At 61.5% G+C, this 56,383-nt stretch carries 55 protein-coding genes and 1 pseudogene (1 of these 56 cut by a window edge); 33 read left to right on the top strand and 23 right to left on the bottom strand.

The genetic code is table 11. The features are described from left to right. Nucleotides 1-99: 99 nt before the first annotated feature. Together EET67_RS12285 and ispG are read right to left on the bottom strand one after the other, a co-directional pair. Nucleotides 100-945: pseudogene (locus EET67_RS12285) on the bottom strand (lytic transglycosylase domain-containing protein); the annotation flags it as partial. A gap of 4 nt (nt 946-949) precedes the next feature. Next, nucleotides 950-2,206, bottom strand: coding sequence for a flavodoxin-dependent (E)-4-hydroxy-3-methylbut-2-enyl-diphosphate synthase (gene ispG / locus EET67_RS12280; protein WP_128626459.1), 1,257 nt, complete (start codon nt 2,204-2,206; stop codon nt 950-952). Between the two features lie 245 nt (nt 2,207-2,451). On the opposite strand from ispG, the gene EET67_RS12275 reads away from it, so the two are divergent. Beyond that, a complete protein-coding gene (locus EET67_RS12275; RefSeq protein WP_128626458.1) occupies nt 2,452-3,984 on the top strand; it encodes an FAD-dependent oxidoreductase in 1,533 nt (510 codons plus the stop codon). Nucleotides 3,985-4,061: 77 nt separating this feature from the next. Here EET67_RS12275 and EET67_RS12270 read toward each other — a convergent pair whose 3' ends face one another. Beyond that, nucleotides 4,062-4,499, bottom strand: coding sequence for an OsmC family protein (locus tag EET67_RS12270; RefSeq protein WP_128626457.1), 438 nt, complete (start codon nt 4,497-4,499; stop codon nt 4,062-4,064). A gap of 80 nt (nt 4,500-4,579) precedes the next feature. After that, nucleotides 4,580-5,827 (bottom strand): ubiquinone biosynthesis hydroxylase, encoded by a 1,248-nt coding sequence (locus EET67_RS12265; RefSeq protein ID WP_128626456.1) that lies wholly within the window; start codon nt 5,825-5,827, stop codon nt 4,580-4,582. A 99-nt stretch (nt 5,828-5,926) separates the two neighbouring features. Between EET67_RS12265 and EET67_RS12260 the strand changes: the two genes are divergently transcribed. The 4 genes from EET67_RS12260 (at nt 5,927) to holA (ending at nt 9,957) form a co-directional block, all read left to right on the top strand. Next, the gene (locus EET67_RS12260) at nt 5,927-6,802 is read left to right on the top strand and encodes an acyl-CoA thioesterase (RefSeq protein WP_128626455.1); all 876 of its coding nucleotides are present in this window, start codon (nt 5,927-5,929) and stop codon (nt 6,800-6,802) included. Between the two features lie 220 nt (nt 6,803-7,022). Beyond that, nucleotides 7,023-7,361 (top strand): P-II family nitrogen regulator, encoded by a 339-nt coding sequence (locus tag EET67_RS12255; RefSeq protein WP_128626454.1) that lies wholly within the window; start codon nt 7,023-7,025, stop codon nt 7,359-7,361. A 32-nt stretch (nt 7,362-7,393) separates the two neighbouring features. Next, nucleotides 7,394-8,749, top strand: coding sequence for an ammonium transporter (locus tag EET67_RS12250; RefSeq protein WP_128626453.1), 1,356 nt, complete (start codon nt 7,394-7,396; stop codon nt 8,747-8,749). 161 nt (nt 8,750-8,910) lie between these two features. Further along, on the top strand, nt 8,911-9,957 hold the full coding sequence (holA, locus tag EET67_RS12245) for a DNA polymerase III subunit delta (protein WP_128626452.1): 1,047 nt from the start codon (nt 8,911-8,913) through the stop codon (nt 9,955-9,957). 7 nt (nt 9,958-9,964) lie between these two features. On the opposite strand, the gene EET67_RS12240 is transcribed toward holA, so the two are convergent. The 5 genes from EET67_RS12240 to mnmE all read right to left on the bottom strand — a co-directional run bounded on the left by EET67_RS12240 (nt 9,965) and on the right by mnmE (nt 15,691). Beyond that, on the bottom strand, nt 9,965-10,837 hold the full coding sequence (locus EET67_RS12240) for a ParB/RepB/Spo0J family partition protein (RefSeq protein WP_128626451.1): 873 nt from the start codon (nt 10,835-10,837) through the stop codon (nt 9,965-9,967). A gap of 30 nt (nt 10,838-10,867) precedes the next feature. After that, on the bottom strand, nt 10,868-11,665 hold the full coding sequence (locus tag EET67_RS12235; RefSeq protein WP_165899877.1) for a ParA family protein: 798 nt from the start codon (nt 11,663-11,665) through the stop codon (nt 10,868-10,870). Between the two features lie 47 nt (nt 11,666-11,712). Next, complete coding sequence (gene rsmG / locus EET67_RS12230; RefSeq protein WP_128626450.1) at nt 11,713-12,345, bottom strand: 16S rRNA (guanine(527)-N(7))-methyltransferase RsmG; 633 nt, start codon at nt 12,343-12,345, stop codon at nt 11,713-11,715. Then, nucleotides 12,342-14,219 (bottom strand): tRNA uridine-5-carboxymethylaminomethyl(34) synthesis enzyme MnmG, encoded by a 1,878-nt coding sequence (gene mnmG, locus EET67_RS12225; RefSeq protein WP_128626449.1) that lies wholly within the window; start codon nt 14,217-14,219, stop codon nt 12,342-12,344. The genes rsmG and mnmG overlap by 4 nt, the downstream gene beginning before the upstream one ends. Nucleotides 14,220-14,371: 152 nt before the next feature. Beyond that, a complete protein-coding gene (gene mnmE / locus EET67_RS12220) occupies nt 14,372-15,691 on the bottom strand; it encodes a tRNA uridine-5-carboxymethylaminomethyl(34) synthesis GTPase MnmE (RefSeq protein WP_128626448.1) in 1,320 nt (439 codons plus the stop codon). Nucleotides 15,692-15,733: 42 nt separating this feature from the next. Between mnmE and EET67_RS12215 the strand changes: the two genes are divergently transcribed. Then, on the top strand, nt 15,734-17,761 hold the full coding sequence (locus EET67_RS12215; protein WP_245450877.1) for a thioredoxin domain-containing protein: 2,028 nt from the start codon (nt 15,734-15,736) through the stop codon (nt 17,759-17,761). 207 nt (nt 17,762-17,968) lie between these two features. Here the strand turns inward: EET67_RS12215 and rho are convergent, their stop codons facing one another. From rho to hemE, 3 genes are all read right to left on the bottom strand, one after another. Further along, the gene (gene rho, locus EET67_RS12210; protein WP_128626447.1) at nt 17,969-19,234 is read right to left on the bottom strand and encodes a transcription termination factor Rho; all 1,266 of its coding nucleotides are present in this window, start codon (nt 19,232-19,234) and stop codon (nt 17,969-17,971) included. A gap of 161 nt (nt 19,235-19,395) precedes the next feature. After that, nucleotides 19,396-19,938 carry a protoporphyrinogen oxidase HemJ gene (gene hemJ, locus EET67_RS12205; protein WP_128626446.1) on the bottom strand — a complete coding sequence of 181 codons (543 nt, stop codon included), beginning with the start codon at nt 19,936-19,938 and terminating at the stop codon, nt 19,396-19,398. Then, nucleotides 19,935-20,969: a uroporphyrinogen decarboxylase gene (hemE, locus tag EET67_RS12200; RefSeq protein WP_128626445.1), complete on the bottom strand. Its 1,035-nt coding sequence runs from the start codon at nt 20,967-20,969 to the stop codon at nt 19,935-19,937. The genes hemJ and hemE overlap by 4 nt, the downstream gene beginning before the upstream one ends. 400 nt (nt 20,970-21,369) lie before the next feature. On the opposite strand from hemE, the gene EET67_RS12195 reads away from it, so the two are divergent. The 5 genes from EET67_RS12195 (at nt 21,370) to dnaQ (ending at nt 25,160) form a co-directional block, all read left to right on the top strand. Next, nucleotides 21,370-22,191, top strand: a complete 822-nt coding sequence (locus EET67_RS12195) for a pyruvate, water dikinase regulatory protein (protein ID WP_128626444.1) — start codon at nt 21,370-21,372, stop codon at nt 22,189-22,191. Between the two features lie 149 nt (nt 22,192-22,340). Further along, the gene (locus EET67_RS12190; RefSeq protein ID WP_128626443.1) at nt 22,341-22,940 is read left to right on the top strand and encodes a Maf-like protein; all 600 of its coding nucleotides are present in this window, start codon (nt 22,341-22,343) and stop codon (nt 22,938-22,940) included. After that, entirely contained in the window at nt 22,933-23,778 is an 846-nt protein-coding gene (locus EET67_RS12185; protein WP_128626442.1) for a shikimate dehydrogenase, read from the top strand. The genes EET67_RS12190 and EET67_RS12185 overlap by 8 nt, the downstream gene beginning before the upstream one ends. Further along, nucleotides 23,775-24,362 (top strand): dephospho-CoA kinase, encoded by a 588-nt coding sequence (gene coaE, locus EET67_RS12180; protein WP_128626441.1) that lies wholly within the window; start codon nt 23,775-23,777, stop codon nt 24,360-24,362. The genes EET67_RS12185 and coaE overlap by 4 nt, the downstream gene beginning before the upstream one ends. A 93-nt stretch (nt 24,363-24,455) precedes the next feature. Next, nucleotides 24,456-25,160, top strand: coding sequence for a DNA polymerase III subunit epsilon (dnaQ, locus tag EET67_RS12175; protein ID WP_128626440.1), 705 nt, complete (start codon nt 24,456-24,458; stop codon nt 25,158-25,160). Nucleotides 25,161-25,243: 83 nt separating this feature from the next. Here dnaQ and secB read toward each other — a convergent pair whose 3' ends face one another. Continuing rightward, nucleotides 25,244-25,756 carry a protein-export chaperone SecB gene (gene secB, locus EET67_RS12170; RefSeq protein ID WP_128626439.1) on the bottom strand — a complete coding sequence of 171 codons (513 nt, stop codon included), beginning with the start codon at nt 25,754-25,756 and terminating at the stop codon, nt 25,244-25,246. A gap of 118 nt (nt 25,757-25,874) precedes the next feature. Continuing rightward, nucleotides 25,875-26,588, bottom strand: a complete 714-nt coding sequence (locus tag EET67_RS12165) for an FxsA family protein (RefSeq protein WP_342634665.1) — start codon at nt 26,586-26,588, stop codon at nt 25,875-25,877. Between EET67_RS12165 and EET67_RS12160 the strand changes: the two genes are divergently transcribed. The 4 genes from EET67_RS12160 to EET67_RS12145 are packed head-to-tail and all read left to right on the top strand — an operon-like array spanning nt 26,566 to nt 29,300. Next, a complete protein-coding gene (locus tag EET67_RS12160) occupies nt 26,566-27,270 on the top strand; it encodes a Tim44/TimA family putative adaptor protein (RefSeq protein WP_128626438.1) in 705 nt (234 codons plus the stop codon). The genes EET67_RS12165 and EET67_RS12160 overlap by 23 nt on opposite strands. Before the next feature lie 17 nt (nt 27,271-27,287). Beyond that, on the top strand, nt 27,288-28,391 hold the full coding sequence (gene mltA / locus EET67_RS12155) for a murein transglycosylase A (RefSeq protein WP_128626437.1): 1,104 nt from the start codon (nt 27,288-27,290) through the stop codon (nt 28,389-28,391). A gap of 1 nt (nt 28,392) precedes the next feature. Further along, the gene (locus EET67_RS12150; RefSeq protein ID WP_128626436.1) at nt 28,393-28,935 is read left to right on the top strand and encodes a Smr/MutS family protein; all 543 of its coding nucleotides are present in this window, start codon (nt 28,393-28,395) and stop codon (nt 28,933-28,935) included. Further along, the gene (locus tag EET67_RS12145; protein WP_128626435.1) at nt 28,932-29,300 is read left to right on the top strand and encodes a helix-turn-helix domain-containing protein; all 369 of its coding nucleotides are present in this window, start codon (nt 28,932-28,934) and stop codon (nt 29,298-29,300) included. The genes EET67_RS12150 and EET67_RS12145 overlap by 4 nt, the downstream gene beginning before the upstream one ends. A gap of 232 nt (nt 29,301-29,532) precedes the next feature. Here the strand turns inward: EET67_RS12145 and EET67_RS12140 are convergent, their stop codons facing one another. The 5 genes from EET67_RS12140 to hslV form a co-directional block, all read right to left on the bottom strand. Next, nucleotides 29,533-30,492 carry a DUF1402 family protein gene (locus tag EET67_RS12140; protein WP_128626434.1) on the bottom strand — a complete coding sequence of 320 codons (960 nt, stop codon included), beginning with the start codon at nt 30,490-30,492 and terminating at the stop codon, nt 29,533-29,535. Between the two features lie 148 nt (nt 30,493-30,640). Then, entirely contained in the window at nt 30,641-31,954 is a 1,314-nt protein-coding gene (gene hslU, locus EET67_RS12135; protein WP_128626433.1) for an ATP-dependent protease ATPase subunit HslU, read from the bottom strand. A 2-nt stretch (nt 31,955-31,956) separates the two neighbouring features. Next, nucleotides 31,957-32,559 carry a DUF2585 domain-containing protein gene (locus EET67_RS12130; RefSeq protein WP_128626432.1) on the bottom strand — a complete coding sequence of 201 codons (603 nt, stop codon included), beginning with the start codon at nt 32,557-32,559 and terminating at the stop codon, nt 31,957-31,959. Continuing rightward, nucleotides 32,552-33,073, bottom strand: a complete 522-nt coding sequence (locus EET67_RS12125) for a GNAT family N-acetyltransferase (RefSeq protein ID WP_128626431.1) — start codon at nt 33,071-33,073, stop codon at nt 32,552-32,554. Before EET67_RS12125 ends, EET67_RS12130 begins: the two co-directional genes overlap by 8 nt. Further along, nucleotides 33,063-33,611: an ATP-dependent protease subunit HslV gene (hslV, locus tag EET67_RS12120; protein ID WP_128626430.1), complete on the bottom strand. Its 549-nt coding sequence runs from the start codon at nt 33,609-33,611 to the stop codon at nt 33,063-33,065. Before hslV ends, EET67_RS12125 begins: the two co-directional genes overlap by 11 nt. Before the next feature lie 189 nt (nt 33,612-33,800). Here hslV and hisB point away from each other — a divergent pair, with 189 nt between their 5' ends. The 7 genes from hisB to coaA are packed head-to-tail and all read left to right on the top strand — an operon-like array spanning nt 33,801 to nt 38,406. Continuing rightward, nucleotides 33,801-34,400, top strand: a complete 600-nt coding sequence (gene hisB / locus EET67_RS12115; protein WP_128626429.1) for an imidazoleglycerol-phosphate dehydratase HisB — start codon at nt 33,801-33,803, stop codon at nt 34,398-34,400. 6 nt (nt 34,401-34,406) lie between these two features. After that, nucleotides 34,407-34,880, top strand: a complete 474-nt coding sequence (locus EET67_RS12110) for a DUF2628 domain-containing protein (RefSeq protein ID WP_128626428.1) — start codon at nt 34,407-34,409, stop codon at nt 34,878-34,880. A gap of 1 nt (nt 34,881) precedes the next feature. Then, entirely contained in the window at nt 34,882-35,532 is a 651-nt protein-coding gene (hisH, locus tag EET67_RS12105; protein WP_128626427.1) for an imidazole glycerol phosphate synthase subunit HisH, read from the top strand. Further along, nucleotides 35,529-36,293, top strand: coding sequence for a 1-(5-phosphoribosyl)-5-[(5-phosphoribosylamino)methylideneamino]imidazole-4-carboxamide isomerase (gene hisA, locus EET67_RS12100; protein WP_128626426.1), 765 nt, complete (start codon nt 35,529-35,531; stop codon nt 36,291-36,293). The genes hisH and hisA overlap by 4 nt, the downstream gene beginning before the upstream one ends. Further along, nucleotides 36,290-37,078, top strand: a complete 789-nt coding sequence (hisF, locus tag EET67_RS12095; RefSeq protein WP_128626425.1) for an imidazole glycerol phosphate synthase subunit HisF — start codon at nt 36,290-36,292, stop codon at nt 37,076-37,078. The genes hisA and hisF overlap by 4 nt, the downstream gene beginning before the upstream one ends. A gap of 20 nt (nt 37,079-37,098) precedes the next feature. Further along, nucleotides 37,099-37,422 (top strand): phosphoribosyl-ATP diphosphatase, encoded by a 324-nt coding sequence (locus EET67_RS12090; RefSeq protein WP_128626424.1) that lies wholly within the window; start codon nt 37,099-37,101, stop codon nt 37,420-37,422. Nucleotides 37,423-37,446: 24 nt separating this feature from the next. Continuing rightward, a complete protein-coding gene (gene coaA, locus EET67_RS12085) occupies nt 37,447-38,406 on the top strand; it encodes a type I pantothenate kinase (protein WP_128626423.1) in 960 nt (319 codons plus the stop codon). On the opposite strand, the gene EET67_RS12080 is transcribed toward coaA, so the two are convergent. From EET67_RS12080 to EET67_RS12065, 4 genes are all read right to left on the bottom strand, one after another. Beyond that, complete coding sequence (locus tag EET67_RS12080; RefSeq protein WP_245450875.1) at nt 38,393-39,049, bottom strand: alpha-ketoglutarate-dependent dioxygenase AlkB family protein; 657 nt, start codon at nt 39,047-39,049, stop codon at nt 38,393-38,395. The two genes, coaA and EET67_RS12080, sit on opposite strands and share 14 nt — an antisense overlap. Continuing rightward, nucleotides 39,046-39,564: a peptidoglycan-binding protein LysM gene (lysM, locus tag EET67_RS12075; protein WP_128626422.1), complete on the bottom strand. Its 519-nt coding sequence runs from the start codon at nt 39,562-39,564 to the stop codon at nt 39,046-39,048. Before lysM ends, EET67_RS12080 begins: the two co-directional genes overlap by 4 nt. 201 nt (nt 39,565-39,765) lie before the next feature. After that, on the bottom strand, nt 39,766-40,203 hold the full coding sequence (arfB, locus tag EET67_RS12070) for an alternative ribosome rescue aminoacyl-tRNA hydrolase ArfB (protein ID WP_128626421.1): 438 nt from the start codon (nt 40,201-40,203) through the stop codon (nt 39,766-39,768). A gap of 77 nt (nt 40,204-40,280) precedes the next feature. Then, nucleotides 40,281-41,891, bottom strand: coding sequence for a phosphoenolpyruvate carboxykinase (locus EET67_RS12065; RefSeq protein ID WP_128626420.1), 1,611 nt, complete (start codon nt 41,889-41,891; stop codon nt 40,281-40,283). 335 nt (nt 41,892-42,226) lie between these two features. Between EET67_RS12065 and EET67_RS12060 the strand changes: the two genes are divergently transcribed. The 11 genes from EET67_RS12060 to addA all read left to right on the top strand — a co-directional run. Then, nucleotides 42,227-42,928, top strand: coding sequence for a response regulator transcription factor (locus EET67_RS12060; protein ID WP_128626478.1), 702 nt, complete (start codon nt 42,227-42,229; stop codon nt 42,926-42,928). Nucleotides 42,929-43,054: 126 nt separating this feature from the next. Next, a complete protein-coding gene (locus EET67_RS12055; protein ID WP_425359523.1) occupies nt 43,055-44,833 on the top strand; it encodes a stimulus-sensing domain-containing protein in 1,779 nt (592 codons plus the stop codon). Nucleotides 44,834-44,861: 28 nt separating this feature from the next. Beyond that, complete coding sequence (locus tag EET67_RS12050; protein WP_128626418.1) at nt 44,862-45,311, top strand: HPr kinase/phosphorylase; 450 nt, start codon at nt 44,862-44,864, stop codon at nt 45,309-45,311. A 156-nt stretch (nt 45,312-45,467) separates the two neighbouring features. Next, nucleotides 45,468-45,869 (top strand): PTS sugar transporter subunit IIA, encoded by a 402-nt coding sequence (locus EET67_RS12045; protein WP_128626417.1) that lies wholly within the window; start codon nt 45,468-45,470, stop codon nt 45,867-45,869. A gap of 8 nt (nt 45,870-45,877) precedes the next feature. Further along, nucleotides 45,878-46,168, top strand: a complete 291-nt coding sequence (locus EET67_RS12040) for an HPr family phosphocarrier protein (RefSeq protein ID WP_128626416.1) — start codon at nt 45,878-45,880, stop codon at nt 46,166-46,168. Between the two features lie 164 nt (nt 46,169-46,332). After that, nucleotides 46,333-47,733, top strand: coding sequence for an adenosylhomocysteinase (gene ahcY, locus EET67_RS12035; protein ID WP_128626415.1), 1,401 nt, complete (start codon nt 46,333-46,335; stop codon nt 47,731-47,733). A gap of 286 nt (nt 47,734-48,019) precedes the next feature. Then, a complete protein-coding gene (locus tag EET67_RS12030; protein WP_128626414.1) occupies nt 48,020-50,584 on the top strand; it encodes a sensor histidine kinase in 2,565 nt (854 codons plus the stop codon). A gap of 40 nt (nt 50,585-50,624) precedes the next feature. Then, the gene (tsaE, locus tag EET67_RS12025) at nt 50,625-52,175 is read left to right on the top strand and encodes a tRNA (adenosine(37)-N6)-threonylcarbamoyltransferase complex ATPase subunit type 1 TsaE (RefSeq protein WP_128626413.1); all 1,551 of its coding nucleotides are present in this window, start codon (nt 50,625-50,627) and stop codon (nt 52,173-52,175) included. 84 nt (nt 52,176-52,259) lie between these two features. After that, nucleotides 52,260-52,964, top strand: a complete 705-nt coding sequence (locus EET67_RS12020) for a nucleotidyltransferase family protein (protein ID WP_128626477.1) — start codon at nt 52,260-52,262, stop codon at nt 52,962-52,964. Then, entirely contained in the window at nt 52,961-56,092 is a 3,132-nt protein-coding gene (gene addB / locus EET67_RS12015) for a double-strand break repair protein AddB (protein WP_128626412.1), read from the top strand. The genes EET67_RS12020 and addB overlap by 4 nt, the downstream gene beginning before the upstream one ends. Continuing rightward, nucleotides 56,089-56,383, top strand: the start of a protein-coding gene (gene addA, locus EET67_RS12010; protein ID WP_128626411.1) for a double-strand break repair helicase AddA. The gene runs 3,239 nt beyond the window's last position; only the first 295 of its 3,534 coding nucleotides appear in the window; its start codon is at nt 56,089-56,091; the stop codon falls past the right edge of the window. The genes addB and addA overlap by 4 nt, the downstream gene beginning before the upstream one ends.

Below are 56,383 nucleotides of genomic sequence, written 5' to 3'. Positions count from 1 at the left end.
GTTCCGACCGTGTCGCCATGCTGAGCCCCGCCATCCGTCCCCCAAACCGGAACAGCGATCCATGGCCATCCCAGCTGGAGCATCAACACTATCGGTAACATTTTGCTTGAGGCAATGCGCTCCGCCTGCGCCGCGCAGTTTCTGGCAGATGATATCGGCATCTGCCCTGGCATCGACGCCGATCCTGACTGCATAGACACCACGCCGCCCGATCGGCGTACGCACCCGGCTGACAACCGGATCGTAGTCGCGCAGCAGAGCCGGAAACCGTGCCTTCTGGCGTTGCCATTGCTTGATTGCCGCCGCGCGGCGGAAATTGCCGGCAACCTGCACGCCCCAGGGCTTGATGTTGATGCTGGCCATGGCAATCGTTGCCGCCTGCAGCACCGGCAACTGGCGGCAGGCTTCCGAAAAGCTCTTGTCCTTGTCCAGCGGATGCACCGTGCCGGCATAGGCGACATCGGTGAAATTGTCGGCCGGCTCGCCCATTATGTCGAGCACATAGTCCTCGGTCTCGAGCGGCAGGAAGCCGCCGGACGCAAGCCACCGGGTCACGCGGTTCTCGCCCGCATTATAGGCTGCGGCGGCAAGGCCGAGATTGCCGAAGCCCGCTTTCAACTCGGCAAGATATTCGGCCGAGGCCGCGATCGCCCGCTCCACGTCGAAAGGATCGGCAAGGCCGCGCAGCTTGGCCGTGCCGGGCATGAATTGCGCGATACCTTCCGCGCCCGCCGGGCTCACCGCATCTGCATCGAAGCGGCTTTCCTTCCAGATCAGCCGGGCTAGGAAGGCGCGCGGCACGCCATGGCGTAGCGCATTCGTCTCGATCAGATCGCAGACGCGGTCGATCGTGACCGGTTCTGGGGCGGAAGGCGGTTCGGCCATGGCCGAACCGCTCCAGATCGCAAGAGGAAGGAGCAGCGCCGCAATTGCGAGGCCGCGCATTGTGCTACTCGGCAGCCTGTTTGCCGCCACCGCGCCCGAAACGCTGCTCGATATAGTCGGCGACCATCTTCTCGAAATCCTGGGCGATGTCCGGCCCACGCAGCGTCATCGCCTTCTTGCCGTCGATGAAAACCGGAGCGGCAGGCATTTCGCCGGTGCCGGGCAGCGATATGCCGATATCGGCATGCTTGGATTCGCCCGGTCCATTGACGATGCAGCCCATCACCGCGACCTTGAGTTCTTCCACGCCGGGATATTTCTTGCGCCATTCCGGCATGTTCTTGCGAATGCCCTCCTGGATGTTCTGCGCCAGTTCCTGGAACACCGTCGAAGTGGTGCGTCCGCAGCCCGGACAGGCGGCGACGATCGGCACGAATTGGCGAAAGCCCATGGTCTGCAGCAATTCCTGCGCCACCTGGACCTCGCGCGTGCGGTCGCCATTGGGCTCCGGCGTCAGCGAAATGCGGATCGTGTCGCCTATGCCCTGCTGGAGCAGGATGCCCATCGCCGCCGAGGAGGCGACGATGCCCTTCGACCCCATCCCCGCTTCCGTGAGCCCGAGATGCAGCGCATGGTCGCAACGTTCGGCGAGCATCGTATAGACCGCAATCAGGTCCTGCACCTGGCTGACCTTGGCCGACAGGATGATCTTGTCGCGCCCAAGACCAAGTTGCTCGGCTGCTTCGGCAGACAGCAGCGCCGACTGCACGATCGCCTCGCGCATCACCTCCTGCGCCGTCAGCGGCGAGCCATTGGCCTGGTTCTCGTCCATCAGGCGGGTCAGCAGTTCCTGATCGAGCGAGCCCCAATTGACCCCGATGCGCACCGGCTTGTCATAGAAGATCGCCTTTTCGACGATCGCGGCGAATTGCTTGTCCTTCTTATCCTTGAAGCCGACATTGCCGGGATTGATGCGGTATTTCGCCAGCGCCTCGGCGCAGGCCGGATGATCGGCCAGAAGCTTGTGCCCGATATAGTGGAAATCGCCGACCAGCGGCACATTGATGCCGAGACGCTCCAACCTCTCCCGGATGGCCGGGACGGCGGCAGCACTTTCGTCGCGATCAACGGTGATGCGGACGATTTCCGAGCCCGCCCGGTGAAGCGCCGCGACCTGCGCCACCGTCTGATCGATGTCGGCGGTGTCGGTATTGGTCATCGACTGGACAATCACCGGAGCATCGCCCCCAACCGTGACGCCGCCGACATCGACGCCGACCGAGTGGCGGCGAGGGAAGGGAGTGGAGAAATATCCGGTCATTGCCGGCAGCCTCATTGCAAGGGGTATCGATATCCGAGGTGAAGGACGGCACGAGCGATGTCAATGGTCGTAGCACCCTTGAACCAATGGGTTTACACTTTTGCCTGCGGCGCGGCCAGCCCAAGGAATTTCGGCTTTCGTTTCCAGCAAGCCTGGATACTTGGGAACCTTTGCCTGACGCGAACGTCAAACCGCTGGGACGGCACCTGGATCAGCTGATGCCGGCAAAATGAAGGAGAGCCGCAATGGCTTCGCAGGAAAATCAGGATCTCGGCCCCGACCTTACCCTCGGCGTTCCGCTGGCGACCTTCGCGAACAGGAAATCGCTCAGCGGCCATGTCGCGGGCGAATCGGTGCTTTTGGCGCAGGTGGGCGAAGACCTGCTTGCGGTGGGCGGGGCCTGCACGCACTACTCCGCGCCGCTCGGCGACGGCATCGTGGTGGGTGATACGGTCCGCTGCCCTTGGCACCATGCCTGCTTCAGCCTCCGAACCGGGGAAGCCCTCCAGGCGCCTGCATTCGATGCCTTGAGCTGCTGGAAGGTGGAGCAGCGAGGCGACAAGGTTTTCGTGACGGAAAAATTAGCACGGGAGGCAGCCACCGCCCCGGAGCGCGTCACAGCTGACCAACCGCAAAGGATCGTCATTATCGGCGGTGGAGCGGCGGGATTTGCCGCCGCCGAAATGCTGCGGCGCCGAAACTTCGCAGGCGAACTGACCATGCTGAGTGCCGACAGCGATGCACCCTATGACCGGCCCAATTTGTCCAAGGACTATCTGGCCGGCACCGCCGAGGAGGCATGGATTCCGCTGCGCTCGCAAAAATATTACGCGAAGAAGGGGATCGACCTGCAATTGCAGACGCTTGCCTCGCGCATCGATACCGGTGCCCGCACCGTTTTCACCGCCGATGGAAGCAGCTTCCCGTTCGACCGGCTTTTGATCGCCACCGGCGCGGAACCGATACGATTGCCGATTCCAGGCGCCGACCGGGCCAATGTTTTCGTGCTGCGCTCGCTCGCCGACAGCCGGGCGATCATCCGCGGCACGCAAAAAGCGAAGGCGGCGGTCATTCTCGGCGCCGGCTTCATCGGGCTTGAAACCGCCGCCGCGCTGCGTGCGCGGGGCCTCGACGTTCACGTCGTAGCGCCGGATGCACGCCCGCTGGAGAAGGTGCTCGGTCCGCAACTCGGCGATTTCATTCGCTCCCTGCATGAGCAGAATGGCGTCGTCTTCCACCTCAAGACCACCGCGACGCGCATCGACGAGCAATCGGTCACGCTGGACAGTGGCCAGGTGGTCGATGCCGACCTGGTCATCGTCGGTGTCGGCGTGAAGCCACGCATCACTTTGGCGAAGGAAGCCGGTCTCGCCACGGATCGCGGCATCGTGGTCAATGAAAATCTGGAAACCAGCATCCCGGGCATATTTGCAGCCGGCGACGTCGCGCAGTGGCAGGACGCGGCCACCGCCGAGACGCGGCATGTGGAGCACTGGGTGGTGGCCGAGCGCCACGGCCAGCGGGCGGCCGAAAACATGCTCGGCACACCGCAACCCTTCCGATCGGTGCCGTTCTTCTGGAGCGCGCATTATGATGTCTCGATCCGCTATGTCGGCTATGCAAGGTCGTGGGACGACATCGAGATCGACGGCAACATCGAGAAGCGCGATTGCATGATCGGCTACAAGAAGGACGGCAAGATCGTTGCCATCGCCGCCATAGGGCGCGACATCCAGGCGCTGGATTGCGAAGTTGCCATGGCCGCCCGGCCAAGCTGACGGAGATATCCGTGCCTGTCGGCGAGCGCCGTAATCCCGGTGCTCGCCGCCGGCACTGCTTTTCGTTCAGTGAAAGGTTACGCCAGTCTGGCTTCGAGCGTGACCTTGATCGCACCAAGTGCCTTGGAAACCGGACATCCCGCCTTGGCCTTGTCGGCCAGTTCCTTGAACTTGGCCTGATCGATCCCGGGGACCTTTCCGACCAGTGTCAGCGCACTCTCGGTGATCTCGAAGCCTCCACCGGCAGCGGGACCATAGGTCACCACCGACTTGGCCTCGAGATTCTCGGCCGGCGTGCCGTTTTCCGCCAGGAAATGCGAAAGCTGCATGGCAAAGCATCCCGCATGCGCCGCCGCGATCAGCTCTTCCGGATTCGTTCCGGACTTGCCGCTTTCGTCCTGGAAACGACCCTTGAAGGAATAAGGAGTCTTGGCAAAAGCGCCGCTCTGCGTATCGAGCGTGCCCTTTCCTTCCGTCAAGCTACCCGACCAATTGGCTGTGGCAGTGCGATTCATGGCCTTCTCCTTCTTGTCAAAACTGGCTTCAGCTATAGGCGTTCATAACGCAAAAACATATATCCTGCATATTTGTTTTTCTACAACGCCTCTCCTTTGAGAAGCCGCGGCACGTCGCCGCCAAGACCCGAAGCCTGGCGGATGAAGAATTCCTTCATCCGCGGCATGCGGTCGACAAGACCGAGCCCGATATCGCGCACGGCACGAATCGGGCCGAAATCATTGGAAAACAGCCGGTTGAGCACGTCGGTGGTAACGCCCATCTGCACCGTATCGAAGCGCCGCCAGCGCTCATAGCGCTGCAGCACGTCCAGCGCGCCGATGTCCTGGCCGAGGCGATCCGCTTCAACGACGGTTTCGGCAAGGGCAGCGACGTCCTTGAAGCCGAGATTGAGGCCCTGCCCGGCGATCGGATGGATGCCGTGTGCGGCATCCCCGGCAAGGGCGAAGCGCGGGGCGACGAAGGCGCGGGCGAGCATCAGCCCCAGCGGCCAGGCGCGCGGCTTGTCCTCCACGCGGATTTCGCCGAGCTTCAGCCCGAAGCGCTGTTCGAGTTCGGTTTCGAATATCAGCTCGTCGCTGGCGATCAGCCGCTCGGCATCGGCGGTGCGTTCGGTCCAGACGATGCAGGAGCGATTGCCGGTCAGCGGCAAGGTGGCAAAGGGTCCGGCAGGCAGGAAATGTTCTTCCGCACGGCCATTATGCGGGCGCTCATGCGCCACCGTGCAGACGATGCCGGACTGGCCGTATTCCCATCTCACCGTCTTGATGCCGGCCATGTCGCGCAGCTTCGAATTGACGCCGTCGGCAGCCACCAACAGCCGCGCATCCAATGACGTACCGTCAGCCAGATGGATGGCGACCTTTGCGCTGCCGGTCTCGAAGGCCCTCACCGCCACGCCCTCGATGATGTCGATGCCAAGTTCGCCGGCGCGGCGGCGCAGGGCCCCGTTCAATACGCGGTTGGCGACCATATGGGCAAACGGCTCGCCCGGCGCCACTTCGCCGTCAAAGGTCAGATAGGCCGGCCGGACCGGGTCTGCCGTGCGCGAATCGGTGATGACCATGTCGGTGATCGGCTGCGCCCGCGGCAGGATCTCCTCCCAGCAGCCCAGGCGGCCAAGCATGCGGCAGGCTGCGGCAGCGATGGCGGAGGCCCGTGTATCGCGCTCCCACACACCTTCCGGCGCCGCATCGACGATCGCCACCCGCAGGCTGGGGCGGGCCTGCTTCAGCGAAACTGCGGCCGCCAGCCCGACATAGCCGGCTCCTGCAATAAGGACATCGAGCGTAAGCTGTTCTTTGGCAAAGGTTTCGTTTGCAGCCATCGTCCGTCTCCGTCTTTGCGCGTTGCGCTTTGCCTTGACTTGCCCGGCTGTTGTGCCGGAAAAACCTGGTCAACTTTCGCTTCGAAAAGGTCCGAAAAAATGTCCGCTGCCATGCAGGAACTTCTCGCCATTCTCGACCTCGAGCAGCTCGAACACAACCTCTATCGTGGTCGCAGCCCCGAACTGGACTGGCAGCGTGTCTTCGGCGGCCAGACCATAGCGCAAGCGCTGGTTGCCGCCCAGCGCACGGTTGCCGCAGACCGGCATGTCCACTCCCTGCACGGCTATTTCATGCGACCGGGCGACACCAAGGTGCCGATCCTCTATGAGGTCGACCGCATCCGCGACGGCGGCAGCTTTACCACCCGTCGTGTCGTCGCCATCCAGCATGGCCAGGCGATCTTCTCGCTGGAAGCCTCGTTCCAGATCGACGAAGCCGGGCTCGATCACCAGTTACCCATGCCGCTTGACGTACCGGACCCCGATACGCTCGGAACCCAGCAGGACCTCATAGCCAAGTTTGGAGACGCGGTGCCACCCGGCATTCGCCGCTATTGGGAACGCGACCGGCCCGTCGACATGAAACCGATCATGCTCAAGCACTATACCAGCCGCGAGAAGCTCGATCCGCGCCAGAACATCTGGATACGCACCACCGGCCCGGTGCCGGAGGATCGCGCCACCCAGGCGGCGGTGCTTGCCTATCTGTCGGACATGACACTGCTCGACACCTCCACCTTCGCCCATGGCCGCGCGGTTTTCGATCAGGACATCCAGGCGGCAAGCCTCGACCACGCTATGTGGTTTCACCGCTCGCATTCGATCGACGATTGGCTGCTCTATACGCAGGACAGCCCTTCGACATCCGGCGGACGCGGCTTCACGCGCGGCGCGCTCTATGCGCGCGACGGCACGCTGATCGCCTCGGTGGCGCAGGAAGGCTTGATCCGCCTGCGACAGCAGCCCGCAGATTAGGCACTTTTTCAAATCTGCTTAATTTGAAGGCAGGCAGTTGGACCTTTCGCCAGCCAGCCCCTCGCCGGTTGGATTTTTCTTCTTTTATTTCCAATGGCTTATAGTCGTGCTGAGAAACTGGCACGGAGCTTGAATAACCCCTGATACTTTCCGACGCGCCTCAAGCCGTCCGGCAAAGCCATGCAATCGCGGAGCTCCGCAGCAGCAAGGGGTCAATCTCATGAAAATCGTGATGGCAATCATCAAGCCATTCAAGCTGGACGAGGTGCGCGAAGCGCTCACCTCGGTCGGCATAGAGGGCCTGACCGTCACCGAAGTCAAAGGCTATGGGCGGCAGAAAGGGCACACCGAAATCTATCGCGGCGCCGAATACGCCGTCAGTTTCCTGCCCAAGGTCAAGATCGAGGTCGCCGTGATCACCGAGATGGTGACGTCGGCCATCGAAGCGATCACCAACGCGGCAAGGACCGGCCAGATCGGCGACGGCAAGATCTTCGTCTTCGGTCTCGACCAGGCTGTGCGCATCCGTACCGGCGAAACAGACGGCGACGCGCTTTGAGCGGGTCAGGCCCATCCCCCATGGAGATTTCAATGACTTTTCCATCCATTCTCAAGAAGGCTGTTCCTGCAGCCCTTCTGGGTAATTTGCTCCTTGCCGTTTTCGGCACAATTTCAGCCTTTTCGCAGGAACCCGCGCCGGCTGCCCTTCCGCTGCCCGACAAAGGCGACACCACATGGATGATGGTTTCGACCATCCTCGTGCTGTTCATGGCGCTGCCCGGCCTGGCCCTGTTCTATGGCGGTCTTGTGCGGGCCAAGAACATGCTGTCGGTACTGATGCAATGCACGATGATCGTCGCCATGGTGATCGTCATCTGGGTTGCCTATGGCTACTCCTTCGCCTTTGGCGGTGGCACCAGCCCCTATTGGGGCGGCCTGGCCAAGCTGTTCCTCGCCGGGGTGACGCCGAAAACCACCTCTGCAACCTTCACTGATGGCGTGGTCATCCCGGAACTGGTCTTCGTCTGCTTCCAGATGACCTTTGCCTGCATCACCCCAGCCCTGATCGTCGGCGCATTTGCCGAGCGCATCCGGTTTCCGGCAGTCATCCTGTTCGTCGCCCTCTGGGTCACCTTCGTCTATTTCCCGATCGCCCACATGGTATGGGATTCAAGCGGCCTTCTCTTCGGTTGGGGCGCGCTTGATTTTGCCGGCGGCACCGTGGTCCACATCAATGCCGGTATCGCTGCCCTCGTCGGATCGGTGCTGGTAGGCAAGCGCAACGGCTATGGCCGCGACAACATGGCGCCGCATTCCATGACGCTCACCATGGTCGGCGCCTCCATATTGTGGGTCGGCTGGTTCGGCTTCAATGCCGGTTCCAACCTTGAGGCCACCGGCGGGGCAGCACTCGCCATGATCAACACCTTCACCGCCACCGCCGGCGCAATCATCGCCTGGGCGGGTCTGGAAGCTCTGACCCGCAAGAAGGCCTCCATGCTGGGCGCAGCCTCGGGAATGATTGCCGGCCTGGTGGCGGTGACGCCCGCTGCAGGTCTGGTCGGGCCGATCGGCGCCATCGTGCTCGGCGCCATAGCCAGCGCGGTTTGCTATTATTTTGTCACCGTGGTGAAAATCAGGGTCGGATATGACGACAGCCTCGACGTGTTCGGCATCCATGGCGTCGGCGGCATGGTCGGCGCGATCGGCACCGGCATCTTCGCCTCAGCCTCCCTCGGCGGCATCGGCTATGCCGAAGGCGTGACCATGGCCGGCCAGGTCTCGACCCAAATCCTTGCCGTTCTCGTCACCATTCTCTGGTGCGGTATCGGCTCGGCCATTCTCTACAAGCTCGTCGACACGATCATCGGCCTGCGCCCATCGGCAGAGGCTGAATCGCAAGGCCTCGACCTGTCGTCGCATGGCGAGGTCGCCTATCACGCCTAGGCGCTGCGACGAAGCATGGTTCCCGTCGTGACCTGCCGGAAGGCGGTCACGCCTTGAGGCCCGGTTCGCCGGGCCTCCTTTTTATCGCCGGCCATTGCCCGCTGCATCACACGCCTTACTTGCGGGTTTTTCCTACCGCAGCACCATGCTACCTGACTTCCATGGCACAGAAGAAAGCATATGAGGTCGATTCGTGGCTGGCGCGGCCAAGCTCGCAGGCTGCAATCGTTCTCCTTTACGGCCCAGACCGCGGCCTGGTGACCGAGCGCGCCCGCGCATTCGCCCTGCGCACCGGTCTGCCACTGGACGACCCCTTTTCCGTGGTTCGCCTCGAAGGAACCGAGGTCGATCGCGACGAAGGACGCCTGCTTGACGAAGCCCGCACCGTGCCGATGTTTGCCGCGCGCCGCCTTCTATGGGTCCGCAACGCCACAGGACAGAAGGCGCTGGCCAATGATGTCAAGGCGCTTTGTGCCGAACCACCCAAGGATGCCCTTATCCTGATCGAAGCCGCCGAGTTGAAGAAGGGAGCCGCCCTGCGCACGACAATCGAAAACAGCGATTGCGGCATGGCGCTGCCTTGTTACGCCGACGAAGCAAAAGGCATCGACGGGCTTATCGACGAGGAATTGCAGAAGGCCGACCTTACCATCACCCTAGAGGCACGCCAAGCTCTGCGCCGGAATCTCGGCGGCGATCGGCTAGCTTCGCGCGGCGAAATCCAGAAGCTCGTTCTCTATGCCGCGGGCAACAGCAAGGTCGAATTGGACGACGTCAGAGCTGCCATCGGCGACGCCTCCGGCCTTACTTTCGATGACGCCGTCGATGCGATCCTGGAAGGAAAGGTCGAGGAATTCGACACCATCTTCATGCGCCAGGCGCGGGCGGGCACCCAAGCCTTTCTATGCCTTGCGGCGGCAATGCGGCAATTCCAGGCGCTTCAGCTCATGCGCGCTGCACTCGACAATGGGGCACGTAGCGCCTCGGAAGTCGTTGCCTCGGCCAGGCCGCCGATCTTTTTTTCACGCCGAAAAATTGTCGAAGGCGCCTTGATGCGCTGGAATGGCGACGCGCTGACACGGGCTCTTGCGCGCCTCCAGCAGGCAATCCTGCAGACGCGGCAAAGGGCCGACCTTGCAGATTCCATCGCCCGTCAGGCTCTGCTTGGCATCGCAATCGAAAGCCAGCGCAGAAAGAACGCCGGCTAACTATCCCTCAGCTTTTAAGGCGCCGACACAAATCGTCCAGTTGTTCCAAGGTCTTATAGGCGATCCGCACTTCGCCGCCCTTGTTCTTGTGGGCGATGGCTATCCGCATGCCGGTTACATCCGACAGCAGCTTCTCCAGCGCCAGCGTATCGGCATCTTTCTCGACAGGGGCCGATGCCTTGACCTCGTGGATACTTTCTGGGGGAAGCTGGGCCAAGGCCTCCGCCTGGCGCACGGAAAGCCCCTCCTCCACGATCCGCTTGGCAAGCGCCGCCGGATCGGCGGCGCCAACCAATGTGCGCGCATGGCCGGCCGACAACTCGCCATCGACAAGCATGTCGCGGATGACGTCGGGCAGCTTCAACAGCCGCAGCGTATTGGCGACATGGCTTCGGCTCTTGCCGATCACCTGGCCGAGATCGGCCTGGGTGTAGCTGTGCTCATCTATTAGCTGCTGGTAGCCGAGCGCCTCTTCCACCGGATTGAGGTCAGTGCGCTGGACGTTCTCGATAATGGCCAGTTCAAGCGCCGTGCGGTCGTTGACATCGCGCACGATCACCGGAATTTCGACGAGGCCTGCGCGCTGGGCGGCACGCCAACGCCGTTCGCCGGCGATAATCTCATAGTGGCCCGCAGCGCCCGCCGGCCGCACAACTACCGGCTGCACCACGCCATGCTCACGGATCGATTGCGCAAGATCGGTGAGTTCGGCATCCCCGAAATTTCGCCGTGGATTCTTCGGATTTGGCGAAACGAATTCTATCGGCACGTTCCGGTCGGAGGATATGGGCTGCTGCGCCGGTGCTGCCGGCTTGTCCATCTCGCCGATAAGGGCGGCGAGTCCGCGTCCCAAACGCCTTCTGGAAAGATCTTCGTTCATGGGAGGGTCCGATCGTTACATGCCAATGGTTCAGGCTGCCCGCAGCTTGCGTTCCTGCCGGATGACTTCCGAAGCAAGCTGCAGGTAGGCCTGGCTTCCCGAACACTTCAAATCATAGAGTATCGCCGGCTTTCCATGCGACGGTGCCTCGGATACCCGCACATTGCGCGGGATGACCGTTTCATAGACCTTCTCCCCCATATGGGCGCGAACGTCTTCCACCACCTGATTGGCGAGATTGTTGCGGCCGTCATACATGGTCATCACGATCCCCTGGATCGTCAGATCGGGATTGAGCGCCGCGCGCACTTGCTCGACGGTCGCCAGCAACTGGCTGAGGCCCTCAAGCGCGAAAAACTCGCATTGCAGCGGCACGAGAACCGAATGCGCTGCGGCCATGGAATTCATGGTCAGGAGATTGAGCGAGGGCGGGCAATCGATCAGGATATAGGAGAATGCGTTGGTTTTCACTGACGATGCATGCACCGCATTGCGCAGCCGGACAACGCGATCCGGCGATCCGGCAATCTCCATCTCGACGCCCAGAAGGTCGAGCGTCGACGGCACGATTGACAGGCCCGGCACGGCGGTCGGCATGGCGGCATCATCGAGCGTCGTCGTACCGACGATCACGTCATAGGAAGAAACCATGCGCTCGTGACGATCGACCCCAAGCCCGGTGCTGGCATTGCCTTGCGGATCGAGATCGACGATCAGCACGCGCTCGCCGATGGCCGCCAGCGCTGTCGCCAGGTTGATGGCTGTCGTGGTCTTGCCAACGCCGCCCTTCTGGTTGGCGATGGTGATGATGCGGGGGCCGGCTCTCATGATCACGCTTCTTGACCTGGTCTTTCGTCCATCGGCATCGAACGTTGCTATGCGTCACGCAATGCATCGATTTCGAGAATCACGCTCTGCGGATCGATCACGCTTCGATGTTCTATCAGCTCGAATCGCCACAGTTTAGCGCTTTCTTCCACTTCGGTCCGGTAATCCCGTCCTTTATGGAACAAGCCGCGGGCTTCCTGCTTCAGCCAGGGCACCGAAAGGCGCAAAAGCAGCGGCAGTGGCGCAAGCGCCCGTGCCGTCACCACTTCCACATTCTCAACCAGGCCCCAGCAATCCTCGATTCGCTTGGCGTGGACGCGAGCCGGCAATGAGAATTCGCCGATTATCGCCTGAAGGAAACCTGCCTTTTTCCTGTTGCTCTCAATGAGAGCGATGCTTGCACCGGCGCGCTCGGCCAGCAGAAATGCCAGGATGAGCCCGGGAAAGCCCCCGCCGGAACCGAGATCGACCCAATATTTCGCCTCGGGCTGGAGACGCGCGAGCTGGGCGCTATCGAGGATATGGCGCTGCCAGACCTCCGGAAGCGTCGACGGCGACACCAGATTTATGCGCTGCGCCCATTTCTCGAAGACGGCCTGAAAGGCAATCAGCCGGTCGAAAGTTTCACGTGAAACAGGTCCGGCGACCGTGCGCAACTGCTCGAACTGATCTGAATTCACGCCGCGCCTCGACGGGCCAGGTCGGATTCATGGTTGCGGACATGGGCGACGATGATTGCCAGCGCCGCCGGCGTCATGCCGTCGATTCTTTGGGCATCGGCAACGGAACGAGGTTGCCGCTTCAGCAGCTTCTGCTTCATCTCGTTGGAAAGGCCGGGCACATGGGAAAAATCCATATCCGGCGGGATAAGCCTTTCCTCCTCCCGGCGGATTAGGGTGGCGTCATTGTTCTGCCGCTCGAGATACACCGCATAATGCGCTTCGATTTCAAGCGCTTCGACAGTCTTCTCGTCCAACTGTCCAAGTTCCGGCCAGATCGCCGTGAGCCTTTCCACCGACATCTCCGCACGAGATAGGAGATCGTAGGCCGACCGGCGAACGCCATCCAGATTGATGGCAAATCCGTGGCGTCGCGCCTCATTTGGCGTCACCTGCAATGATAGGGCGAGGCTGCGCGCACGTGTCAGATTGTCATTGGCCAGGGTGAAGCGCCGCTGCCGCTCCTGCGAAACGATCCCGAGTTGGATCGCCTTCGGCGTCAGGCGCTGGTCTGCATTGTCCGCGCGCAGCGACAGGCGGAATTCCGCACGTGACGTAAACATTCGATAGGGCTCGGTGATGCCGCGGCTGGTGAGATCATCGATCATCACGCCGATATAGGCCCCGGTGCGGCTGAAGGTGATGCCGTCTTCGCTAGCTGCTTTCCGGGCTGCATTCAGCCCGGCAACGAGACCTTGCGCGGCCGCCTCCTCATAGCCGGTGGTTCCATTTATTTGACCCGCCAGGAACAAGCCTTGTATCCGGCGCGTCTCAAGTGTCTGCAGGAGTTCGCGCGGATCGACATGATCATATTCGATCGCATAGCCAGGCTGCAGCATTTTCGCCTGTTCCAGCCCCGGAATGGTCTTGAGGATCCCGAGTTGTACATCTTCCGGCAAGGAAGTCGAGATGCCGTTCGGGTAGACCGTATCGTCATCGAGCCCTTCCGGCTCAAGAAATATCTGATGGCCGTCACGGTCGCCGAACTTGACGATCTTGTCTTCGATCGAGGGGCAGTAGCGTGGCCCGATCCCCTCGATGGAGCCGGAATACATGGCTGACCGTCCGAGATTCTGCCGGATCAGTTCATGCGTGGCAGCTGTGGTTCGCGTTATGCCGCAATCGACCTGCGGATTGACTGCCTTGTCCGACAAGAGGGAGAAAAGTGCCGGCTCATCATCGGCCGACTGCACATCAAGGCCCGCCCAGGCAATGGTGCGGCCGTCCAGCCGGGGTGGCGTTCCGGTTTTCAGCCGTCCCAGTGTGAAGCCGGCGCGCGTCATCGTCTCCGACAAGCCGAAGCTGGCTTTTTCATTCATCCGGCCGGCAGTGAACTTCCGTTCACCGATATGGATAAGGCCACGCAGAAAGGTACCCGTGGTCAAAACCACGGCGGCGCAGCGAAGTTTCTGCCCGCTCGCCAATTGAACAGCAGAAAGACGGCCTTCCTGGATTTCGAGATCGGAGACTTCATCCTCGATGATATCGAGGCCTGATTGCTCGACCAGAGCCGCCTGCATTGCCAGCCTGTAGAGTTTTCGGTCGGCTTGCGTGCGCGGGCCGCGCACCGCGGCGCCCTTGCGGCGATTGAGCAACCGGAACTGTATGCCTGCAGCATCCGCCACCCGTCCCATTAAGCCATCGAGCGCGTCGACCTCGCGCACCAGATGCCCCTTGCCCAGACCGCCGATCGCAGGGTTGCACGACATGGCACCGATGGTTGAAGCCTGCAGAGTGACAAGCGCCGTGCGCGCGCCATAGCGCGCCGCGGCGCTGGCTGCCTCGCAACCGGCGTGCCCGCCACCAACGACTATAACATCGTAGTCTGCATTCATCGAATTCGTCGCTCCGGAATAGGCTGAGCCATGTGCCGATTTGGTTGCCGCGTCAAGTCCGGCCAGAATGATAATGTTTCACGTGAAACGAATTTTCCTGCCCATCCTAATGTTTCACGTGAGTCATTTTACGGCCTGATGTTTCACGTGAGTCATTTGCCAATGCAAAATTGCGAGAAAATGACGTCCAGTAGATCCTCCGGATCAATGGCGCCCGAGATGCGCCCAAGCTGATCGGCCGCCAAGCGAAGATATTCGGCCTTGATCTCTGCCGCTTCGCTCGGTGCTTCCAGGGCCGCCTTCATGAAATCGGAGGTTTTGCGCAGCAGTTCAATATGTCGTTGGCGGGACGGCAGTATATCAGAGGCGTTTCCGGCAGCTTCCGCCGCGTAGTCACCTATGCTGTCCAAAAGCTCGTTCACCCCTGAACCGCTCGTGACCGAGATAATGTGGTCGTAGGTCGAGCCAAGGCCAGAGCATGGCGCGATATCGCTTTTTGTTCCTACCATCAGCCGCCTCGCTTCCGTGGAGACACCGGTAATCGCCTGGGGATCGTTGAGGTCGACAAGGTGAAGGATCAGGTCGGCTCCCCGCGCCCTGTCCCGTGCCCTGTCGATACCGATCTGCTCCACCCTGCCGGCCTCTTCGCGGATGCCTGCGGTATCCGTCAGCCTTACCTTCACCCCGTCCAGGTCGAGAACGACTTCGACAAGATCGCGGGTGGTTCCCGGCTCATCCGTTACAATAGCTGCATCCCGTCGAGCTAGCGCATTGAGCAGACTCGATTTACCAGCATTCGGCGCCCCCAGAATGACGACATCATAGCCATCGCGAATGATCTCAGCCTGCCGGTATCCATCCATATGCGCGCCGATCTCGGATATCATTTTCTGGACATCCGCCCAAACGGTCGAGCCCACTGCCCCCGGCACATCAGCCTCGTCGGAAAAATCCATTTCGGCCTCGATCATCGCGCGCGCAAAGATCAGCCGCTGGCGCCAATCCGTGTAAAGGGCCGATTGTGCGCCGGAATTGAGCAGCGCAAAGCGGCGCTGGGATTCAGTCTCGGCCGTGACCAGATCGGCCAACGCCTCGGCTTTCAACAAGTCGACCTTGCCGTTGAGAAACGCGCGGCGGGTAAACTCCCCAGGCTCGGCATGGCGGACACCATCGAACCCGACGATCGCCTCCAGCATCGCCGCCACAACGGCACGGCCGCCATGGACGTGAAACTCGACCATGTCTTCGCCGGTAAAACTGTTCGGGCCAGGGAAGAACAGCGTCAGGCCAGCATCCAGGGGGGTGCCATCGGCTCTTCGAAATGTGCCGAACTGCGCCAGGCGTGGCTGAGGAAGTCGCCCGCAGATCACCTCCAAGACCTGGCGCGTCGCTGGTCCCGACAGACGCACAACCGCCACACCTGACGGCAACCGACCACTGGAAAGCGCTACGATCGAATCCTGGAATATCATTGCCCGCTACCTCGCTGCGCCCTAGGTTAGGAAGTCCATATAATGATGAGGCTGATCGTGCCACTGCCCCCGGAAAATCTGCTGTCGGACGAAACCAGTCCCTATTTGCGCCAACATAGCCACAACCCGGTTCACTGGCGTTCATGGTCGCCGCAATCCCTGGCCGAGGCCAAGGAACTTGATCGCCCGATCCTGCTTTCCATCGGCTATGCCGCTTGCCACTGGTGCCACGTCATGGCGCATGAAAGCTTCGAGAGCCCCGAAGTTGCCGCGGTGATGAACCGTCTGTTCGTCAACATCAAGGTGGATAGGGAAGAACGGCCCGATATCGACCAGATCTATATGGCGGCCCTGACTGCAATGGGCGAGCAGGGCGGCTGGCCGCTGACGATCTTCCTGACACCGGATGCCAAGCCTTTCTGGGGCGGAACCTATTTCTCGAAAGAATCCAAATATGGCCGGCCGGGCTTCATCCAGGTCCTGGAAGCCATCGCAGCCGCCTGGAACGCCAAGCGGGAGGACATCACCAAGAGTTCGGAAGCGTTGAGGATTCACGTGGAAAGCCGGCTGGCCGGCCCCCTGAGAGGTTCGGCCAATCCGGCAGGCATGCTGGATAGTCTTGCAATGGGAATATTCGGCATGATCGACCATGATCTGGGTGGTTTGCGTGGCGCTCCCAAGTTTCCAAACGCCCCACTTATGCAGACCCTCTGGCTGAGCTGGCTGCAAACCGGCAATGAGGCGCACCGCGACGCGGTCATCACCAGTCTGCGCCATATGCTCGGTGGCGGCATATATGACCATATAGGCGGCGGGCTTTCCCGATATTCCACGGATGCCGAATGGCTGGTGCCGCATTTCGAGAAAATGCTCTATGACAATGCACAAATGCTACGCATGGCCAATTGGGCCTATGCGGCAACCGGCGATGAATTGTTTCGGATACGAATCGAAGAAACGGTCGGATGGCTTCTGCGTGAAATGACGGTCGAAGGCGGGGGCTTCGCTTCGAGCCTCGACGCCGACAGCGACGGCGAGGAAGGCTTGTTCTACACATGGAACAGGGAGGAGATCGAATCTATTCTGGAACAAGATTCTTCCTTATTTTTCAATAGTTTCACTCTTACTAAGCCGCAAGGATGGGAAGGCAAGCCGATCGTTCACCGGTCTCCTTCGCAGTCATCACGGCCCCAGGCAGATGAAGTCATTCGTATCAAACGGAACCTGCTTGCCGTCCGCGAGAGGCGCATTCGCCCCGGGCGGGACGACAAGGCATTGGTGGACTGGAACGGCCTGACAATCACCGCTTTGGCGGAAGTCGGAAGATCATTTTCAAGGAACGACTGGGTTGATGCGGCCCGCCGTGCCTATCGGTTCATTCTCGATTGCCGCGACGCCGATGGCAGGCTCCCCCATTCCATATTGGGCACGCGCCGGCTTTATCCCGCTCTTTCCAGCGATTACGCGGCGATGGGCAACGCCGCTGTCGCCCTGTTCGAAGCCACCACCGAGCGCCGCTATCTCGAAGATGCAATCTCATTCATGGCCAATCTCGACAAATGGCACGAAGACGACGAACGGAGTGGCTACTATCTGTCCGCCTCGGACAGCACCGATGTGCCGATCAGAATTCGCGGCGATGTTGATGAGGCGATCCCCTCGGCCACCGGCCAGATCATCGAGGCAGCCGCCAGATTGGCCAATGCCCTCGGCGATACCGAGTTGCATCTGAAAGCCTGGCGCATCGCCGAATATGCGGCGGGGCGCGCGGCCAGTCAGCAATATGGGCAAGCGGGTATCATAAATGCCGGCGCGCTGGCCGCCAGCCCCATGAAACTGGTGATGGTCGAGGACGCCGATAAACCAAGGTTCGTTCCGGCAGCGAATCGATCGCCAGACCCCCGCCGCGTCGATATCGTGATTCCACTCGGTGCAAGTTCAGCCCTGCCAAGCCTGGCGGATGGCGCCCTTCCCCCGACCGACAAGGCCGGCGCCTTCCTATGCACCGGCCGGACCTGCCTGCCCGTGATTACAGACCCGAAGGAATTGGAGCGGGCGCTACGCCGCTAGAGCATTACCAGCAAAAGTGTGAAACGGTTTTGCGTCCGGAAATGCGGCCAAAACAAAAGTTTAGAGCCGTTCCTCGATTCCGGTTAAATCAGAACGGCTCTAAAGCACGTCGCGATCTTTTCAGGTTCGCTTGACGCGCTTTAGCCCCTTGTTTTTACGCATGTCTCCCGAAACCGGTTCCCACTTTCGGGAGACATGCTTCAGTAATCAGGTATTCATCGAGTCGAAGAAGTCTGCATTCGTCTTCGTCTGCTTCAGCTTGTCGATCAGGAACTCGATCGCATCCGTCGTTCCCATCGGCGCAAGGATACGCCGCAGCACGAATATCTTCTGCAGGTCCTGCTTGGCCACCAGGAGATCTTCCTTGCGGGTGCCGGACTTCAGAATGTCCATCGCCGGGTAGATGCGCTTGTCGGCAACCTTGCGGTCGAGCACGATTTCGGAATTGCCGGTACCCTTGAACTCTTCGAAAATCACTTCATCCATGCGGCTGCCGGTATCGATCAGCGCGGTCGCAATGATTGTCAGCGAGCCGCCTTCCTCGATATTGCGGGCGGCGCCGAAGAAACGCTTCGGGCGCTGAAGCGCATTGGCGTCGACACCGCCGGTCAGAACCTTGCCGGAGGACGGCACGACGGTGTTGTAGGCGCGGCCGAGGCGGGTGATGGAGTCCAGTAATATGACCACGTCGCGGCCATGCTCGACCAGGCGCTTGGCCTTCTCGATGACCATCTCGGCAACCTGCACATGACGCACCGCCGGCTCATCGAATGTCGAGGACACGACCTCGCCCTTGACCGAGCGCTGCATGTCGGTGACTTCCTCCGGCCGCTCGTCGATCAGCAGGACGATCAGGTAGCATTCCGGGTGATTGGTGGTGATCGAGTGCGCGATATTCTGCAGCAGAACGGTCTTGCCGGTGCGCGGCTGCGCCACGATCAAGGCGCGCTGGCCCTTGCCGAGCGGCGCCACCAGATCGATCACACGCGGCGAAATATCCTTGGTGGTCGGGTTCTCGACTTCCATCTTCAGCCGCTGGGTCGGGTAAAGCGGCGTCAGATTGTCAAAATGGATCTTGTGGCGAATCTTCTCCGGATCGTCGAAATTGATCGTGTTGACCTTCAGCAGGGCGAAATAGCGCTCGCCTTCCTTGGGGCTACGGATCGGTCCCTCTACCGTGTCCCCGGTCTTGAGTGAGAAACGCCGTATCTGCGAAGGTGAAATATAGATGTCGTCCGGGCCGGGCAGATAATTGGCATTGGCCGAGCGCAGGAAGCCGAAGCCGTCCTGCAACACCTCGACCACACCGTCGCCGATGATCTCCACATCCTGAGCCGCAAGCTTCTTCAAAATCGCGAACATCAGCTCCTGCTTGCGCATGACGCTGGCGTTCTCGACCTCGAGCGTCTCGGCAAACGCGATGAGATCGGTCGGCTTCTTGTTCTTGAACTCCTGGAGTTTCATTTCCTGCATGGACGGACTCTGGCTATAATGGGAAAAAAATATCGGCGGATGCGATAAGTTGCCGAGCGTGCTCGAAAGAAAGGGGGACAACGCTTAGCGGAAAGGAAGACCCGTCTTTTATCCGCCGGCAGGCCAAAGCGCAAGAAGCCTTTCACGGCCGGCGATAAAATTCAGAACGGCTTCACCACCACCAGGATGACGATTAGGATCATCAGAACGGTCGGTATTTCGTTGACCATCCGCCAGTGACCTGCCGGTTTCCGGTTACGATCCTCGGCGAATTTGCGAACCGCAGCCGAGAAATAGCCATGCACGCCCGACAGTGCAAGGACAGCGGCAATCTTGGCGTGAAGCCAGCCGCCCGAAAATCCAAAGCCCTTCCAGGCCAGCCACAGGCCGAATACCCAGGTGATCACCATCGCCGGATTGATGATGACCCGCAAAAGCCTGCGTTCCATTACCTTGAAGGTTTCGGACTGTGCAGAGCCAGGCTCGGCATCGGCGTGATAGACGAAGAGCCGGGGCAGATAGAGCATGCCGGCCATCCAGGAGATGACCGCAATGATATGGATTGCCTTGGCCCAGGGATAGAAGTTTTCCGGGTCGAGATAAAACAGCGCTGCCGTCAGCAGGATAAAGACAAGAATGGCAATGGCCGCGCGTTTGGCCGCCCGCCCGCCGCTGGATGATAGCTGCTCATTGGCATTGCTCATCGCCCGTCAAATCCTCTCACTTGCGCAACCATTGCCGCGACATGATCGATCGGCGTTTCCGGCGTGATCCCGTGGCCGAGATTGAACGCCAGCGGCCCCGATCCCAACGCCTTCAAAATGGCATCCACGCCTTCGGAGAGAGCCCGGCCACCGGCCACCAGGCGCAGCGGATCAAGATTGCCCTGCACTGCTCCCTCTGCCTGCAGCGCCTTTGCCTGCGCAAGCGGGACCGTCCAGTCGAGCCCAAGCCCCGTGACGCCCGTATCCTTGCGATAGCGGTCGTAGCGGGCTCCCGCACCTTTGGGAAAACCGATAATCGGCACGTCCGGATGGGCCTTGCGCACCCGCCTGACGATCTCGGCCACCGGCTTGACGCAGAAGGCATCGAAACAGGCTTCATCAAGGACGCCGGACCAGCTGTCGAATATCTGCACCACGTCGGCGCCGGCATCGACCTGGCGGATCAGATATTCGGCCGAATGGCTGGCAAGGGTCGAAAGCAGCTGTTCCATGGCCTGCGGGTTACGATAACCGAACAACCGCGCCGGCGCCTGCTCGGGTGTGCCATGCCCGGCGATCATATAGGTCGCAAGCGTCCAGGGCGCGCCGCAAAAGCCGATAAGCGTCGTGGCTTCCGGGAGCTCGGCACGCAATCGCCGCACGGTCTCGTAGACAGGTGCAAGATGCTGATGGAAGCGCGACCCGTCCAACTTTCCAATCTCATGAGCCTCTATCGGGGTCATCACCGGCCCGCGTCCTTCCTCGAAGCGAAGGTTGCGGCCAAGTGCGTGCGGAACCACGAGAATGTCTGAAAACAGGATCGAGGCGTCGAAGCCGAAACGCCGGATCGGCTGCAATGTCACTTCCACCGCGAAATCAGGATTGTAGCAAAGATCCAGAAAGCTCCCGGCCTTCTTCCTTGCCTCACGATACTCGGGAAGATATCGCCCCGCCTGCCGCATCATCCAGATCGGGGGCGGGAATGCCGTCTGTCCTTTCAGGACATTCAGCATGATGCGCTTTTCGTGCATGGAGCGTTATCCCTCGCGGCTCTTTCTATAAATATAATTTCTAAGAAAAGAGTCTTCTGATTCTTAGACTCTGTTGGAATCGGGAATTATGACTTATCCCGAGATCGTCGCTTTCAGCCACACAGCATATTGTCGCGCTCTTTTCATCGCACTTTGGAAAACTCGGGGGATTGTCCTAAATAAGTCATGAATTACATGGGTTTGGTGGCATCAATCCATTTCCATGCGCGGTGGACAAGCATAAGGCTTCTCAACTTGTCCCCATTATCGTCCAAGCTGCGCGAAAGAAGCTGACAGGAGCTCAGATTGTGGACAACCTGCCCACCGATACACCCCATATCGGGCGGCTGGAAAAAATGTGCCTTTTGTCCACATCAGCCCACAGATACAGGCCACCGCTGTGAATAAACCCCAGAGCTTCTTCCACCTTCACCTCATTTCGGATGCCACCGGCGAAACGCTTCTGGCCGCAGGCCGCGCGGCCGCAGCGCAATACAAGGACGCGCGGGCGATCGAGCATATCTATCCGCTGATCCGCACCGAGAAGCAGTTGATGAAGGTGTTCGACGACATAGAGGAACAGCCTGGCATCGTGCTCTACACGCTCGTCGACCAGGCCCTTGCCAGTCGCATCGATGCACGCGCAGCGGAGATGGGGCTGCCTTGCGTCTCCGTACTCGAACCGGTGCTGTCAGTGTTCCAATCCTATCTCGGCACGCCCGCCGGCCGCCGCGTCGGTGCCCAGCACGTTCTCGATGCCGATTATTTCCGGCGGATCGACGCGCTGAACTTCACCATGGAACATGATGACGGGCAGCTGCCGACTGATCTCGACGAGGCCGACATCATATTGATCGGCATTTCGCGTACCTCCAAGACGCCGACCAGCATCTACCTGGCTAATCGTGGCATCAAGACCGCCAATATTCCGATCGTTCTCGGCGTGCCTTTGCCGGAAAATCTGGTGTATGCCAAAAAGCCTTTGATCGTCGGGCTCGTCGCCACTGCCGAGCGCATTTCGCATGTGCGCCAGAACCGAATCTTGGGCACCATGCCCGGCTATGATGCCCAGGGCTATGTCGATCGCGCGATGATCAATGAGGAGCTGGCCTATGCCCGCCAGATCTGCACGCGCCACAACTGGCCGATGATCGATGTCAGCCGGCGCTCGATTGAGGAAACCGCCGCGGCCATCGTTGCCCTGCGCAACAAGACGCGTTAGAGCATGATCCCGAACCGAAGGTCCGCGTCTGCGAAAAGTTGCAGACTTTTCGGACAAGATCATGCTCCAAAAACAATGACTTAGGGTGAGATGGTGATTCAAGGAGAATCATCTTGCTCCAGGCGAGGAAACCACGCTCGGGGAGACGAATGACGGACAGGATCATACTGGCTTCGGGAAGCCCGTTTCGCAAAACGCTGCTGGCAAATGCCGGGATCGGTTTTGATGCGGTGCCGGCAGATGTCGATGAAAGGGCGCTCGAGGCTCCGCTGGAGGGAAGCGGTGCGACGCCCGAGGATGTAGCGCTGATCCTTGCCGAAGCGAAAGCGCTCAATATCAGCGAGAAAAACCCCGGTGCGCTGGTCATCGGCTGCGACCAGACCCTTTCGCTGGGCGACCGCGTCTTTCATAAGCCGGGCGACAAGGAGGAAGCGCGCCGCCACCTGCTCACGCTGTCGGGCAAGACCCATCAGCTCAACAGTGCCGTGGTGCTGGCACGTGACGGCGAAACGCTCTGGCGCGATGTCAGCATTGCCAGGCTGACGATGCGCAAACTCGACCCGGCCTTTATCGGGCGCCATCTCGCCCGTGTCGGCGACAAGGCATTGGCGAGCGTCGGGGCCTATCAGATCGAAGGCGAGGGCATCCAGCTATTCGAAAAGATCGACGGCGACTACTTCACCATTGTCGGCCTGCCGCTGCTGCCGCTGCTTGCGGCCCTGCGCGAATATGGAGCGCTCGATGGCTGAGCGCCGGAAGAAGGCCTTTGTCTGCGGCCATCCGATCAAGCATTCGAGGTCGCCGAAAATCCACGGCTACTGGTTGAACGAACTCGGTATAGACGGTTCTTACGAAGCGATAGACGTCGCGCCTGGCGACTTTGCTCGCTTTCTGGCGGGGCTGTCGCAGGCAGGGTTTGCGGGCGGCAATGTCACCATTCCGCACAAGGAGGCAGCATTTACCCTCGCCCACCGGCGGGACGAGGCGGCCGAAGCTATCGGCGCCGTCAACACACTCTGGCTGGAAGACGGATTGTTATGGGGCGGCAATACAGATGCCTATGGCTTTGCCGCCAATCTGGATGAATATGCGCCGGGCTGGGGCAGCGGCAATGTCGCGGTCGTGCTTGGCGCCGGTGGGGCCTCACGCGCTATCGTCCATGCGCTGAAAAAGAGAGGCTTGGGCGATATCCGCATCGTCAACCGCACCGTATCGCGGGCCGTCGAACTGGCCGATCATTTCGGTGATGGCATTTCCGCTCACCCCTTGCCAGCTGTCGGCGAGCTGCTTTCCGATTGCGGGCTGCTGGTCAATACGACGTCGCTCGGCATGGCGGACGGCGATGAGACAAGCCCCGTCGATGTGTCGCTTCTGCCGGCCCACGCTGTCGTGACCGATATCGTCTATGTGCCGCTCGAAACGCCGCTGCTGGCTGCCGCGAGTGCACGAGGCCTGAAGACGGTCGACGGGCTCGGCATGCTGCTGCACCAGGCGGTGCCGGGCTTCGACCGATGGTTCGGCCAGCGTCCGCAGGTCAGCTCTGAGTTGCGCGACATGATCGTCGCCGATCTCGGGGGCGCGGCATGATCGTTCTGGGACTGACCGGGTCGATCGGCATGGGCAAATCGACCACGGCGAAAATGTTCGCGGAGGCGGGCGTCCCGGTCCATGATTCGGACGAGACCGTGCATCGCCTTTATGCCGGTGCCGCGGCTCCGTTGGTGGAACAGGCATTTCCCGGCACGGTCACCAATGGCGTGGTTGATCGGGCAGCACTCGGCCGGCAGGTCATCGGCAATCCGCAGGCGTTGAAGAAGCTCGAATCGATCATTCATCCGCTGGTGCGGGCGGATGCGGATGCTTTCCTGGCGCGCCATCGCGCTGCCGGCGCTCCGCTCGCTGTCCTCGACATACCGCTCTTGTTCGAGACGGGCGGCCGCGAGCGCGTCGACAAGGTCGTCGTGGTGAGTGCACCGGCCGAAATCCAGCGTGAGCGTGTTCTTGCCCGCCCGGGCATGAGCGAGGAAAAATTCGCCAAGATCCTTGCCAGCCAGGTTTCGGATTCGCAAAAACGCCGGCAGGCGGATTTCATCGTCGATACGGGGCAAGGGCTGGATGTGGCCCGCGAGGCGGTCGAGAAGATAATCGCTGCGCTGACCGCGCAAACCTAGCCCGGATCACGGCCTCCTTGTGCATGAACGTCGATCGTCCTTGGAAGAAGGGTGAAATCGATTCAAGTTCATGGTGACCAAAGGAGTGATTCGGTGCGAGAGATCATTTTCGATACGGAAACGACGGGCCTGGATGCCCGCGAGGACCGTATCATCGAGATCGGTGGCGTCGAGCTCGTCAACCGATTTCCGACCGGAAACACCTTTCACGTCTATATCAACCCGCAGGGACGATCGGTCCATCCCGATGCTTTGGCCGTCCACGGCATCAGCGACGAGCGATTGGCCAACGAAAAACCCTTTCCGGCCATTGTCGACGAGTTTCTGGCGTTCATCGATGGTGCAAGTCTGATCGCGCATAATGCCGGGTTCGACATGGGCTTCATCAATGCCGAACTGGCACGGCTTGGCCATCCGCCGATCGAACCTGAGCGCGTAGTCGACACATTGGCGCTGGCGCGCCGGCGCCATCCGATGGGTCCGAACTCGCTCGATGCGCTTTGCCGGCGCTACGGCATCAACAACAGCCACCGCAACCTGCACGGGGCGCTTCTCGACTCGGAACTTTTGGCCGAAGTCTATATCGAACTCATCGGCGGCAAGCAGGCGACCCTGATCCTGGAGGCAGGGCCGGAGAGGGGGGCTGATGTCGCCACCACGGTAGAAATTGAAGTTACCGTCGCTTCGCGACCGTCACCGCTGCCGCCGCGGCTCACCGATGAGGAACGGGCGGCTCATGCCAGGCTCGTCGCAGGCCTTGGCGAAAAGGCTGTCTGGCAACAACTCGGCCAAGGCTGACATTGCCTGGCCAGAAAAAAGAATGGACGCTCGCGGCGTCCATTCTTGTGATCGTATCACGATCGAGGTTTGTATGAAGCGCTTTAGCTGACCTTCACCTTCGAAGCCGCCTGGTCCTCAGCCATTTTTTGCTGGAACATCTGGGCAAAATCGATCGGGTCGAGCATCAGTGGCGGGAAGCCGCCATTGCGGGTGGCTTCGGCGATGATCTGGCGGGCGAAGGGAAACAAGAGCCGCGGGCATTCGATGAACAGCAGTGGCAGCATGTGCTCCTGCGGGAAGCCCTCGATCCGGAAGACGCCGCCATAGATCAGTTCGACATTGAACAGCACGTCCTTTTCGAACGCCGCCTTGGCCGAAAGCGTCAGATTGACGTCGAATTCCTTGTCCGAAAGCGGATTGGCGTTGACATTGACATTGATGTTGATGCCGGGCGCCTTGTCGCGGCCGCGCAGCGAGTTCGGTGCTCCGGGGCTTTCGAAGGAAAGGTCCTTCACATATTGCGCCAGAACATTGAGCGTAGCCTGTTGCGTGGCGGCGGTTTGTCCATTGCCATTGCCGACAGCGCCGGCGGCGTCATTGTTGTTTTCGGCCATGAGCCATATCCTCTCGCTTCAGCCTGGCGGCCGAAATTGAAATCGAGCGTTGGCTAGCATGCTCGTCATTCCAACACAAGGTTTTGCCGGCGCGGCTGGCCTGCGTCACTGCCCCACGTCACTGATCGTCAATTTGACGCCAGGGCGATCTCGGGTCGGGTGATTTCGAATAATCGTCCTCGTCGAGGTCGATGGTCTTGCCCCGATCTCCACGCTGGCGTGCAAACCCGCCCATGGTGCTGAAGTCGGAGGTAAAATTGACCCGGCGGGAGAGGAAGCGCCAGGCGAGATCGCGGATCGGCGGCAGAAAAAGCAAAATACCGATAATGTCGCTGACAAAACCGGGAATGAGCAGCAAGAGGCCCGCCAGGAGGATCATCACGCCATGCACGAGATTCCGGCTTGGATCCCGCCCAGCCTCCACCTCGCTGCGGATGCGCGTCATGATGCCGAATCCCTGGTGGCGCAGCAGCGCAGCTCCGGCAATTCCGGTGGCGATGATCAGTCCGAGCGTGGGCAGGACGCCGATTTGGCTGCCGACCACTACGAAACCGGCAATTTCGATCAGCGGCAGCAGAATGAGGAACAGTGGGATCAGGGAAATGCGCACATGCGCTCCGACGTTATGGTTGTAGAAATTGCCCCGGCTCTGGAACTGGTGCAAGACAGCGTACATAAGTATGCCTGCCTTTGATTTGAATGATGGCGGCATGCGTTCTATATGCAGATATTGAGGCATGGGCGAGGTGTGCCTTTGAAACGCGGGATCGTGCCGGCAGGCCGAAGAAACAAGGACTGAGTGGCAGAAGATGGAATTCTTCGACTTCGGCACGTTATTTTTTCTAATCGCGGCTGTGGTGATCTTTTTCCAGTTGCGCAATGTGCTGGGGCGCCGCACCGGCAACGAACGTCCGCCTTTCGATCCCTATACCGCCGCGCGCTCGCGTCCGCAGGACGCCACCGGCAAGCCCGAAAATGTTGTTGCCTTGCCGCGCAAGCGTGTTCAGGGCGACAATGACGATGCCTATGTGGCCATCGACGCCTTCGCCAAGCCGGGAACCGATCTCAACAAGGGCTTGCGTGCGATAAAGGACAACGACCCGGCATTCGAGCCGAAGTCTTTCGTCGATGGCGCGAAAATGGCCTATGAGATGATCGTCATGGCCTATGCCGATGGCGACCGCAAGACGCTGAAGAACCTGCTCTCCCGAGAGGTTTATGACGGTTTTGTCGCCGCTATCGCCGACCGCGAAGGCCGGTCGGAGAAAATCCAGTCGTCTTTCGTCGGTATCGACAAGGCCGATATCGTCTCCGCTGAAATGAAGGGCAGCGAGGCCCATATCACGCTGCGCATCGTCAGCGAGTTGATCTCCGCCACCCGCGACAAGGCCGGCGAGGTGATCGACGGCGACCCCGAGACGGTCGCCGAGGTCAAGGATGTCTGGACATTCGCCCGCGATACGCGCTCGCGTGACCCCAACTGGAAGCTGGTCGCGACCGAAGCCGAAGACTGACGCCCGCGGAGCCGTCGGTGCCTTTGTCGCCTGCCTTCCGCATCCTCTCCTTTCATGACCTGCCGGGCTGGGCGGACGACGGTCTTTCGCTCGCCTATGCGGCTTTCCGCCGATCCGCTTTCCAGGCGCAGGTAAAACCCTATCGCACCGGTGCGCTCGGCGTTGAATGCGACGCCTTTGCGGAAGCCTTCGAGGAAGCCCGCAATGTCGAAACATTCGCCGACGAGGCCGCTCGGGGCTTTTTCGAGCGCCACTTCGTACCGGCCCATATTCTTGCCGAGGACGGAAGCAGTGGATTGGTGACCGGCTTCTACGAGCCGGAGGTGGAAGCTTCGCCGGTGCGGACAGATGGTTATATGGTCCCGCTCTTGTCACGCCCGGCCGATCTGGTCGATATCGACGATGCCAACCGGCCGGCAGGCATGGACCCCTATCTTGCCTTCGGGCGTGACACCTCGGATGGACTGCAGGAATATTTCGACCGGCAGGCGATCGAGCAGGGCGCGCTTTCGGAGCGGGGGCTTGAAATCGCCTGGCTTGCCGATCCGGTCGATGCGTTCTTCATCCATGTCCAGGGGGCAGCACGCTTGTGCATGGCGGATGGCACCCAGCGCCGGCTGACTTATGCGGCGAAATCCGGCCAAAGATTCAGCGGACCCGGCAAAATCCTGGCAAATCTCGGTGAAATTCCGCTCGAAAATGTCACAATGCAGTCGATTCGCGCCTGGTTTGCGGCGAATCCGCACCGGATCAATGAGATTTTGTGGCAGAATCGCTCCTATATCTTCTTCCGGGAGACGCCGCTCGGTGATCCGGAGCTGGGGCCGGTCGCCGCAGCCAAGGTCCAGTTGACGCCCGGCCGCTCGATTGCCGTGGACCGGCTGCTTCACACATTCGCGACGCCGTTCTTCGTCGATGCGCCGACGCTTACCGCCTTCGACGGCATGCCTTTCCGGCGGCTGATGATCGCCCAGGACACCGGCTCGGCAATCGTCGGGCAGGCGCGGGGCGACCTGTTTGCCGGGTCAGGCGCCGCTGCCGGGGAGGTCGCCGGTGTCGTCCGCCATGCCGCGGATTTCTATGCGCTTGTTCCGCGCGTTCTGGCCGGCGGGGTGGCGTGAGATGGGCAATCGCAACGCAAGGGACCTCAGCGATGAAGATCGAGTCTTGTGGAATCTGGTCGCGCGTTCGACCAAGCCGCTGAAGGGCAGGGCCGAGGTTTCTGCCGGGGAGCCGCCACAGAACTTGACCATGGATGAGGTCCTGTCCTCCGGGATTCCGTCAGAAAAGGCGATCGCGACAGCACCCGACAAGCCAAAACCGCGCCAGGTCGTGACGCATTCCTTCGACGCACCGACCCGCGACAAGCTGGCAAAGGGCCGCCTGCCGATCGAGGGTAGGGTCGATCTGCATGGCATGACGCAGGACCAGGCCTATTCGCTGCTTTTGTCCTTCCTCAGCCGCGCCTATGCCGGTGGCATACGTTATGTTCTCGTCATTACCGGCAAGGGCTCGTCCTCGGGTGGGGAAGGTGTTTTGCGGCGCGCCGTGCCGGCCTGGCTGAAGACGGCACCCTTCCGAACGCTGGTGAGCAGCCACGACCACGCCGCACGCAACCATGGCGGGTCCGGCGCCCTCTATATCAGGTTGCGGCGGCACAAATGACGCCTTTCGGTCAGAAATTGCGGGAACTGCGCCGGGAAAGAGGCCTGAACCAGAAGGATATGGCTGCCGCCCTGGGCATCAGCGCCGCTTATCTTTCGGCGCTCGAGCATGGCAGGCGCGGTGTCCCGACCTGGGCAATGATCCAGAAGATCATTGGCTATTTCAATATCATCTGGGACGATGCCGAGGAATTGCAGCGCCTGGCCGAGAATTCGCATCCGCGCATCGTCATCGACACGTCCGGCCTGTCGCCGGCGGCAACGGAACTCGCCAATATTCTGGCCGTCAGCATCGGCCGGCTGGGCGAGGACGACATCAAGGGCCTGATCGCGCAGGTTGAGAAGGCCCGCACGCGTCAGCGCTGAGGGCAGCGTGTAGACGAATTGTCTGCGGAGCTTAACCGGCTTGTACCCCCACCCCTAACCCGTCCCCACAAGGGGGAGGGGGACGATTTTCCTGCCATAGCAACCCAGAACGGTGAAGATTGGCGCCGGGCAATACGGCACAGTTTCCCTTCCCCCTTGTGGGGAGGGGTTAGGGGTGGAGGTTATGTCGATCTACGGCCACCTCGCCAGCAGAGGGAAGGCAAAAAAGGCCCTAAAACAGCGCCTGCAATTCCGGCAGTTTGTCGTTCACCAGCCAGCCATAGTAATTTTCTTCCGGCAGCCGGACCTGCTGGCCTTCTTCGAGCCGTCTCCGGTTTTCGGCCCGCAACGCATAAGCGCGCTCTTCCGGGTTGCCTACATTGTAGAGCGTCGCCGTAATGCCGGGATTTCCCGAAATGTCGAAGCCGGCGATGTCGCTATAGGCGTCGATAGCGGTTTTCAGCGTCGCGGCGACATAGGGCAGGGTGAGGTCCGGGTCCATGATCGTCTCATAGACGCGATTGGAGTCGCTCGCGTCGAGCTTGGGCAGGCCCGACACCCTGTGCACGAGGTCGCTCATCTGCAGTGCGGTCAACGGGTTTAGCTGGCCGATGCCGAAGGTCTGGCCTGCATAGAGCGGCTGGAAAAAAGTGGCGCTGAATCGGTTGTCGGGAAAACTGGTTCCATCAACCGTCTTTCCCCGAAAATTCCGGTCCCATACCCGCTCACGGCAGGACCACAAATCATAGCTCTCGGTCTTGGCCGCGCAGGTCTCGAATTCGAGCCGTTTGACAAAGTCGCCGATTGTTTCGCCGCGATAACTGAAGTTCAGCCGGCTGGAGAGATACGAGACCGCCTTTACATAATAGGTCTGCAGCCGGTCATAGGCGTCGACATTGTAGGTGTGCTCGCCCACGATTGCGCCGGCGATATGGATGGGATCGATGCCATAGGCCGCAGCCGTCGACCGGATTTTCCGACGCAGATCGGCATCGTTCTTCAGCAGCGCATAGACCTTGCGGTATTTCGCGTCGAAGGTGGAGTTGCCCGCCTTGGTCCGCCTCGACGAGGCACCCGGCACGGCCGGCTGCTCCAGATGGCGATTGCCCGGCGCGACGATTGTTTGCGCCTGCACCTGCGGAATGCAGGCGGCTGTCGCCAGAAATAATGCCAGCAGATGAGATGTCTTCATGCCGTCGCCGGGACCTTGCCGTCGTTTTTCCGGACCTCGAGTTCGTCACGACCTAGCCAAAGCGCTCGGCCGAGTCGAGCGCTTTATGCCCGGCAGGACAAGCCGGACTGCCTTGCGCTTTGGCTCGGGAAGTGGCCCGAGCCGGTGCTTATAGGATGAATCGCGACAAATCTGTGTTGCGCGACAGGTCGCCGACATGTTTTTCGACATAGGCGGCATCGATGGTGAGTGTCGTGCCGGACTGGTCCGGGGCATTGTAGGAAATCTCGTCGAGCACCCGCTCCATCACCGTCTGCAACCGGCGTGCGCCGATATTCTCGACGCTGGCGTTGAGATCGACGGCGATCCCGGCCAGCGCGTCGATGGCGTCGTCGGTGAATTCCAGCGCAACACCTTCCGTTCCCATCAGCGCAACATATTGCTTGATGAGGCTTGCCTCGGTCTCGGTGAGGATGCGGCGGAAATCCTCCTTCTCCAGCGCGCGCAATTCGACGCGGATCGGCAGGCGGCCCTGCAGCTCCGGCAAAAGGTCGGACGGCTTGGCGACCTGGAACGCGCCGGAAGCGATGAACAATATATGGTCGGTCTTCACCGGCCCGTATTTGGTGGCTACCGTGGTACCCTCGACCAGGGGCAACAGGTCGCGCTGCACGCCTTCGCGCGAGACACCGGCCCCCATGCCGCCTTCGCGGTTGGCAATCTTGTCGATCTCGTCGAGGAAGACGATGCCGTCCTCCTGTGTCGTCTCCAGCGCCCGGCGAACCACCTCGTCCTGGTCGAGAAGCTTGTCGGACTCGTCCTCGATCAGGAGCCCATAGGATTCCTTCACGGTCGTCTTGCGCAATTTGGTGCGCTGGCCACCCATGGCCTTGGACAGCATGTCATTGATGTTCATGACACCGATATTGGCTCCGGGCATGCCTGGAATCTCGAAACCCGGCATGCCGCCGGTTCCGGTGTCGGCCACTTCGATCTCGATTTCCTTGTCGTCGAGCTCGCCATTGCGCAGCTTCTTGCGGAAGCTGTCGCGGGTGGCGGGGCTCGCCGTCTTGCCGACCAGCGCTTCCAGCACGCGTTCCTCGGCATTGATATGGGCGCGCGCCTTGACGTCCTCGCGCATCTTTTCACGCACCAGGCCGATTGCCACCTCGACCAGGTCGCGCACGATCTGCTCGACGTCGCGGCCGACATAGCCGACCTCGGTGAATTTGGTTGCCTCTACCTTGATGAAGGGGGCGCCAGCCAGCCGGGCAAGCCGGCGTGAGATTTCGGTCTTGCCGACGCCGGTGGGGCCGATCATCAGGATATTCTTCGGCATCACCTCTTCACGCATGTCGCCTTCGAGCTGCTGCCGGCGCCAGCGATTGCGCAGCGCAATCGCCACTGCGCGCTTGGCGTCCTTCTGGCCGATGATGAAGCGGTCGAGTTCCGAAACGATTTCACGCGGAGAAAATGTCGTCATGTCTATACCGGTCCAGCTTGCCACTGCCGAATGGTTTCGAAGGGGTGCAGCAGCATGATCACATTGAGGGTCAGATTGTCGCGAATGACGAAGCCAACCGCGATTTCGAAGACAAGCGCGAGCGCTACGATGCTCCATATAGGAAGCCTTGCCGCCATCACAAAGCCCAGCACCATCGCCAGCGTGTCGGCAACGGAATTGATGATGGAATCGCCGTAGTAATCGAGCGAGATGGTCTGGGCACGGTAGCGCTCGATGATGATGGGGCTGTTTTCCAGGATTTCCCAGCCGCCCTCTATCAGCAGGGCGAATATCAGCCGGAACCATATCGACGATCGCGGAAACAGGAACCACGCCAGCGCATAGAACAGGAAGCCATGAATGATGTGCGAAGGCGTATACCAGTCGGACAGATGCTGGGAGTTCTCCGAACTGATCACCACGCCATGCCACAGCTTCACCGTGCCGCATTCGCAGATCGGAATGCGGCCCATGGCGTAGAGGGTCAGTGCCTGAAGGGCGACAAGGCCGACGACGAGCGCAAGGCCTGTTTGCCAGGAGACGGCTTGCCACAGCGCCGGTTTGTCCCGATCCACTTCAGTCATTCTTATCTTCTCCACCGGCCTCGATCGCCATCAGCAGCGCATCGCCATATTGTGACTGCCGGCGGCCGATCGGCCTGAATCCGGCCTTTTCATAAGCGCGGATTGCGCGAGTATTGGTCGGGTCCGGGTCGATGACGACGCGCGGCACACCCTCGTCGAACAGTTCCTGCACGAATTGCCGGATCATGGCTGAACCATGGCCAATGCCGATCAGTTCCGGCTCGCCGATGGTGAGGTCGATGCCCAGCGTACCGAAGGGTTGGTCGGCATAGGGATGATCGTCTTCCAGATGCGGATCGTAACTCTGGAGATAGGCGATCGGCCTGCCGTCCAGTTCCACGATGAGCGGCTCGACCGAGATGCTGTCGATATGCTCGCTTATCTGGCCGATCTCGGTTTCCGCATCGTCCCACCAGGCCGCGACATGCGGCCTGGCGAGCCACTGGCGGATCAGCGACAGATCGGCCCTGGTGACAGGCCGAAAGCTATAGTGCTCGCCTCGTTCAGGCGGCATCGAGCGTTTCGATGACAAAGCTGTGGTTGGTGTAGACGCAGATGTCGGCGGCGATTTCCATCGCCTTGCGCGCGATTTCCTCCGCATCCTTGTCGGTGTCGATCAGCGCGCGTGCGGCCGCCAGCGCGTAATTGCCGCCTGAGCCGATCGCCATCACGCCATGTTCCGGCTCAAGCACGTCTCCGGTGCCGGTGAGCGCCAGCGAGACATTCTTGTCGGCGACCAGCATCATCGCTTCCAGTCGGCGCAGATAGCGGTCGGTGCGCCAGTCCTTGGCCAGTTCCACGCAGGCGCGGGTGAGCTGGTCGGGATATTGCTCAAGCTTGGTTTCCAGCCGCTCGAGCAGGGTAAAGGCATCGGCGGTCGCCCCGGCAAAGCCGGCAATCACATTGCCCTTGCCGATCCGCCTGACCTTCTTGGCATTGCCCTTCATGATGGTCTGGCCGAGGCTCACCTGGCCGTCGCCGGCGATCACCACCTTGCCGCCTTTGCGCACGGTGATGATCGTGGTGGCATGCATGGTCAATTCATTGGACATTGAAAGCTCCGATTTCGCGCCGCCTCGATAAGACAGCGGCGCTCTACGAGTATAGTCGGGCATTATGTATGCGCGGCCGGACGGATTGCAAAGGGCAGGACGGCAATGGGAAAGCTTCGCCCGTGCCAACTGGAAATCCCCCTTCCATGCTGATAGAAGGCCCTTGATTTTTCAATGCAGGGACCTGCCATGAGCGCTCGCGTCGCCGAAATCAGCCGCAAGACCAAGGAAACCGAGATCTCCGCTTCGGTTCATGTCGACGGCACCGGCCGCTCGGACATGGCCACGGGCGTCGGCTTCTTCGATCACATGCTCGATCAATTGTCGCGCCATTCGTTGATCGACATGACGGTGAAGGCGAAAGGCGACCTGCATATCGACGATCATCACACCGTCGAGGACACCGGTATCGTGCTTGGCCAGGCCCTGTCCAAGGCGCTCGGCGACCGGCGCGGCATCATGCGCTATGCCTCGATCGATCTCGCCATGGACGAGACGCTGACGCGCGCGGCGATAGATGTGTCGGGCCGGCCGTTCCTGGTCTGGGACGTCAATTTCTCCGCGCCCAAGATCGGCACCTTCGACACCGAACTGGTGCGGGAGTTCTTCCAGGCGCTGGCGCAGAATGCCGGCATCACGCTGCACGTCACCAATCTGCACGGCGCCAATAATCATCATATCGCCGAAACCTGTTTCAAGGCGGTGGCGCGTGTGCTGCGCACGGCGCTGGAGCGCGACCCGCGCCAGCCCGATGCCGTTCCGTCCACCAAGGGTTCGCTGAAGGGTTGAACGCCGATGGCTAGCTATGTCGTCATGGAGCCGCCGGGACGGAGCGCCGACGCGCCGGCCGATGCGAAGCTCGTGCGCGACGGCTTCTCGCTTATCGCGTTCCTGGTCCCGCCGCTCTGGCTCATCTGGCATCGTCTTTGGATCGAAGCAGCACTCGCCTTTGCGGCAGCCCTCATCCTGACCGCATTGGGCGAAGTGGCGGGCTTCGGCCTCGCTGGCTCGCTATTGTCGCTGCTGGTGTCGCTCTATGTCGGGCTGGAGGGGCCAGCACTTCGACTGGCTGCCTATCGCCGACGCGGCTGGCGCGAGTGGGGCGTGGTGGATGCGGATACCGCGTCGGATGCCGAGATGCGCTATCTGGGCGAAGCCGATCTTTCCCAGCACGAAGCGGAGCCCCTGGCTGTCCCGACACCGCAGGCGGTGAGGCCGAAGCCGGCGGCTCCCGCGCTTGGCCTGCTGCACTATCCCGGAAGGGCCTGACATGCGCGTCGCGATCATCGATTACGGTTCGGGCAATCTGCGCTCGGCCACCAAGGCCTTCGAGCGGGCAGCGCGCGAAGCGGGAATATCCGCCGAGATCGAACTGACATCGGATGCCGACCGGGTGCGGTCGGCCGACCGCATCGTACTGCCGGGCGTGGGGGCCTATGCCGACTGCCGCGCCGGGCTCGACGCCGTGCCGGGCATGATCGAAGCACTTGAGACTGCCGCGATCAAGCAGGGCCGGCCGTTCCTCGGCATCTGCGTCGGCATGCAGCTGATGTCCGAGCGCGGGCTGGAAAAGACGATCACCAGGGGGCTGGGCTGGATTGCCGGCGATGTGAAGGAAATCAACCCGTCCGATCCTGCGCTCAAGGTGCCGCAGATCGGCTGGAACACGATTCACGTGAAACATTCGCATCCGTTGTTCGACGGCATCGCGACGGGTGAGAGCGGTTTGCACGCCTATTTCGTACACTCCTACCACCTTGATGCGCGCAATCCCGGCGAGGTGCTGGCCACTGCCGATTATGGCGGCGAGATCACCGCTGCCGTCGCGCGCGACAATATGGCCGGCACGCAGTTCCATCCCGAAAAGAGCCAGGCGCTCGGCCTGGCCCTCATCGCCAACTTCCTGAGGTGGAAGCCATGATCCTTTTCCCGGCCATCGATCTCAAGGATGGCGAATGCGTGCGGCTGAAGCTTGGTGATATGGACCAGGCGACTGTCTACAACACCGATCCGGCCGCCCAAGCCAAAGCCTTCGAGGAGCAGGGCTTCGAATGGCTGCATGTCGTCGATCTCAACGGCGCCTTTGCCGGGGAAAGCCGCAATGGCGCGGCGGTCGAGGCGATCCTGAAGGCGACGAAGAACCCGGTCCAGCTCGGCGGCGGCATCCGTACCATGGCCGATATCGAGGCGTGGCTGGCCAAGGGCCTCGCCCGCGTCATTCTCGGCACGGTTGCCGTGCGTGATCCCGAACTGGTCAGGCAGGCCTGCAAGGCCTTTCCCGGCAAGGTCGCCGTCGGCATCGATGCCAAAGGCGGCAAGGTCGCCGTGGAAGGTTGGGCGGAAGCCTCCTCGCTCGGCGCGATCGAACTGGCGAAGAAGTTTGAAGGCGCCGGCGTTGCCGCCATCATCTATACGGATATTGATCGTGACGGCGTGCTTGCCGGCATCAACTGGGATGCAACCATCGATCTTGCCGATGCGGTGTCGATACCGGTGATTGCCTCCGGCGGGCTGGCGTCGATCGCCGATATCGTGCGCATGACCATGCCGGATGCGCGAAAGCTCGAAGGCGCCATTTCCGGCCGCGCGCTTTATGACGGGCGCATCGATCCGGCCGAGGCGCTCGGCGTGCTCAGCGGCAAATTGAAACCCGAGCCGGGCCTGTTCGAGGATCGGACATGACCCTCAAAGCCCGCGTTATTCCGTGTCTGGATGTTAAAGACGGCCGCGTCGTCAAGGGCGTGAATTTCGTCGATCTCATCGATGCCGGCGATCCGGTCGAAGCGGCCAAGGCCTATGATGCGGCGGGTGCCGACGAGCTCTGCTTCCTCGACATCACCGCGTCGTCGGACAATCGCGAAACGATCTTCGACATCGTTGCCCGCACCGCCGAGCAGTGCTTCATGCCGCTGACGGTAGGTGGCGGGGTGCGCCAGGTCGCCGATATCCGAAAGCTGCTGCTTGCCGGGGCCGACAAGGTGTCGATCAACACCGCTGCGGTTAAGAACCCGGATTTCGTCGCCGAGGCTGCCGATAAATTCGGCAATCAGTGCATCGTCGTTGCCATCGACGCCAAGAAGGTGTCGCAGGAAGGCGAAAGCGACCGCTGGGAAATCTTCACCCATGGCGGACGGGAAAAGACCGGCATCGACGCAGTCGAGTTCGCCCGCAAGATCGTCGATCTGGGGGCAGGCGAAATCCTGCTGACCTCGATGGACCGTGACGGCACCAAGGCCGGCTACGATATTGCGCTCACGCGGGCGGTGGCGGACGCGGTGCGCGCGCCGGTGATTGCCAGCGGCGGCGTCGGCACGCTCGACCACATGGTCGAGGGCATCCGCGATGGCCACGCGACCGCGGTCCTTGCCGCCTCGATCTTCCATTTCGGCACCTACACCATTGCGCAAGCCAAGGCACACATGGCAAAAGCGGGTTTGCCGATGCGGCTCGACATGCCGCTTGATTGATCTTGCTCGCCGAGGCACGAATGGCCGATTTTTCGCTGGATGACCTCGAACGCATCGTGGGGACGCGCGCCCGTTCCGGCGCGGCCGATTCCTGGACTGCCAAGCTTTACGCGCAGGGCATGGAGCGGGCGGCAAAGAAGCTTGGCGAGGAGGCCGTCGAGACGGTCATCGCGGCGGTTGCCGGTGACACCAAGGGGCTGGTGTCGGAGAGTGCCGACCTTCTCTATCACTGGCTGGTCGTTCTCGCGCTTGCGGATGTGAAGCTGTCGGATGTGCTTGCCGAGCTTGAAAGGCGGACATCGCAGTCCGGTCTCGCCGAAAAGGCTTCGCGCAACCAGGGCTGAACGGGCCCGGAGAGCAGGAACGCGATGGATCAACTCGCTCCCACCGCACGATATTCACCCTATCGCTTCTTTTCGGCCGAGCGCTGGGCCGAATTTCGTGCCGACACGCCGCTGACGCTGACCGAGGCGGAGGTCCAGCGGCTGAGCTCGCTTTACGATCCGATCGATCTCGACGAGGTCCGCCACATCTACCTGTCGATGTCACGCCTGCTTTCGGCCCATGTCGAATCCAGCCAGATGCTGTTTCGCCAGAGGCAGGCCTTTTTCGGCGCCGAGGAGGTGATCAAGACCCCCTATATTATCGGCATGGCAGGCTCGGTCGCGGTCGGCAAATCGACCACCGCGCGCGTGCTGAAGGAACTGCTTGCCCGCTGGCCGTCGAGCCCGAAGGTCGATCTCGTCACCACCGATGGGTTCCTGCTGCCCAACGAGGTTCTGCGCCGCGAGAACCTGATGGAGCGCAAGGGCTTTCCCGACAGCTATGATGTCGGGGCGCTGCTGCGCTTTCTCTCGGCGATCAAATCAGGCGAGCGCGACGTGCGCGCGCCGCTTTATTCGCATCTGACCTATGACGTGATGCCCGGCGAATTCATCACCATCGATCGCCCTGATATATTGATCTTCGAGGGCTTGAACGTGCTGCAGCCGCGCGACCTGCCCAAGGACGGCAACTTCGTGCCCTTCGTCTCTGATTTCTTTGATTTTTCGATCTATATCGATGCCGAGGAAGAGCTGATCCATAGCTGGTATATCAAGCGCTTCATGAAATTGCGGCAGACAGCCTTCCGCAATCCGGAGTCCTTCTTCCATCGCTACTCGCAGCTTTCGGAAGACGCTGCCCATGCGATCGCCGAAGGGCTGTGGGCCAATATCAATTTGAAGAACCTTCGAGAAAACATCCTGCCGACCCGGCCACGTGCCGATCTCATCCTGCGCAAGGGTGAGGATCACCGCGTGGTGGAAGTGGCGCTCAGGAAGCTGTGACCTCTGCGGGTGGTTTGGTCACGCGCCGCAGGGTGAGGTTGATCCGGCCCTTCTTCAACAGCGTCGATGTGGCCGGATAGATCCGGTCGACGCCGTGGAAGCACAGGCGACTCTCACCACCGAGGATGACGATGTCGCCGCTTTGCAGCCTGAACGAAATGGTGGGATCGTCGCGCCTGGTTCCGCCGACCCGGAAAAGACAGTCGTCACCCAGCGATACGGACACGACCGGTGCTGCAAATTCGGATTCGTCGCGATCCTGGTGCAGGCCCATTTTCGCGCTGTCCGTATAGAAATTGACCAAACAGGCTTCCGGCGGGAAATCATAACCGGACACCTCGCGCCACAGGCGGTGCAACATCTCCGGGATAGGCGGCCATGGTTCCCCGGTCAGGGGATGCGTGGGCTGATAGCGATAGCCACGCTCCTTGTCCGTTACCCAGCCAAGCGCGCCGCAATTGGTCATCCGCACGCTCATCGGCTTGCCCGTTTTGGGCATCGCCGGCACGTAGAGCGGTGCCGCGTGAACGACGTCGCGAATGGCCTCAACCAGCGCCTCCTGGGCCGCCTGGTCGAGATGGAAGGGGAGATGGCGCACGCCGCTGGGAAGGACTTGCGCCACCCTGTTGGAGTTGCCGGTCAAGCGGTCTCGATGTCGGGAATGCGCAGCACCTGGCCGGGATAGATCTTGTCGGGGTGGGTCAGCATCGGCTTGTTGGCCTCGAAGATGATGGTGTGCTTGGCACCCTTGCCCTTGCCATATTGCGCTTCGGCGATCTTCCACAGATTGTCGCCCTTCTTGACCGTGTAGAAGACCGGCGCCTTGGCCGGGGTCGCGGCCGCAACCACGGCGGTCATGTCGACATTGCGATCGAGCTTCAACCCGCTTTCGGGCGGCACGATCTTCAGTTCGCCGGCCTCGACCTTCGAAATGCCGAGCGTATTGCCGACGGCAATGACCGCCTTCTCGAAGATCGACTGGTCGGCCACGACCCCTTTGAGCACTGCCTTGTCGCCCTGCACCTCGACCTCGACCTTGTCAGTGCCGAGCTTGTGCGAATCGAGCTCTTTCTTCAGCGTCTCGGCGGTGGCCGCCGTGTCGTCATCACCAAATCCCAGCTTCTTGCCGACGCTTTTGACGAAATCGAACATACCCATATGTCGGAGTCTCCTTGCTGCCGCATTAGAGCATTTCCAGCAAAAGTGTGAAGCGGTTTTGCGTCCGGAAATGCAGCCAAAACAAAAGCTTAGAGTCGTTCTACGATTCTATTTAAACCGCAACGGCTCTAGTCCCTGCCAGGCGAATTTTGCATCAGCGGCCAAAAAAGGAAAGCGGTGATTGAAAATCCGGCTGACAGGTCAGTCGCCTTCAACCTTGCCGCGCAATTTCTTGATCGTTGAGCGCCCGGCCTTGCTTTTCAGACGGCGCTCGATCGAACCTTTGGTCGGCTTGGTCTTGCGGCGCGGCTTGGGTGGCGGTTCTGCCGCCCTGGCGACCAGTTCGGTCAGCCGTGCCCTGGCATCCGCCCTGTTCTGCTCCTGGGTGCGAAAGCGGCCGGCCTCGATGACGATCACGCCGTCCTTGGTCGCCCGCTGTCCGGCCAGTGCAATGGTGCGCTCGCGCACGCGCTCGGGCAGGCCGGCTGCGTTCCTGGCGTCGAACCGCAGCTGGACGGCGGTGGCCACCTTGTTGACGTTCTGGCCGCCGGGGCCGGACGAGCGGATGAAATTCTCCTCGATGTCGTCGGGATGGATGACGACATCGCCCGCCACGATGATCTTTTCGTCTGCAGTCATTGTCCAGTGATGGCTTGCGGCGGACAAAAAGAAAAGGCCCGGCTGGTGACCGGGCCTTTTTTCGATTGTGTGGAATATTACTCGGCCGCGGTCTGGGCCTGTGGTGCCGCCCCGCGCACGCTGGCATCGACATGGGCTTCGAACTTGCCGAAATTGTCGATGAACATGCCGACCAGTTTGAGGGCCTGGGCGTCATAGGCCTGCTTGTCGGCCCAGGTCGAGCGCGGGTCGAGAATGGCCGCATCGACGCCGGCGACCTCAATCGGCACCGAGAAACCGAAATTGGCATCGGTGCGGAATTCGGCGTTCTTCAGCGAGCCGTCGAGCGCAGCGGCAAGAAGAGCGCGCGTGGCCTTGATCGGCATGCGCTTGCCGGTGCCGTAGGCGCCGCCGGTCCAGCCGGTATTGACCAGCCAGCAATCGACGCCGTGATCGGCAATCAATTGCCGCAGCAGATTGCCATATTCGGACGGATGGCGCGGCATGAAAGGCGCGCCGAAGCAGGTAGAGAAGGTCGCTTCCGGCTCGGTCACGCCCTTTTCGGTTCCGGCCACCTTGGCGGTATAGCCGGACAGGAAGTGATACATGGCCTGGGCGGGCGTCAGCTTGGCTATGGGCGGCATGACGCCGAAAGCATCGGCAGTCAGCATGATGATGTTCTTCGGGTGGTTCGCCCGGCCGGTCGCGCTGGCGTTCGGGATGAAATGCAGCGGGTAGGCGCAGCGGGTGTTTTCGGTGAGCCGCCCGTCGTCGAAATCCGGCACGCGGTTTTCATCGAGGATGACGTTTTCAAGCACCGTGCCGAAACGCTGCGTGGTGGCGAAGATCTCCGGTTCGGCTTCGGCCGAAAGCCGGATCGTCTTGGCGTAGCAGCCACCTTCGAAATTGAAGATGCCGTCCGGTCCCCAGCCATGCTCGTCGTCGCCGATCAGCGTGCGCGACGGATCGGCCGAAAGCGTCGTCTTGCCAGTGCCCGAAAGCCCGAAGAAGACCGCGGCATCGCCATTCGGCCCCTCATTGGCCGAGCAATGCATCGGCATGACGCCCTTTGCCGGAAGCAGATAGTTGAGGGCTGTGAATACCGACTTCTTCATCTCGCCGGCATAGGAGGTGCCGCCGATCAGCACGATCATGCGCGTCAGATCCACCGCGATCACGGTTTCGGTGCGGCAGCCATGCCGTGCCGGATCGGCCCGGAAGGAAGGCAGGTCGATGATGGTCATCTTCGGCACGAAGCCGGTGAGTTCGCCGGCCTGCGGACGGATCAGCAGGTTGCGGATGAACAGCGAATGCCACGCATATTCGGTGACGACGCGTGTGGGTAGTTTCTGGCTCTCGTCGGCGCCTCCGACGAGATCCTGCACGAACAGGTCCTTGTCGGCCGCGTGAGCGAGGAAATCCGACAGCAGCGTGTCGAAATGCTCAGCCGAGATCGGCTTGTTGTTGTCCCACCAGACATGCGGCTCGGTATTGGCGTCGCGCAGGACGAACTTGTCCTTGGCCGAGCGGCCGGTATGCTGGCCGGTTTCGGCCATCAGGGCACCGTGCGCGGTCAGCCGGGCTTCGCCGCGGCGGACCGCTTCTTCATAGAGTTCGGCCTCGCCAAGGTTGTATTGCACGCGGCCGGTCGTCTTCAGACCTGATTTGTCGATTCCGAAGGAGGGATTGCGTTTGCCGGTTTCGTTCACTCTGCGTCTCTCTGATCCAGGTGGCGCTGATGCCCAATCCAAGGCCTATAGGTAGGCGATTGTGGTCTAAAATTGGTCAGAACCAGAAAAGCGCAGCAGTTTCAAACCATTAATCGATTTAAAATTTTTTAACAGATTTTAAATCGTTTATAATTGTTTAAAGGATCGGTGACGAAGACCACCGGGCCGCACGCTTGCATTCCTGGTGGTTTCACGGATGGACGGCCTTGCCTGTGACACGGCAAGGATTATGTGCCACATTTTGTACCCAATTTGTCCGCCAAAAGCCCTTTCGATACAGAAAGGGACACAAGCCCATGAGGGAGTCGCTGGAAATGGCAACGATCGCGCTTGTCGACGACGACCGCAATATTCTGACCTCGGTTTCGATTGCTTTGGAGTCGGAAGGATATCGCGTCGAGACCTACACGGATGGCGCATCGGCGCTTGAGGGACTGACGGCGCGTCCGCCGAATCTTGCCATTTTGGATATCAAGATGCCGCGAATGGACGGGATGGAGCTTCTGCGCCGCCTGCGTCAGAAGTCCGATCTGCCGGTCATTTTCCTGACCTCGAAGGATGACGAGATCGACGAATTGTTCGGTCTCAAGATGGGGGCCGACGATTTTATCCGCAAACCGTTCTCGCAGCGCCTCTTGGTCGAGCGTGTGCGGGCGGTGCTGCGCCGGGCGAGCGCCCGCGAGGCGGCGGCCAAAAGCCCGAGCCAGCAGGCCCGCTCGCTTGAGCGCGGCCAACTCGTCATGGACCAGGAGCGCCATACCTGCACCTGGAAGGGCGAACCGGTCACGCTGACGGTCACCGAGTTCCTCATTCTGCATTCCCTGGCGCAGCGCCCCGGCGTGGTCAAAAGCCGTGATGCGCTGATGGATTCGGCCTATGACGAGCAGGTTTATGTTGACGATCGCACCATCGACAGCCACATCAAGCGCCTGCGCAAGAAGTTCAAGGCAGTCGATGACGAGTTCGAGATGATCGAGACGCTGTACGGGGTTGGATACCGGTTTCGTGAAGCGTAAGCTGCGGCCGCAGGAAGAACGCTGCTGCAGTTGAGAGTTGGGAAGGCCCTGGTCCGATCGGACGTCGTGCGCGCTCATGGGTTTTGCGCGTATGGGAAAGCTGCAAGAGGCTGCGCCTGAATGGCCATGGAGGTAGAACTCAAGAAGCCGGCGGTGGGTGCGGGCAGGGCACGCCGTCCTGCGCCGACGCTGTTGTCGCGCATTACGGTGCCGCTTCGCCGCTTCCTCGGGCACCATGTCTTTTCCAGCCTGACCCGGCGCATCCTGTTCCTCAACCTTGCCGGCCTGGTCGTGCTGGTCATCGGGATCATGTATCTCAACACCTTTCGCGACGGATTGATCGACGCGCGGGTCGAAAGCCTGATGACCCAGGGCGAGATCATTGCCGGTGCCATCGCGTCTTCGGCCACGGTGGAGACCGACTCGATCCGCATCGACCCGGAAAAGCTGCTCGAGCTTCAGGCTGGCGAAAGCCTGGAGCCCGGGTCGGACCAACTCGACAATCTCGATTTTCCCATCAACCCGGAACGCGTGGCGCCGCTTCTGCGGCGGCTTATCTCGCCGACGCGCACCCGTGCGCGCATCTATGACCGCGACGCCAATCTGCTTCTGGACTCGCGCCATCTCTATTCGCGCGGACAAATCCTTCGCTACGACCTGCCGCCGGTGGAGGAGGAAGAGCCAGATCTTTTCGAGCGCATCCAGAAATTCGTGTTCGACCTGTTCCGCGATGCGGAGCTGCCGGTCTATCGCGAGCAGCCCGGCGGCAACGGGGCGGCTTTTCCGGAAGTCATGAACGCGCTTACCGGCAGCCCCTCGACAATCGTGCGGGTGAGCGAACAGGGCGAGCAGATCGTCTCGGTCGCTGTGCCGATCCAGCGCTTCCGGGCGGTGCTCGGCGTTCTGATGCTTTCGACGGAAGGCGGGGACATCGATAAGATCGTCGCCGCCGAGCGCAAGGCGATCCTGCGGGTCTTCGGGGTGGCGGCGCTGGTGACGGCAATCCTGTCCATGCTGCTCGCCTCCACCATTGCCAACCCGCTGCGCCGGCTGTCGGCCGCCGCGGTGCGGGTGCGGCGCGGGACCAAGAGCCGCGAGGAAATTCCCGATTTTTCCATGCGCCAGGATGAGATCGGCAATCTTTCCGTCGCCGTCCGTGACATGACCAATGCGCTCTATGCCCGCATCGAGGCGATCGAGAGCTTCGCGGCCGATGTCAGCCATGAATTGAAGAACCCGCTGACCTCGCTTCGCAGCGCGGTTGAGACCTTGCCGCTTGCCCGCAATGAGGAATCACGCAACCGGCTGATGGAGGTCATCCAGCATGACGTGAAGCGGCTGGATCGTCTCATAACCGACATTTCCGATGCCTCCCGGCTCGATGCCGAGCTTGCCCGCGAGGATGCCGCCCGCATAGACCTGAAGAAATTCATTTCCGACCTTGTCGCGGCCTCGCAGGAAGCTGGGCGCCACAAGCGCCACGCCGTCATAGAGTTCTCGGCCGAGAAATTGCCGCAAGGCCTGAAGGGCTATTTTTCGCTCGGGCATGATCTGCGTGTCGGGCAGGTCATCACCAATCTGATCGAGAATGCACGCTCCTTCGTTCCCGAAGATGGCGGGCGGATCAATATTTCACTGGCGCGCGCCGGTAAATTCAACGTGGTTACGGTGGATGACAACGGGCCCGGCATAAGAGTGGATGCAATCGACCGGATTTTCGAGCGCTTCTATACGGATCGGCCGTCCAGCGAGGCGTTCGGCCAGAATTCCGGACTCGGCCTGTCGATCAGCCGTCAGATCGTTGAGGCCCATGGCGGTACGCTGACGGCTGAAAATATTCCTGGCACCAAGCCCGGCGAACTCAAGGGCGCTCGCTTCGTGATGACCTTGCCGGCGGATGGTTAGGACCAATCGACATTCAGGGTTTGAGGCGATGGCAGCTTCCAACCTGCACGGTACCGCGCTGGTTGTCGGGGATCGCGGCGTGCTGATCGTCGGCGCATCGGGGTCCGGAAAAACCACTCTGGCGCTGACCCTTCTCGCGCAGCTGCAAAAATCCGGGCAATTTGCCCGCCTCGTCGCGGATGACCAGCTTCTTGTATCGCAACGAGGCGGCAGGCTTGTCCTTGTGGCTCCGCCCGCCATTCAGGGGCTGACGGAGGTTCACGGCCTTGGTCCCTGTCCGATCGATGTCGAGGCAAAAGCGGTGATCGATCTTGTCGTCAGACTGCTGCCTGCGGCCGAACGGTTTCCCGAGGAAGAGAGCGAAATCATATCCGGCTGCGCCATTCCATGTCTGCGGCTTTGCGAAAGAAATGCGGTCGGGGCGCGGCCTGCCGTTTTGGCGCGCCTTTCAATCCCGCCTTTGTGCAGAACGGCATGATTTTGGTGCAATGCGGCAAAAATGGCCAATCATGACGCTTTTTAGGGCTTGTCAACCGCTCCCGCGTCGACAAGATAGCGCTCCACCGTCGGCCATGCTGCTGGCGGCCACGATACAATACGCTCGTGAACGGGCGATGACGGGAGCCAAAGCAGAATGATTGGGCTCGTGCTTGTCACGCACGGTCGGCTGGCCGAGGAGTTCCGTAACGCCGTCGAGCACGTCGTGGGACCGCAGGACCATTTCGAGACCATAGCCATCGGCGCCGATGATGACATGGAGCAGCGCCGCAGCGACATCGTCGATGCCGTGGCGCGGGCAGACACTGGCGCTGGTGTGATCATCCTGACCGACATGTTCGGGGGCACCCCGTCTAACCTGGCGATATCGGTGATGGAGGCGGGCCGTGTCGAAATCATCGCCGGCGTCAATCTGCCGATGCTGATCAAACTCACCAGTGTCCGCAAGGGCGACGACATGGCTCAGGCGCTGGAGGAAGCGCAGACCGCCGGGCGCAAATACATAAATGTCGCCAGCCAGTTGTTGAGCAGCAAATGAGCAGCGCCATGGATACTGCCGGAAACGGTCTGGTCAGCAGGGAATTCAAGATCGTCAATCAGCGCGGCCTGCATGCGCGCGCTTCGGCCAAGTTCGTCCAGGTCGCTGGCGGCTTCGAGGCCTCGGTCGATGTCGAGAAAGACGGGGTGAAGGTCGGCGGCACGTCGATCATGGGGCTGATGATGCTGGCGGCGAGCCCCGGCTGCAATATTCGCGTCACCGCCAGCGGCCCCGAAGCCAAGGAAGTCATGGAAGCGCTCGAGGCCTTGATTGCGACCCGCTTTGGCGAAGAGATTTAACAGGTCCTGACCCATGTCATCCATTTGGATGACATGCACGGATAAAGATTTCTTTATGTCCCGTTGTGAAAAAGGCGGCGATCTGCTAATCACGCCGGCATGATCGCGCTTTCTTGACCCTGTGCAGGGTGCGTGCGCGCCAACCATCGCATCGGAGCTCTGCCATGTCAGGTAGCAAGGATTATATCGTCGCCGACCTTTCGCTCGCCGATTGGGGCCGCAAGGAAATCGAAATCGCCGAGACCGAAATGCCGGGGCTGATGGCCTGCCGGGCCGAGTTTGCGGCAAGCCAGCCGCTGAAGGGCGCGCGCATCAGCGGCTCGCTGCATATGACCATCCAGACGGCTGTGCTGATCGAAACCCTGAAGGCGCTCGGCGCCGAAATCCGCTGGGCTTCGTGCAATATCTTTTCCACGCAGGACCACGCCGCGGCCGCGATTGCGGCCGGCGATATCCCGGTCTTTGCCGTCAAGGGCGAGACGCTGGAGGAATACTGGCAGTACACGGATCGCATATTCCAGTGGGCCGATGGCGGCACGTCGAACATGATCCTGGATGATGGCGGCGACGCCACCATGTATATCCTGATCGGTGCCCGTGCCGAAGCAGGTGAGGACGTGCTGTCCAATCCGGGCAGCGAGGAAGAGGAAATCCTGTTTGCGCAGATCAGGAAGCGCATGGCGGCGACGCCCGGCTTCTTTACCAGGCAGCGGGAAGCGATCCGCGGCGTCACTGAGGAGACCACGACCGGTGTCAATCGCCTCTATCAGCTGCAGAAGAAGGGCCTGCTGCCCTTCCCGGCCATCAACGTCAATGACAGTGTCACCAAGTCGAAATTCGACAACAAATATGGCTGCAAGGAATCCCTGGTCGACGGAATTCGACGCGCGACCGACACGATGATGGCCGGCAAGGTCGCCGTGGTCTGCGGTTATGGCGACGTCGGCAAGGGTTCATCTGCTTCGCTGCGTGGTGCCGGCGCGCGCGTGAAGGTGACCGAGGTCGATCCGATCTGCGCGCTTCAGGCCGCTATGGATGGCTATGAGGTGGTCACGCTGGAAGACGCGGCCTCGAGTGCCGACATCGTCATCACCACCACCGGCAACAAGGACGTCATCACCCTCGACCATATGCGCCAGATGAAGGACATGGTCATCGTCGGCAATATCGGCCATTTCGACAATGAGATTCAGGTCGCCGCGCTGCGTAACCTTAAATGGACCAATATCAAGCCCCAGGTCGACATGATCTCCTTCCCGGACGGCAAGCGCATGATCCTGCTTTCGGAAGGCCGGCTGCTCAATCTCGGCAATGCGACCGGGCATCCGAGCTTCGTCATGTCGGCTTCCTTCACCAATCAGGTGCTGGCCCAGATCGAGCTTTGGACCAAGCCTGGTGCCTATGAGAATCAGGTCTATGTGCTGCCCAAGCATCTCGACGAAAAGGTCGCGCGGCTGCATCTCGACAAGCTCGGTGCCAAGCTGACGGAACTGAGCGACGAGCAGGCCGCCTATATCGGCGTGACCTCGCAAGGGCCATTCAAGCCGGATCACTACAGGTATTAATTTTCATTAACCAATATACTAGATGTTGAGGCCGGGCGATTGACTTTTCGCCCGGTTTTCTTTTTGCCGCGCGAGCTTCTTCACGACGATTCGTGCAACGGCTATGGTGCCGTGATTCGCAACGCTTTGGGCTTCGTGGGTGGGGACCGGGAAGCGGGAACCAGGGCTGCTTGCGGCAAGGGCATCGGTAGCGCAACCAGGCGATCCGATGTGTGAGCAGATGACAGAGCGGCGGCGCTATTCCAGTTGAAAGTCCGCCGCTCCAGGCGGCGGAGAGGAAAAGGACATGCCGGGGGACAACCCGCTCCGCGCGGGACAGGCCGTTTCCGGAGGCCACGAGGATTCGGGCGACAGGGCGGTGACCCTGTCCAACCGGCAGGCGTTGCTGCGGCCGTGGCGACGCAGGACGCGCGGATTTTTCGCGGCGACATCGCTCTCCGGCCTGCTTTTCGCCGATATCGCCATCGCCCAGGGCGTGGCAGACCGGGCCGGCCTGTCTGTCGGCACCGTCGAAGTCATGCAGCTTGCGGTATTTGTCGGCGTCCTTGGTGCGGCCCTTCTCTCGGCGATCGTGATGATCCGCGAGCGGGCCCGGACAGCCGCCGAGAATGTCGATCTGCGCGCGCGCGTCGCCGATCTCAACGCCGCGCAACAGCGGTCGGATGCGCTTCTCAATCTGCGCGACCAGCGCCTGGTGGTCTGGGCGCGCGAGAAAGAGAAGCCCGAGCTTCTGGGGTCGCTGCCCGCCGAAGCAGGGGCGCCTGAAGACCGCTCGGCCTTTCTTGCTTTTGGACGATGGCTGATGCCGCGCTCGGCCGCCGCCCTCGATCATGCGTTGACCGGACTTCGCGAAAGAGGCACCGCCTTCGATCTGGTGGTGGAAACGCGGAGCGGGGCGCCGCTTGAAGCCCAGGGGCGAAAAAGCCCGTTCCATGTCATTTTGCGCTTTGTCTCGCTGTCGGAAACACAGCGAAGCCAGGCGCGGCTGCGGCTGGAGAACCAGCAGCTATCGGCGGATCATGAAACCATTCTGGGGCTCATCGATGCGCTCGACATGCCGTTCTGGATCCGCACGGCCGATGGCCGCCTGCAGTGGGTCAATCGCGCCTATGCACAGGCGGTCGCGGCGTCGGACAGTGAAGAAGCTGTCCGGGACGGCAAGGAGTTTCTCGGCAGTGCGGCGCGTGAAAAGATCGAACAGCAGCGCCTTGCGGGCCCGATCTTCAAGCAGGATCTTTCCACCGTCATCGGCGGCGATCGAAAGGTGTTTGCGGTAACCGACTTTGCCAGCGGCGATGGTTCGGCCGGCATCGCGCTCGACATGAGCGGTGCGGAGGGATTGCGCGAGGTGCATGAGCACACGCTTCGCAGCCACGCCGATACGCTCAATCAGCTCACCACCGCGGTGGCGATTTTCGATGCGCAGGAAAAGCTCGGCTTCTTCAACCAGGCCTTTCAGAAGCTTTGGGACCTCGACACGGCCTTCCTGGAGAGCGCTCCCGACAATGCCCTGCTGCTCGACCGGCTGCGCAGCGAGGGAAAAATCGCCGAGCAGCCCGAATGGCGCCGCTGGAAGGAAAACCTGCTCGGCGCCTATCGTGCGGTCGAATCGCAGGAACATTGGTGGCATCTGCCCGACGGCCGCACGCTGCGTGTCATCGCCAATCCGCAGCCGACCGGCGGCGTGACCTGGGTCTTCGAGAACCTGACCGAGCGCATCGATCTCGAAAGCCGCTACAACACCGCCGTGCGGGTGCAGGGCGAAACCCTCGACAATCTGACCGAAGGCGTTGTCGTGTTCGGGCCGGATGGGCGCATTCGTCTGTCCAATCCGGCATTCACGACACTTTGGGGCCTTTCTGCGCAATTCGTCGAGCCGAATACCCATATCTCGGTCATTCGCAAGCAATGTGATGCGGTCGCAAAGGACAGCCCCTGGGGTGGCTTCGTTGCCGCCGTCACCGGTTTTGACGACGAGCGTCGCGACGGCCAGGGCCAGACGGAACTGAACAACGGCACGGTCTTGCGCTACGCCATCGTGCATCTGCCCAATGGCCAGGTGATGACGACCTTCGTTGACGTCACCGACAGCGTCAATGTGGAGCGGGCGCTGAAGGACAAGAACGAGGCGCTGGAAAAGGCAGACCAGCTCAAGAACGACTTCGTCCAGCACGTATCCTATGAACTGCGCTCGCCTCTGACCAATATTATCGGCTTTGCCGAACTGCTGTCGCTGCCTGCGACAGGGCCGCTGGCGCCGCGCCAGCGCGAATATCTTGGCCATATCGGCTCGTCGTCTGCGGTGCTTCTGACCATCGTCAACGACATTCTCGATCTGGCGACGGTGGATGCCGGGATCATGGAGCTGGAGATTGCCGAAGTCCGTGTCGACCAGACCATCGCGGCAGCGGCCGAGCTGGTATCCGATCGGCTGGAGGAGCACGGGATAAGGCTGGCGATCGATGCCGCCGAGGCTCCAAAGGCCTTCCATGGCGACGAGACCCGCATCCGCCAGATCCTGTATAATCTGCTCAGCAATGCAGCCAATTACGCGCCCGAACAAAGCACGATCTCATTGTCATGCCGGCAGGCGGCTGCGGGCGTCGAGTTCTCGGTTCATGACGACGGGCCGGGAATGCCGCCGGAAATACTGGACACGGTGTTCAAGCGGTTCGAGCCGCGCACGAATGGCGGCAGGCGGCGAGGTGCGGGCCTTGGCCTGTCGATCGTCAAGAGCTTCGTGGAACTGCATGGCGGTACGGTGCGGATCGTCTCGGGCAGGGATCAGGGCACGACCGTGATATGCCAGTTTCCGCTGGCGCCGTCCGGCACGCGCGCCGCCGCCGAGTGACGGCGCTTGATTTCGGCAGGCCCTGTTGGATGATACGAGGATGACCGCTTCCACCCTGGAGCGCTTTCTGCCCGACGAAGCCGCAACCGCGATGCTGGGACAGGATCTGGCGCTTGCACTGAGGCCCGGCGACGTGCTTGCGCTGCATGGTGATCTCGGTGCCGGCAAATCGACGCTGGCACGCAGCCTGATCCGGACCTTGGCGGACGATGCCGATCTGGAGGTGCCGAGCCCGACCTTCACGCTGGTCCAGTCCTATGAGGCGCGCTTTCCCGTTCATCATTTCGATCTATATCGCTTGTCCTCGCCCGCCGAGCTGGATGAACTCGGCTTCGACGAGATGCTGGAGCAGGGGGCGGTGCTGGTCGAGTGGCCGGAGAAAGCCGGCGATCGCCTGCCTGAATCCGCTGCCCGCATCGAACTTCTGGAGCAAGATGATGGTCGTCTTGCCCGGATCACCGCGCCGGCCGAAGTCGAAGCGCGGATTGCCCGCAGCTTTGCCATTCGCGACTTTCTGACCCGGTCCGGATGGGGCGCTGCGGCGCGTACGCATTTCATTGGCGATGCTTCGGCCCGCTCCTATGAGATCGTGACCCGCCCAGGCGAACAACCGCGCGTGCTGATGAATTCGCCCCGCCTGGTGCTTGGTCCGGTCATCCGCGACGGGAAATCCTATGCCGAGATTGCTCATACGGCACAGACCGTCGCGGCCTTTGTGGCGATCGACGGCGCGCTGCACGAGGGCGGCGTCTCGGTTCCCACGATTGACGCGCAGGATATCGAGAACGGTTTCCTGCTGATGGAACATCTCGGTACGGAGCATTTCCTGGCTGCCGGCGAACCTGTGGCCACCCGATATGCGGCGGCTGCCGAATTGCTCGCTGCCATTCACGGCAGGCAGTGGCCGAGCCGTATCGAACTGGCGGCAGGCGTTTTCCACGAGGTGCCGGATTTCGACCGCGATGCCATGATGATCGAGGTCGAACTGCTGCTCGACTGGTATTTCCCGGCCATGACCGGGCGCCAGGCCGACGAAACCGTGCGCGCCGGTTTCCGGCAGGTTTGGGAGGCCTTGTTCGACCGGCTGGAAGCGGCCGAGAAAAGCATAGTCCTGCGTGATTTCCACTCGCCCAACATCATCTGGCGGGCCGACAGGATCGGCCATGACCGCTGCGGCATCATCGATTTCCAGGATGCGCTGATCGGGCCTTCGGCCTATGACGTCGCCTCGCTTGCCATGGATGCACGGGTCACCGTCCCGCTAGAGATCGAAGCGACGACGCTCGAAGCCTATATCGCTGCCCGCAGCGCTGCGGGGCCCTTCGATGCCGAAGCCTTTGCCGAAGCCTTTGCGATCATGGCCGCGCAGCGCAATTCGAAGATACTGGGCATCTTCATCCGCCTCGACCGGCGCGACGGCAAGCCCGGCTATCTGAAGCATCTGCCGCGCATCCGCGACTATCTCGGCCGGGCGCTCGCCCATCCGGCCCTTGCGCCGCTGCGCGATTTCTACCAACGTCATGGGCTCGAGCATGATCCCGAAAAGTGGAAGCCGGTTTTCGGAAAAGATCACGCTCAAACAAAGAGATAGAGTGTGATGACGATTCGAAGAAGAGTCATCACGCTCTGACCGGGGGTAAGGAATTTGACCGCGCAGACGACGCCAGGAATAGCGATGGTGCTGGCCGCGGGGCTTGGCAAGCGCATGCGGCCGATCACCGACACCATGCCCAAGCCGTTGGTCAGGGTTGCCGGCAAGACGCTGCTGGACTGGGGCCTGGACAGCCTCGCGGTGGCGGGTGTTACCAAGGCAGTCGTCAACGTCCATTACTTCCCTGAGCAGATCGTCGCCCATCTCGCCAGCCGCCGGAAACCGGAAACCGTGATTTCGGACGAGAGCGAAGGCCTGCTGGATTCGGCCGGCGGCATCGTCAAGGCCTTGCCCATGCTGGGGCAAAAGCCGTTCTACATAATCAATGCCGATACATTCTGGATCGATGCCGGCACGCCGAACCTCAAAAGACTGGCGCTTGCCTGGGACGAAACGCGGATGGATGTCCTGCTGATGCTTGCCGATCCGGCCAGCGCGACGGGCCATAGCGGCACAACCGATTTCCTCCTGAAGGCGGACGGTACACTGGCTCGTGCCCTGGGCGATCCGGCGGGGTTGATCTATGCGGGGGCTGCGATCCTCCATCCGCGGATATTCGCCGAAGCGACGGCCATGCCGCACTCGCTAAACCTCTATTTTGACCGGGCCATCGCGGCGGGGCGGCTGCATGGCATGGCGATGGAAGGGCGCTGGATCACCGTCGGCACACCGGATGCGCTTGCGCCTGCCGAAGCCGCGGTCGCCGACGCCTTGGCGCAAGCGGTATGACCGAGCGGCGGCTGCCAAGAGTATTCTCGGTGCCGGTCGGCGCGGCCTTCCTGCCCACACTTGCAGACGAATTGCTGGCCGGTCGTCTCATTCCCGATTTTTCCGGCAGTGACGACCCGACGGCTCTCGCCGATGTCACCATCTATGTGCCGACGCGCCGTGCCGCTCGCGAATTGCGCGGCGTGTTCGTGGACAAGGCCGGAGGCCGCTCGGCCATATTGCCGATGATCCGCCCGCTGGGTGAGTTCGACGAAGCGGAAGCTGCTTTTGCACCGGGGGGCGCGGTTGAATTGGAACTCGCCCCGCCGATCGCGCCCATCGATCGGCTGCTGTTGCTGGCCCCGCTGGTCAGGCGTTGGAAGAGCCGCCTTCCTTCCCATGTCGCTGCGCTGTTCGAGGAGGAGATCGTCGTGCCGGCCTCGACCTCGGATTCGCTGTGGCTGGCGCGAGATCTTGCCAGCTTGATGGACGAGATCGAGACCGAGGGTTCGGATTGGGGCAAGCTTGGCGAACTTGTTTCCGGCGATCTTGCCGGCTGGTGGCAGGTGACGCTGGATTTTCTTGAAATCGTTACCAGCAACTGGCCAACGTTGCTGGCCGAACGTGGCTGCTCCAACCCCGCTGTGCATCGCAGCGCTCTGATCCGGCTGGAGGCGGAGCGCTTGCGCCAAAATCCGCCGGCCGGTCCGGTGATCGCCGCCGGCTCGACCGGCTCCATTCCCGCAACCGCCGAGCTGCTCGCCACCATTGCCGGTCTGCCGCGCGGCGCGGTGGTTCTGCCCGGGCTCGATACGCGGATGGATGAGCGCGCTTGGTCCGCCATCACCGAGCCGATGCCGGCGCCGGCGCTTCTCGGCCATCCGCAATATGGTCTCGCCAGGCTGTTGCAGAAGATCGGGCTGTTGCGGGCTGACGTGGAGGAGATGGGTACGGTTGCCCCGTCGCTGGCCTTGCGCGCACTGACCGTCGGGCAGGCATTGCTGCCGGCCGAAGCGACCGATGACTGGGCCGGGCTGCGCGCGGGCACGAGTGGCCAAGCGCTGGAGCAGGCATTTGCGAATGCATCTCTGATCGAGGCTGCCAATGAGCGTGACGAGGCGGTGGCGATCGCCATTGCCTTGCGCCGGGCGGTGGAAGCGCCGCAGGAAACCGCAGCCCTGGTCACCAGCGACCGGAATCTTGCGCGACGGGTTTCCACCGAGCTGCTGCGCTTCGGCATCCAGGCTGACGATTCGGGCGGCACGCCGCTTGCCAATACGCCGTCCGGCTCGCTGCTGCGGCTGCTGTTGCAGGCCATGTTCCGGCCCGGCGATCCGGTCGCCATCATGGCGCTGCTGAAACACCCGCTGCTTTGCCTGGGGTTGAACCGGGCGCTGGTGCGAAGGGCTGCCGAGACAGTCGAACTGGTCGCGCTTCGGGGCGGCACCGGCCGGCCCGGCCTGGCGGGTATTGCCGCGCTGTTTGAGACGCGGCTGGAAGCTCTGGCAGAAGACCGCCGCGCGCCCTTCTGGTTTGCTCGCATGACGGTGCGACGGATCGAGGAAGCGCGGCTGGTAATTGCGCATCTGCATGATGCGTTGGCCCCGCTTGCCGCATTCAGCAATCGCCAATCTGTCGAACTCGCGGAAATCCTGCATGCCACCGTCGTTGCGCTGGAAGCGCTCGGGCGCGGCGAAGACGGCAGCCTGGAAGAGCTCTATGCCGGCGATGCCGGCGCCAAGCTGGCCGAGTTCCTGCGCGGGCTGGTGGCCTCTACCGCGGCGTTATCATTCGACGTAGACGAGTGGCCGGACGTCATGGAGGCGCTGATCGCAACCGAGACGGTCAAGCCCTCGCATGGCGGCGACAGCCGTGTGTCGATCTGGGGCGCACTGGAAGCGCGCCTGATGACTGTCGGCACCATCGTCATCGGCGGGCTGAACGAGGGCACCTGGCCGCGCAAGGCAGAGGCCGATCGCTTCATGTCGCGGGTAATGAAGACTGGGCTCGATCTCGAGCCGCCGGAGCGGCGGATCGGCCAATCGGCGCATGATTTCCAGATGGCCATGGGCATGGGCAAGGTTATCCTTGCCCGGTCGGCAAGGTCGGGAGATGCGCCGGCCGTGCCCTCCCGCTGGCTGCAGCGCATCTTGACCTTTATCGGGCCTGAGCAGGCAGAGACGATGCGCCGGCGCGGCGACGAATTGCTGCATTGGGCGCGTGGCCTCGATATAGGCCCGCAAGTTCCCTTTGCTGCGCGGCCGCAACCGGTGCCGCCGCTGGCGGCGCGGCCACGGCATTTTTCCGTGACCGAGATCGAGACGCTGCGGCGCGACCCCTATGCGATCTACGCAAGACGGATCCTTGGCCTGATGCCGCTCGATCCGCTGATGCGCGATCCGGGTGCGGCCGAGCGGGGCACGCTGTTCCATGCCATCATGCACCGCTTTTCGGCATCCGGCATCGATCCGCTCGATCCAAGCGCGACCGAAGCCCTGCTTGAGGCAGGCCGCGCCTGTTTCGCCGAGGCAGCCTTGCCCGCCGATGTGGAAGCGGTGTGGTGGCCGCGCTTTGAAAAACTCGCCGGCGAGATCATCGATTGGGAGCGCCTGCGTGCGCCGCTGGTCAAAAGCCGGCACCCGGAAGAACGGGCGGAAAAGACGCCGGTCGGCAACAGCGATGTCACCTTGTCCGGCTATGCCGACCGTATCGACATGCTGCCGGGCGACATGGCCGATGTGCTTGACTACAAGACCGGCGCCTCGCCCTCCAAGGCGCAGGCGCACACGCTGCTTGCACCGCAACTGGCGCTCGAAGGCGCGTTGCTCAAGCGCGGCGCGTTTCGTGCCTTGGGGCGGGCCGAGCCATCGCAACTGGCCTTCATCCGCTTCAAGCCGAATGGCGAAGTGATCGAGGAATCGATCCTGGAGCTCAACCGCAAGCCGCGCAGCGCCGACGACCTGTCGGAGGAAGCCTGGCAAAGGCTGGAAGTGCTGCTTGAGCACTATAACAAGGCGGATACGGGCTATCTGTCGCGCGCCCTGCCGTTTCGCGAGGGCGAAACCGACGGCGACTACGACCATCTCGCCCGCGTGCTCGAATGGTCGGCCGGCGGCGACAATCCGCAGGATGCGGGTGGCGACGAATGAAGAAGCTGCCGCCCGTTCCGACTGAAACCGCCGAGCGCCAGGCGCGGGCTTCCGATCCGCAGAATTCGGCCTGGGTGTCGGCCAATGCCGGCTCCGGCAAGACGCATGTGCTGTCGCAACGCGTCACGCGCCTGCTGCTCGAGGGCACCGACCCCTCGAAAATCCTCTGCCTGACCTATACGCGCGCGGCGGCTGCCAACATGTCGAACCGCGTCTTCGGCAATCTGTCGCGGTGGACGATGCTGGGCGACGAGGACCTGGCCGCCGAGATCGAGAAGCTCGACGGCAAGA

The sequence above is a fragment of the Borborobacter arsenicus genome, assembly GCF_003934165.1.
GTDB lineage: Bacteria > Pseudomonadota > Alphaproteobacteria > Rhizobiales > Rhizobiaceae > Pseudaminobacter > Pseudaminobacter arsenicus.
Note: the sequence above shows the minus strand (reverse complement) of the source record. Positions and strands in the feature narration are given on the sequence as shown.

What these genes read in the sequence shown, in the direction of transcription:
- hisH (WP_128626427.1), top strand. Translation starts at nt 34,882, where the DNA reads ATGCGCGTCGCGATCATCGATTACGGTTCGGGCAATCTGCGCTCGGCC.
- EET67_RS12160 (WP_128626438.1), top strand. Translation starts at nt 26,566, where the DNA reads ATGGAATTCTTCGACTTCGGCACGTTATTTTTTCTAATCGCGGCTGTG.
- addB (WP_128626412.1), top strand. Translation starts at nt 52,961, where the DNA reads ATGACCGAGCGGCGGCTGCCAAGAGTATTCTCGGTGCCGGTCGGCGCG.
- EET67_RS12090 (WP_128626424.1), top strand. Translation starts at nt 37,099, where the DNA reads ATGGCCGATTTTTCGCTGGATGACCTCGAACGCATCGTGGGGACGCGC.
- EET67_RS12190 (WP_128626443.1), top strand. Translation starts at nt 22,341, where the DNA reads ATGACGGACAGGATCATACTGGCTTCGGGAAGCCCGTTTCGCAAAACG.
- EET67_RS12185 (WP_128626442.1), top strand. Translation starts at nt 22,933, where the DNA reads ATGGCTGAGCGCCGGAAGAAGGCCTTTGTCTGCGGCCATCCGATCAAG.
- EET67_RS12050 (WP_128626418.1), top strand. Translation starts at nt 44,862, where the DNA reads ATGGCAGCTTCCAACCTGCACGGTACCGCGCTGGTTGTCGGGGATCGC.
- EET67_RS12270 (WP_128626457.1), bottom strand. Translation starts at nt 4,499, where the DNA reads ATGAATCGCACTGCCACAGCCAATTGGTCGGGTAGCTTGACGGAAGGA.
- EET67_RS12020 (WP_128626477.1), top strand. Translation starts at nt 52,260, where the DNA reads ATGGTGCTGGCCGCGGGGCTTGGCAAGCGCATGCGGCCGATCACCGAC.
- arfB (WP_128626421.1), bottom strand. Translation starts at nt 40,203, where the DNA reads ATGACTGCAGACGAAAAGATCATCGTGGCGGGCGATGTCGTCATCCAT.
- EET67_RS12215 (WP_245450877.1), top strand. Translation starts at nt 15,734, where the DNA reads ATGATGAGGCTGATCGTGCCACTGCCCCCGGAAAATCTGCTGTCGGAC.
- holA (WP_128626452.1), top strand. Translation starts at nt 8,911, where the DNA reads ATGGCACAGAAGAAAGCATATGAGGTCGATTCGTGGCTGGCGCGGCCA.
- EET67_RS12250 (WP_128626453.1), top strand. Translation starts at nt 7,394, where the DNA reads ATGACTTTTCCATCCATTCTCAAGAAGGCTGTTCCTGCAGCCCTTCTG.
- EET67_RS12045 (WP_128626417.1), top strand. Translation starts at nt 45,468, where the DNA reads ATGATTGGGCTCGTGCTTGTCACGCACGGTCGGCTGGCCGAGGAGTTC.
- hslV (WP_128626430.1), bottom strand. Translation starts at nt 33,611, where the DNA reads ATGTCCAATGAATTGACCATGCATGCCACCACGATCATCACCGTGCGC.
- hisB (WP_128626429.1), top strand. Translation starts at nt 33,801, where the DNA reads ATGAGCGCTCGCGTCGCCGAAATCAGCCGCAAGACCAAGGAAACCGAG.
- secB (WP_128626439.1), bottom strand. Translation starts at nt 25,756, where the DNA reads ATGGCCGAAAACAACAATGACGCCGCCGGCGCTGTCGGCAATGGCAAT.
- coaA (WP_128626423.1), top strand. Translation starts at nt 37,447, where the DNA reads ATGGATCAACTCGCTCCCACCGCACGATATTCACCCTATCGCTTCTTT.
- EET67_RS12040 (WP_128626416.1), top strand. Translation starts at nt 45,878, where the DNA reads ATGGATACTGCCGGAAACGGTCTGGTCAGCAGGGAATTCAAGATCGTC.
- EET67_RS12125 (WP_128626431.1), bottom strand. Translation starts at nt 33,073, where the DNA reads ATGCCGCCTGAACGAGGCGAGCACTATAGCTTTCGGCCTGTCACCAGG.
- mnmE (WP_128626448.1), bottom strand. Translation starts at nt 15,691, where the DNA reads ATGATATTCCAGGATTCGATCGTAGCGCTTTCCAGTGGTCGGTTGCCG.
- EET67_RS12145 (WP_128626435.1), top strand. Translation starts at nt 28,932, where the DNA reads ATGACGCCTTTCGGTCAGAAATTGCGGGAACTGCGCCGGGAAAGAGGC.
- EET67_RS12140 (WP_128626434.1), bottom strand. Translation starts at nt 30,492, where the DNA reads ATGAAGACATCTCATCTGCTGGCATTATTTCTGGCGACAGCCGCCTGC.
- hisA (WP_128626426.1), top strand. Translation starts at nt 35,529, where the DNA reads ATGATCCTTTTCCCGGCCATCGATCTCAAGGATGGCGAATGCGTGCGG.
- EET67_RS12060 (WP_128626478.1), top strand. Translation starts at nt 42,227, where the DNA reads ATGGCAACGATCGCGCTTGTCGACGACGACCGCAATATTCTGACCTCG.
- EET67_RS12265 (WP_128626456.1), bottom strand. Translation starts at nt 5,827, where the DNA reads ATGGCTGCAAACGAAACCTTTGCCAAAGAACAGCTTACGCTCGATGTC.
- hslU (WP_128626433.1), bottom strand. Translation starts at nt 31,954, where the DNA reads ATGACGACATTTTCTCCGCGTGAAATCGTTTCGGAACTCGACCGCTTC.
- lysM (WP_128626422.1), bottom strand. Translation starts at nt 39,564, where the DNA reads ATGGGTATGTTCGATTTCGTCAAAAGCGTCGGCAAGAAGCTGGGATTT.
- EET67_RS12240 (WP_128626451.1), bottom strand. Translation starts at nt 10,837, where the DNA reads ATGAACGAAGATCTTTCCAGAAGGCGTTTGGGACGCGGACTCGCCGCC.
- hemJ (WP_128626446.1), bottom strand. Translation starts at nt 19,938, where the DNA reads ATGAGCAATGCCAATGAGCAGCTATCATCCAGCGGCGGGCGGGCGGCC.
- EET67_RS12150 (WP_128626436.1), top strand. Translation starts at nt 28,393, where the DNA reads ATGGGCAATCGCAACGCAAGGGACCTCAGCGATGAAGATCGAGTCTTG.
- hemE (WP_128626445.1), bottom strand. Translation starts at nt 20,969, where the DNA reads ATGCACGAAAAGCGCATCATGCTGAATGTCCTGAAAGGACAGACGGCA.
- rho (WP_128626447.1), bottom strand. Translation starts at nt 19,234, where the DNA reads ATGCAGGAAATGAAACTCCAGGAGTTCAAGAACAAGAAGCCGACCGAT.
- mnmG (WP_128626449.1), bottom strand. Translation starts at nt 14,219, where the DNA reads ATGAATGCAGACTACGATGTTATAGTCGTTGGTGGCGGGCACGCCGGT.
- EET67_RS12275 (WP_128626458.1), top strand. Translation starts at nt 2,452, where the DNA reads ATGGCTTCGCAGGAAAATCAGGATCTCGGCCCCGACCTTACCCTCGGC.
- EET67_RS12235 (WP_165899877.1), bottom strand. Translation starts at nt 11,665, where the DNA reads ATGAGAGCCGGCCCCCGCATCATCACCATCGCCAACCAGAAGGGCGGC.
- coaE (WP_128626441.1), top strand. Translation starts at nt 23,775, where the DNA reads ATGATCGTTCTGGGACTGACCGGGTCGATCGGCATGGGCAAATCGACC.
- EET67_RS12055 (WP_425359523.1), top strand. Translation starts at nt 43,055, where the DNA reads ATGGAGGTAGAACTCAAGAAGCCGGCGGTGGGTGCGGGCAGGGCACGC.
- EET67_RS12110 (WP_128626428.1), top strand. Translation starts at nt 34,407, where the DNA reads ATGGCTAGCTATGTCGTCATGGAGCCGCCGGGACGGAGCGCCGACGCG.
- hisF (WP_128626425.1), top strand. Translation starts at nt 36,290, where the DNA reads ATGACCCTCAAAGCCCGCGTTATTCCGTGTCTGGATGTTAAAGACGGC.
- EET67_RS12255 (WP_128626454.1), top strand. Translation starts at nt 7,023, where the DNA reads ATGAAAATCGTGATGGCAATCATCAAGCCATTCAAGCTGGACGAGGTG.
- ispG (WP_128626459.1), bottom strand. Translation starts at nt 2,206, where the DNA reads ATGACCGGATATTTCTCCACTCCCTTCCCTCGCCGCCACTCGGTCGGC.
- tsaE (WP_128626413.1), top strand. Translation starts at nt 50,625, where the DNA reads ATGACCGCTTCCACCCTGGAGCGCTTTCTGCCCGACGAAGCCGCAACC.
- EET67_RS12030 (WP_128626414.1), top strand. Translation starts at nt 48,020, where the DNA reads ATGCCGGGGGACAACCCGCTCCGCGCGGGACAGGCCGTTTCCGGAGGC.
- EET67_RS12130 (WP_128626432.1), bottom strand. Translation starts at nt 32,559, where the DNA reads ATGACTGAAGTGGATCGGGACAAACCGGCGCTGTGGCAAGCCGTCTCC.
- EET67_RS12260 (WP_128626455.1), top strand. Translation starts at nt 5,927, where the DNA reads ATGTCCGCTGCCATGCAGGAACTTCTCGCCATTCTCGACCTCGAGCAG.
- ahcY (WP_128626415.1), top strand. Translation starts at nt 46,333, where the DNA reads ATGTCAGGTAGCAAGGATTATATCGTCGCCGACCTTTCGCTCGCCGAT.